At 67.3% G+C, this 55,392-nt stretch carries 52 protein-coding genes, 5 tRNA genes and 1 riboswitch (1 of these 58 cut by a window edge); of the genes, 16 read left to right on the top strand and 41 right to left on the bottom strand.

Translation table 11 applies throughout. The features are described from left to right. The 18 genes from ARTB_RS01035 to ARTB_RS00950 all read right to left on the bottom strand — a co-directional run. Positions 1–320 carry the start of an NAD(P)-binding domain-containing protein gene (locus ARTB_RS01035; RefSeq protein WP_243177240.1) on the bottom strand. The gene continues 796 nt to the left of window position 1, outside the view, so the window shows 320 of its 1,116 coding nt (coding positions 1–320); its start codon is at positions 318–320; its stop codon lies beyond the left edge, outside the window. Between the two features lie 14 nt (positions 321–334). Further along, positions 335–694: a zinc ribbon domain-containing protein YjdM gene (locus ARTB_RS01030; protein ID WP_028277874.1), complete on the bottom strand. Its 360-nt coding sequence runs from the start codon at positions 692–694 to the stop codon at positions 335–337. A 96-nt stretch (positions 695–790) separates the two neighbouring features. After that, positions 791–1,588 carry an amino acid ABC transporter ATP-binding protein gene (locus ARTB_RS01025; protein WP_243177239.1) on the bottom strand — a complete coding sequence of 266 codons (798 nt, stop codon included), beginning with the start codon at positions 1,586–1,588 and terminating at the stop codon, positions 791–793. Then, positions 1,575–2,240 carry an amino acid ABC transporter permease gene (locus tag ARTB_RS01020; RefSeq protein WP_173403096.1) on the bottom strand — a complete coding sequence of 222 codons (666 nt, stop codon included), beginning with the start codon at positions 2,238–2,240 and terminating at the stop codon, positions 1,575–1,577. Before ARTB_RS01020 ends, ARTB_RS01025 begins: the two co-directional genes overlap by 14 nt. 36 nt (positions 2,241–2,276) lie before the next feature. After that, on the bottom strand, positions 2,277–3,098 hold the full coding sequence (locus ARTB_RS01015) for an amino acid ABC transporter substrate-binding protein (protein ID WP_028277871.1): 822 nt from the start codon (positions 3,096–3,098) through the stop codon (positions 2,277–2,279). A 219-nt stretch (positions 3,099–3,317) separates the two neighbouring features. Beyond that, a tRNA-Ala gene (locus ARTB_RS01010) sits at positions 3,318–3,393 on the bottom strand. A 156-nt stretch (positions 3,394–3,549) separates the two neighbouring features. After that, positions 3,550–3,622: transfer RNA gene (locus ARTB_RS01005), tRNA-Ala, on the bottom strand. A 162-nt stretch (positions 3,623–3,784) separates the two neighbouring features. After that, a complete protein-coding gene (gene rsfS, locus ARTB_RS01000; RefSeq protein WP_018773346.1) occupies positions 3,785–4,186 on the bottom strand; it encodes a ribosome silencing factor in 402 nt (133 codons plus the stop codon). Between the two features lie 64 nt (positions 4,187–4,250). Next, entirely contained in the window at positions 4,251–5,537 is a 1,287-nt protein-coding gene (locus tag ARTB_RS00995; protein ID WP_243177238.1) for a hypothetical protein, read from the bottom strand. Positions 5,538–5,544: 7 nt separating this feature from the next. After that, positions 5,545–6,228, bottom strand: a complete 684-nt coding sequence (nadD, locus tag ARTB_RS00990) for a nicotinate-nucleotide adenylyltransferase (protein WP_243177237.1) — start codon at positions 6,226–6,228, stop codon at positions 5,545–5,547. A 55-nt stretch (positions 6,229–6,283) separates the two neighbouring features. Continuing rightward, a complete protein-coding gene (locus ARTB_RS00985) occupies positions 6,284–6,523 on the bottom strand; it encodes a hypothetical protein (RefSeq protein WP_028277870.1) in 240 nt (79 codons plus the stop codon). An 80-nt stretch (positions 6,524–6,603) separates the two neighbouring features. Beyond that, positions 6,604–7,989, bottom strand: a complete 1,386-nt coding sequence (locus ARTB_RS00980) for a glutamate-5-semialdehyde dehydrogenase (RefSeq protein ID WP_028277869.1) — start codon at positions 7,987–7,989, stop codon at positions 6,604–6,606. 26 nt (positions 7,990–8,015) lie between these two features. Beyond that, positions 8,016–9,233: a glutamate 5-kinase gene (gene proB / locus ARTB_RS00975; RefSeq protein ID WP_243177236.1), complete on the bottom strand. Its 1,218-nt coding sequence runs from the start codon at positions 9,231–9,233 to the stop codon at positions 8,016–8,018. After that, positions 9,223–10,812 (bottom strand): GTPase ObgE, encoded by a 1,590-nt coding sequence (obgE, locus tag ARTB_RS00970; RefSeq protein WP_243177235.1) that lies wholly within the window; start codon positions 10,810–10,812, stop codon positions 9,223–9,225. Before obgE ends, proB begins: the two co-directional genes overlap by 11 nt. Before the next feature lie 117 nt (positions 10,813–10,929). Beyond that, positions 10,930–11,193: a 50S ribosomal protein L27 gene (rpmA, locus tag ARTB_RS00965; RefSeq protein WP_009372867.1), complete on the bottom strand. Its 264-nt coding sequence runs from the start codon at positions 11,191–11,193 to the stop codon at positions 10,930–10,932. A gap of 61 nt (positions 11,194–11,254) precedes the next feature. Further along, the gene (gene rplU, locus ARTB_RS00960) at positions 11,255–11,563 is read right to left on the bottom strand and encodes a 50S ribosomal protein L21 (protein WP_018773353.1); all 309 of its coding nucleotides are present in this window, start codon (positions 11,561–11,563) and stop codon (positions 11,255–11,257) included. Positions 11,564–11,965: 402 nt separating this feature from the next. Then, the gene (locus ARTB_RS00955) at positions 11,966–13,648 is read right to left on the bottom strand and encodes a bifunctional hydroxymethylpyrimidine kinase/phosphomethylpyrimidine kinase (protein ID WP_243177234.1); all 1,683 of its coding nucleotides are present in this window, start codon (positions 13,646–13,648) and stop codon (positions 11,966–11,968) included. Beyond that, positions 13,631–13,728: riboswitch (TPP riboswitch) on the bottom strand. Its footprint overlaps the gene before it by 18 nt. Before the next feature lie 148 nt (positions 13,729–13,876). After that, positions 13,877–17,107, bottom strand: a complete 3,231-nt coding sequence (locus ARTB_RS00950; RefSeq protein ID WP_243177233.1) for an Rne/Rng family ribonuclease — start codon at positions 17,105–17,107, stop codon at positions 13,877–13,879. A 483-nt stretch (positions 17,108–17,590) separates the two neighbouring features. On the opposite strand from ARTB_RS00950, the gene ARTB_RS00945 reads away from it, so the two are divergent. From ARTB_RS00945 to ARTB_RS00930, 4 genes are all read left to right on the top strand, one after another. Beyond that, positions 17,591–18,262 carry a vitamin K epoxide reductase family protein gene (locus tag ARTB_RS00945; RefSeq protein WP_028277864.1) on the top strand — a complete coding sequence of 224 codons (672 nt, stop codon included), beginning with the start codon at positions 17,591–17,593 and terminating at the stop codon, positions 18,260–18,262. Between the two features lie 165 nt (positions 18,263–18,427). Further along, complete coding sequence (locus ARTB_RS00940; protein ID WP_243177232.1) at positions 18,428–18,973, top strand: flavodoxin domain-containing protein; 546 nt, start codon at positions 18,428–18,430, stop codon at positions 18,971–18,973. Positions 18,974–19,037: 64 nt separating this feature from the next. Further along, entirely contained in the window at positions 19,038–19,760 is a 723-nt protein-coding gene (locus ARTB_RS00935; RefSeq protein WP_243177231.1) for a dienelactone hydrolase family protein, read from the top strand. Between the two features lie 173 nt (positions 19,761–19,933). Continuing rightward, the gene (locus tag ARTB_RS00930; protein WP_243177230.1) at positions 19,934–20,422 is read left to right on the top strand and encodes a hypothetical protein; all 489 of its coding nucleotides are present in this window, start codon (positions 19,934–19,936) and stop codon (positions 20,420–20,422) included. Between the two features lie 139 nt (positions 20,423–20,561). Here the strand turns inward: ARTB_RS00930 and ndk are convergent, their stop codons facing one another. The 4 genes from ndk to ileS all read right to left on the bottom strand — a co-directional run bounded on the left by ndk (position 20,562) and on the right by ileS (position 26,258). Next, the gene (ndk, locus tag ARTB_RS00925; RefSeq protein ID WP_018773361.1) at positions 20,562–20,975 is read right to left on the bottom strand and encodes a nucleoside-diphosphate kinase; all 414 of its coding nucleotides are present in this window, start codon (positions 20,973–20,975) and stop codon (positions 20,562–20,564) included. A gap of 84 nt (positions 20,976–21,059) precedes the next feature. Then, entirely contained in the window at positions 21,060–21,515 is a 456-nt protein-coding gene (locus tag ARTB_RS00920; RefSeq protein WP_028277860.1) for a DUF4233 domain-containing protein, read from the bottom strand. A gap of 3 nt (positions 21,516–21,518) precedes the next feature. Continuing rightward, a complete protein-coding gene (locus ARTB_RS00915) occupies positions 21,519–22,877 on the bottom strand; it encodes a bifunctional folylpolyglutamate synthase/dihydrofolate synthase (RefSeq protein ID WP_028277859.1) in 1,359 nt (452 codons plus the stop codon). A gap of 3 nt (positions 22,878–22,880) precedes the next feature. After that, on the bottom strand, positions 22,881–26,258 hold the full coding sequence (gene ileS / locus ARTB_RS00910; protein WP_243177229.1) for an isoleucine--tRNA ligase: 3,378 nt from the start codon (positions 26,256–26,258) through the stop codon (positions 22,881–22,883). A gap of 478 nt (positions 26,259–26,736) precedes the next feature. On the opposite strand from ileS, the gene ARTB_RS00905 reads away from it, so the two are divergent. Then, positions 26,737–27,759, top strand: a complete 1,023-nt coding sequence (locus ARTB_RS00905) for an endonuclease/exonuclease/phosphatase family protein (protein WP_243177228.1) — start codon at positions 26,737–26,739, stop codon at positions 27,757–27,759. Here ARTB_RS00905 and ARTB_RS00900 read toward each other — a convergent pair. The 3 genes from ARTB_RS00900 to ARTB_RS00890 form a co-directional block, all read right to left on the bottom strand. Next, positions 27,756–28,820 (bottom strand): glycerophosphodiester phosphodiesterase, encoded by a 1,065-nt coding sequence (locus ARTB_RS00900; protein ID WP_243177227.1) that lies wholly within the window; start codon positions 28,818–28,820, stop codon positions 27,756–27,758. The two genes, ARTB_RS00905 and ARTB_RS00900, sit on opposite strands and share 4 nt — an antisense overlap. Positions 28,821–28,991: 171 nt before the next feature. Beyond that, complete coding sequence (locus ARTB_RS00895) at positions 28,992–29,783, bottom strand: SDR family oxidoreductase (RefSeq protein ID WP_243177226.1); 792 nt, start codon at positions 29,781–29,783, stop codon at positions 28,992–28,994. A gap of 27 nt (positions 29,784–29,810) precedes the next feature. Continuing rightward, positions 29,811–30,200 carry a DUF488 domain-containing protein gene (locus tag ARTB_RS00890; RefSeq protein ID WP_243177225.1) on the bottom strand — a complete coding sequence of 130 codons (390 nt, stop codon included), beginning with the start codon at positions 30,198–30,200 and terminating at the stop codon, positions 29,811–29,813. 106 nt (positions 30,201–30,306) lie between these two features. Here ARTB_RS00890 and valS point away from each other — a divergent pair, with 106 nt between their 5' ends. Continuing rightward, positions 30,307–32,925 carry a valine--tRNA ligase gene (gene valS, locus ARTB_RS00885; protein WP_243177224.1) on the top strand — a complete coding sequence of 873 codons (2,619 nt, stop codon included), beginning with the start codon at positions 30,307–30,309 and terminating at the stop codon, positions 32,923–32,925. Between the two features lie 90 nt (positions 32,926–33,015). Here the strand turns inward: valS and ARTB_RS00880 are convergent, their stop codons facing one another. Then, entirely contained in the window at positions 33,016–33,309 is a 294-nt protein-coding gene (locus ARTB_RS00880) for a putative quinol monooxygenase (RefSeq protein ID WP_243177223.1), read from the bottom strand. 286 nt (positions 33,310–33,595) lie between these two features. Here ARTB_RS00880 and ARTB_RS00875 point away from each other — a divergent pair, with 286 nt between their 5' ends. Both ARTB_RS00875 and ARTB_RS00870 read left to right on the top strand, forming a co-directional pair. Then, positions 33,596–34,069, top strand: coding sequence for a DUF6325 family protein (locus ARTB_RS00875; RefSeq protein ID WP_243177222.1), 474 nt, complete (start codon positions 33,596–33,598; stop codon positions 34,067–34,069). 1 nt (position 34,070) lies between these two features. Then, positions 34,071–34,217, top strand: a complete 147-nt coding sequence (locus ARTB_RS00870) for a hypothetical protein (protein WP_155855732.1) — start codon at positions 34,071–34,073, stop codon at positions 34,215–34,217. Between the two features lie 496 nt (positions 34,218–34,713). Here ARTB_RS00870 and ARTB_RS00865 read toward each other — a convergent pair whose 3' ends face one another. The 6 genes from ARTB_RS00865 to ARTB_RS00840 form a co-directional block, all read right to left on the bottom strand. Next, positions 34,714–35,319 (bottom strand): mycothiol-dependent nitroreductase Rv2466c family protein, encoded by a 606-nt coding sequence (locus ARTB_RS00865; RefSeq protein WP_243177972.1) that lies wholly within the window; start codon positions 35,317–35,319, stop codon positions 34,714–34,716. Between the two features lie 113 nt (positions 35,320–35,432). Then, complete coding sequence (gene clpX, locus ARTB_RS00860) at positions 35,433–36,716, bottom strand: ATP-dependent Clp protease ATP-binding subunit ClpX (RefSeq protein ID WP_243177221.1); 1,284 nt, start codon at positions 36,714–36,716, stop codon at positions 35,433–35,435. Positions 36,717–36,847: 131 nt separating this feature from the next. Continuing rightward, positions 36,848–37,507 carry an ATP-dependent Clp protease proteolytic subunit gene (locus tag ARTB_RS00855; protein ID WP_026266422.1) on the bottom strand — a complete coding sequence of 220 codons (660 nt, stop codon included), beginning with the start codon at positions 37,505–37,507 and terminating at the stop codon, positions 36,848–36,850. A gap of 38 nt (positions 37,508–37,545) precedes the next feature. Beyond that, positions 37,546–38,184 carry an ATP-dependent Clp protease proteolytic subunit gene (locus ARTB_RS00850; RefSeq protein WP_243177971.1) on the bottom strand — a complete coding sequence of 213 codons (639 nt, stop codon included), beginning with the start codon at positions 38,182–38,184 and terminating at the stop codon, positions 37,546–37,548. A gap of 307 nt (positions 38,185–38,491) precedes the next feature. Beyond that, positions 38,492–39,886 (bottom strand): trigger factor, encoded by a 1,395-nt coding sequence (gene tig / locus ARTB_RS00845; RefSeq protein ID WP_243177220.1) that lies wholly within the window; start codon positions 39,884–39,886, stop codon positions 38,492–38,494. 68 nt (positions 39,887–39,954) lie between these two features. Then, positions 39,955–40,029, bottom strand: a tRNA-Pro gene (locus tag ARTB_RS00840). A gap of 132 nt (positions 40,030–40,161) precedes the next feature. On the opposite strand from ARTB_RS00840, the gene ARTB_RS00835 reads away from it, so the two are divergent. After that, positions 40,162–40,232: transfer RNA gene (locus ARTB_RS00835), tRNA-Gly, on the top strand. A gap of 116 nt (positions 40,233–40,348) precedes the next feature. Here ARTB_RS00835 and ARTB_RS00830 read toward each other — a convergent pair. From ARTB_RS00830 to ARTB_RS00820, 3 genes are all read right to left on the bottom strand, one after another. After that, positions 40,349–41,266 carry an Fpg/Nei family DNA glycosylase gene (locus ARTB_RS00830; RefSeq protein ID WP_028277846.1) on the bottom strand — a complete coding sequence of 306 codons (918 nt, stop codon included), beginning with the start codon at positions 41,264–41,266 and terminating at the stop codon, positions 40,349–40,351. Further along, positions 41,266–41,757 (bottom strand): ribose-5-phosphate isomerase, encoded by a 492-nt coding sequence (locus ARTB_RS00825; protein ID WP_028277845.1) that lies wholly within the window; start codon positions 41,755–41,757, stop codon positions 41,266–41,268. The genes ARTB_RS00830 and ARTB_RS00825 overlap by 1 nt, the downstream gene beginning before the upstream one ends. A gap of 228 nt (positions 41,758–41,985) precedes the next feature. Further along, complete coding sequence (locus ARTB_RS00820; RefSeq protein ID WP_243177219.1) at positions 41,986–42,987, bottom strand: hypothetical protein; 1,002 nt, start codon at positions 42,985–42,987, stop codon at positions 41,986–41,988. Between the two features lie 378 nt (positions 42,988–43,365). Between ARTB_RS00820 and pepN the strand changes: the two genes are divergently transcribed. After that, the gene (gene pepN / locus ARTB_RS00815; protein WP_243177218.1) at positions 43,366–45,921 is read left to right on the top strand and encodes an aminopeptidase N; all 2,556 of its coding nucleotides are present in this window, start codon (positions 43,366–43,368) and stop codon (positions 45,919–45,921) included. A gap of 87 nt (positions 45,922–46,008) precedes the next feature. Next, entirely contained in the window at positions 46,009–46,494 is a 486-nt protein-coding gene (locus ARTB_RS00810) for an OsmC family protein (RefSeq protein ID WP_243177217.1), read from the top strand. Between the two features lie 7 nt (positions 46,495–46,501). Here ARTB_RS00810 and ARTB_RS00805 read toward each other — a convergent pair whose 3' ends face one another. Further along, positions 46,502–47,527 (bottom strand): NAD-dependent epimerase/dehydratase family protein, encoded by a 1,026-nt coding sequence (locus tag ARTB_RS00805; RefSeq protein WP_243177216.1) that lies wholly within the window; start codon positions 47,525–47,527, stop codon positions 46,502–46,504. 137 nt (positions 47,528–47,664) lie between these two features. On the opposite strand from ARTB_RS00805, the gene ARTB_RS00800 reads away from it, so the two are divergent. Together ARTB_RS00800 and ARTB_RS00795 are read left to right on the top strand one after the other, a co-directional pair. Next, the gene (locus ARTB_RS00800; RefSeq protein ID WP_243177215.1) at positions 47,665–48,324 is read left to right on the top strand and encodes a mechanosensitive ion channel family protein; all 660 of its coding nucleotides are present in this window, start codon (positions 47,665–47,667) and stop codon (positions 48,322–48,324) included. 4 nt (positions 48,325–48,328) lie between these two features. Next, on the top strand, positions 48,329–48,787 hold the full coding sequence (locus ARTB_RS00795; RefSeq protein ID WP_243177214.1) for a globin: 459 nt from the start codon (positions 48,329–48,331) through the stop codon (positions 48,785–48,787). Between the two features lie 22 nt (positions 48,788–48,809). Here the strand turns inward: ARTB_RS00795 and ARTB_RS00790 are convergent, their stop codons facing one another. Next, positions 48,810–49,469: a hypothetical protein gene (locus tag ARTB_RS00790; protein WP_243177213.1), complete on the bottom strand. Its 660-nt coding sequence runs from the start codon at positions 49,467–49,469 to the stop codon at positions 48,810–48,812. A 62-nt stretch (positions 49,470–49,531) separates the two neighbouring features. On the opposite strand from ARTB_RS00790, the gene ARTB_RS00785 reads away from it, so the two are divergent. After that, positions 49,532–50,494, top strand: coding sequence for an acyl-CoA thioesterase (locus tag ARTB_RS00785; RefSeq protein WP_243177212.1), 963 nt, complete (start codon positions 49,532–49,534; stop codon positions 50,492–50,494). A gap of 190 nt (positions 50,495–50,684) precedes the next feature. Here the strand turns inward: ARTB_RS00785 and ettA are convergent, their stop codons facing one another. Continuing rightward, positions 50,685–52,367: an energy-dependent translational throttle protein EttA gene (ettA, locus tag ARTB_RS00780; protein ID WP_026266424.1), complete on the bottom strand. Its 1,683-nt coding sequence runs from the start codon at positions 52,365–52,367 to the stop codon at positions 50,685–50,687. An 83-nt stretch (positions 52,368–52,450) separates the two neighbouring features. Beyond that, a complete protein-coding gene (locus tag ARTB_RS00775) occupies positions 52,451–52,591 on the bottom strand; it encodes a DUF6993 domain-containing protein (protein WP_243177211.1) in 141 nt (46 codons plus the stop codon). A gap of 105 nt (positions 52,592–52,696) precedes the next feature. Here ARTB_RS00775 and ARTB_RS00770 point away from each other — a divergent pair, with 105 nt between their 5' ends. Then, positions 52,697–52,849, top strand: coding sequence for a hypothetical protein (locus ARTB_RS00770; RefSeq protein ID WP_243177210.1), 153 nt, complete (start codon positions 52,697–52,699; stop codon positions 52,847–52,849). A gap of 268 nt (positions 52,850–53,117) precedes the next feature. On the opposite strand, the gene ARTB_RS00765 is transcribed toward ARTB_RS00770, so the two are convergent. Next, positions 53,118–53,684, bottom strand: coding sequence for a single-stranded DNA-binding protein (locus ARTB_RS00765; protein WP_243177209.1), 567 nt, complete (start codon positions 53,682–53,684; stop codon positions 53,118–53,120). A gap of 245 nt (positions 53,685–53,929) precedes the next feature. Between ARTB_RS00765 and ARTB_RS00760 the strand changes: the two genes are divergently transcribed. Further along, positions 53,930–54,002 (top strand) — tRNA-Arg (locus tag ARTB_RS00760). Positions 54,003–54,078: 76 nt separating this feature from the next. Here ARTB_RS00760 and ARTB_RS00755 read toward each other — a convergent pair. Next, entirely contained in the window at positions 54,079–55,095 is a 1,017-nt protein-coding gene (locus ARTB_RS00755) for a magnesium and cobalt transport protein CorA (RefSeq protein WP_243177208.1), read from the bottom strand. Positions 55,096–55,392 lie beyond the last annotated feature (297 nt).

The following is a 55,392-nucleotide window of genomic DNA, read 5'->3' as shown; positions in this document are numbered from 1 at the left end:
TCGTGCTCGTACCCGCCAAAATAGCGGGTGAGGAAACTGGAGCTGGCCTCGGCGGGGTCCACATCGGGCTGCGGGATTCCCGGGAGATCGCTGATGCCGTTCACCGTGGCCATGAGCAGGCTCTTCCAGCGGTGCCGCCAGGCTCCGCCGGGCCCGTCCTCGGCGTCGAGCACGATGTACGTCCCGGCCGGTGGCGGGCCGGCCGCGTCAGCGCCGGCCGGGACGAAGCCGCGGCGCAGAAGATGGTAGGCCGCCGACAGGCCCGCCTGGCCGGCGCCGACCACGACGACGTCGGCGGCCCGCACCGTCTCTGCGGTCACGGTCGCGTCCCCGGTCAGATCTTCTTGACGACGCTGGACTTGAGCTGCATGGGACCCACGCCGTCAACCTTACAGTCGATGTCGTGGTCGCCAACACCGTTGACCAGGCGGATACCGCGGACCTTGGTGCCGACCTTGATGACGGTGGAGCTGCCCTTGATTTTCAGGTCCTTGACCACGGTGACGGTGTCGCCGTCGGCGAGGACGTTGCCCACCGCGTCCTTGATGACGGCGGCCGCAGGGGCGTCGGCCTCTGTGTCAGTCTCCGCGGATGCGGACCATTCGTGCGCGCACTCCGGGCAAACCAGGAGCGCCCCCATTTCGTAGGTGTATTCGCTGGAGCATTCGGGGCACGGAGGCAGGGAATCGTTCACCCAACCAAGTTTAGTCGCCGCCTGTGCCCGCCCGTGTGCCCGCCCGAATTCTCGCCACTTTTTCTCGCCCCTTTTTCCCGCCGCTGGCGGGGCGCCCTAGAACGGGTTCAGCAGGCGGTCCACGAACTGCCGCGTGCGTTCCTCCCGCGGGTCCCGCAGAACGGTATCGGGGTGGCCGCGTTCGACCACCACGCCGCCGTCCATGAAGATGACCTCGTCGGCCACCTGACGGGCGAACGCAAGCTCGTGGGTGACCACCACCATGGTCCAGCCTTCGTCCGCGAGTTCCTTGATGACGGCCAGGACCTCGCCCACGAGCTCGGGGTCCAGCGCAGAGGTGGGCTCGTCGAAGAGCAGCAGTTGCGGGCGCAGGGCGAGGGCACGCACAATGCCGACGCGCTGCTGCTGGCCGCCGGAGAGCTCGAACGGGTAGCTGTTCTCCTTGCCGGTCAGGCCGACGCGGGCCAACAGGTCCCGGGCCTCCTGGATCGCATCCGCCTTGGGCCGCTTCTGCACCTGGACCGGGCCCTCGATCACGTTCTCCAGGACGGTCTTGTGCGGGAAGAGGTTGTAGTGCTGGAACACCATGGCGCTGCGGTCCCGCAAGGCCAGAACCTGCTTCTTCGCCACCGGTGTGGCAAAGTCCACGGTCAGTTCCCCCGCGAATTCGGCGACGCCGGCGTCGGGCACTTCGAGGCCGTTCAGGCAGCGCAGGACTGTCGTCTTTCCTGATCCGGACGGCCCGATCAACGTGACCACTTCGCCGCGGCGGACTTCAAGGTCGATGGATTTGAGCACAACATGGTGGCCGAACGACTTGCGCAAGCCCGTGACGGTCAGGAGCGGCTCGTCCGGGACAGTAACGTCAGAGGGTTGAGGTTCAGTGGGCGACATAGCGGTCCAATCTCTTCTCCAGGGCGGACTGTCCGCTGGCGAGAACGAGGCAGATAACCCAGTAGATCACGGCCGCCTCCAGATACAGCAGCATGAACTCCTGGCTGAAGGCCGCCACCTGTTGCGCCACGCGGAACAGTTCGGTGACGAGGATCAGCGACGCCAGCGACGTGTCCTTGACCAGGCTGATGAAGGTGTTCGACAGCGGCGGAACCGAGACCCGGGCGGCCTGCGGCAGGATGATCCGCACGAGCGTCTGCCGGCGCGACATTCCGATGGTGTGGCCGGCCTCCCACTGGCCCTTCGGAACTGACAGGATGGCCGCCCGGATGACCTCCGCGGCATAGCCGCCGACGTTCAGGGAGAACGCGATGATGGCGCTGGGCCAGGGGCTGATGGTGATTCCGACGGAAGGGAGCCCGTAGAAAATGACGAACAGCTGGACCAAAAGCGGGGTTCCCCGGATGACGGAGATGTAGGTCCGCGCCACCGCCGAAACCAGGCGGTTGCGGCTCAGCCGCATGAGGGCCACCACCAGTGCCAGCAGCAGGCCCAGGCTGAACGAGGCCAGCGCCAAGGGAATGGTGCCGAAGATCGCACCCGTCAGGAGTGGGCCCAGCGATGACCACACGAGTTCCCAGTTGATGCTCATGCCCGGACGCGGCGTTTCTCTGCGGCTTGCACAGGGCTACTTCGAGACGTCGGCGTCGAAGTACTTCTGGGAGATCTTCGTCAGCGTGCCGTCGGCCGCCAGCTCGCCGAGGGCCTTGTTGATGGCGTCGGTCAGGCTGGTGGATCCCTTGCGCAGGGCGAACGCGCTCAGCGACTTGTCGGTGGTCTCGGCGGCAATCTTGATGCCGGCGTCGTGGTCGGTCTTCTGGGAGTCCAGGTAGGTCAGCTTGTCGTTGATGGTGGCATCGACGCGGCCCTGCTTGAGCAGCGTGATCGCCTGCGCCCAGCCCTCCACGGCCTCGACATTCGCGCCGCTCTGCTGCGCCAGCTTGTACCAGTTGCTCGTCAGGGACTGCGCCGTGGTCTTGCCCTTGAGATCGTCAAAGGAGTGGATGCTGTCGTTGTCCGACTTGGTGACGATCACGCCGGTGCTCACCGTGTACGGGGTGGAGAAGTCGTACTTCGCCTTGCGCTCGTCGGTGATGGAAACCTGGTTGGCGACGACGTCGAACCGTTTGGCGTCGAGGCCGGCAAAGATGGCGTCGAACTGCGTCTCCTGGTAGGAGGGCTTGACGCCCAGCTTCGCGGCGACGGCGTTCATGATCTCCACGTCGTAGCCCGTCAGTTCACCGCTGCCGTTGGCGTGGAACGTGAACGGCTTGTAGGTGCCTTCCGTGCCGACCTTGAGCATGCCTGCGCTCTTGACGTCGCTGAGGGAGGTGTCCGCACCGGCTGCCGGCGCTGAGCTGGCCGGGGTGGTGGACGCCGACCCGCAGCCTGCCAGGGCGAGTCCTGCAGCAGCGATGAGGCCAATAACGGAAAGTCGTGTGCGCTTCATGATGTTCCTTAGTCGTGGAGCCGGAAATGGCCTTCCAGCTAAGCCGCATGGCGGCTGTCTGCTAGCGACGATAGCAAGGTCCAGCTCAGGGTGGAGAGCCTAAATGACAGTTTATGACGTCCGGTCATGAGACGGTCTTGACGGATGCGGCTTTCAAAGTCCCGCATAGCTGCGGAGGGTACGAAAAAGGGAACCACCGCCTAGCGGTGATTCCCTTTCTGGTGGAGCTGAGGGGACTCGAACCCCTGACCCCCTGCATGCCATGCAGGTGCGCTACCAGCTGCGCCACAGCCCCTCATTTGCCTGGAAGTTTCGTCCTCCCTGAAGCAACCTGAATAGCCTAAACCACAAATCGCGTTCGCGCTAATCGGCGCCCTGACTCATGGAACAGGGTGCGGAACAGTGCACAAAAAAATCCGCCGGAATCTTTCGATTCCGGCGGATTATCCGGTGGAGCTGAGGGGACTCGAACCCCTGACCCCCTGCATGCCATGCAGGTGCGCTACCAGCTGCGCCACAGCCCCGAATTTTCGCTGCTCCGAGCATGTCTTTCGACGTGCGATGTTCCGGTTTTTTGTCCGGATTTCTCCGAAGCAACTCAAATATCTTAGACCAGCCCTCCGGAAAATTCCAAATCGGGCATATTCGGCTCGGTTTAGCGTCCGGAGGTGGCCTGAGCGCGGGGGCTACTCCGTGTCGGTGCCGGCGGTGGCCTTGGCGGAGGCGTCGTCGCCGAGCTGCAGATCGACGACGGGGCAGTCCTTCCACAGGCGCTCGAGGGCGTAGAACACGCGGTCTTCCTCGTGCTGGACGTGGATGACGACGTTGGAGTAGTCCAGCAGCACCCAGCGACCGCCGGAGCGGCCCTCGCGGCGGACGGGCTTCTGGTCAAACTTGGAGAGCTCGTCCTCGATGCCGTCCACGATCGCGTTGACCTGGCGTTCGCTCGGGGCCGAGGCAATCAGGAAGACGTCGGCCAGGGCCAGCCGTTCGCTGACGTCCAGGGCCACGATGTCCTCGGCAAGCTTCTCCGAGGCAGCGCGGGCTGCGTGGCGGGCGGTAGTGATGGATGAATCGGTTGCAGTCACGGGACTCCTTGTAGTGATGAAAAATTATGGTGTTGAAAATGTGGCGCCAGTGGCGGCCTGAGACCTAGTGGGCCAGCCCGGTGACGATCAGCGTGATGCCGGCGATGAGGGCAACGATCCCCACCGCCAGGACGCCGAGCTGGAGCATGCGCAGGCGGCGCGCCCGGCCGAGCCCGGCGGTAGCGGCATCCAGGGGTTCGAGCCCGTAGGCGGCATTCGCGGCTACGGGTTCCCCGCCGACGAGTCTTTCCTCGGCCTCCCCCGCCGAATTTGCCGCGTTTGCCGCGTTCGCAGCGTTTGCCGCGTTTGCAGCGTTTGCCGGCCGTGCCGTTCCGGCTTTTGCGGCTGCTTCCGCACGGGCCAGGACGCCGGCCCTGCCAGCGGCAGAACCCGTCGCGGGACCTGCGGCCTTCTGGCGGGAGATGCCCGGCCGCCGCAGGCCGGGTTTCCGCGGCGTGTCCACGCGCGGACCCGGGTTGGTGACAACCGGAACGTACGACGTGGCAGGGCGCTTCATGACGGGCCGCTCCACGCCGGGAACCTTCTCGAATTCCAGGGGTGTGACCATGGCCAGGTTGTTGGCCGTGGTCGGATCGTTGCGGGGCGCCGCCGGCTGGCTGTTTTGTTCGGCGAGCTTCTGCTTGGCGGCGGCGCGGCGGTTCAGGATCGCGGCACGCTCGGCGAGGGCGATCTGCTCGGCCAGGACGGCCGGATCAATGGCATCCGGATCCGTGGCCGCAATGTGTTCCATCTTGGCCACTTGGTTCTTGGCCTGCTCCGCGAGGAGTTCGCGGGCGGCCAGCGCCTGCTCCACGGTCATGCCCTCGGGCGTCGCCCCGCCCGGTCCGGCGCCGTCGGCCGCGGGAACCTTGGGCGCAGCGGGGGCCTTGGGCGCCGGGGCAGCGTCCGTCGGAGCAGCGCCCTTCGCGGCCGCATCCGTGGAGGCGGCGTCCTTCGGGGCCGGCGAAACCACCGGGGTGGCCCGGGTCCGCGGCGACACCGGGACAATGGTGTTGGCCTGGGTGGCCGGGGCCGTTTCGGTCGCCAGCTCCAAAAGCCTCAACTGGCGTCGCGTGGGCGGCCCTCCGCCGGCCAGCTGGCCTTCCTTCTCTGCGAGTTCCTTGATGGTGCGCAGCGCGGCGCGGTCCCGTGCCCGGACCTGGGAAGACCGCTCCGTGCCAGCGGGCACAGAATCAGCACGCACAGAGTCCACCGGGGCGTCGGCAACGCGACGGCTCCGGCCGGTGATTTCGGCCTCCGTCGGCTCGCCCGGGCCCGGAGTGTCCAGACGTTCATCTCTGGCCTGCCGCAATTCGCGGCGGCTGCGGATGGGAGGCTGTTCCTGACTCATGGCAAACTCATTCAGTGCTGGCTGGTTGGGTTATCTCAAAGGCTGGATCGTGCTGTGCGGAGGCAGTCCCGGCCGTGCCGTTTCCGTCGTTGGCGGTCGCGGCGTGTCCGGCTTCGAGGCGATCGGCGTCGGGGCTGGCGTGGTACAGGCCGTACTTGGCGATGTACTGGACCACCCCGTCCGGTACGAGGTACCAGACCGGGTTGCCTTCGGCCACCCTCGTGCGGCAATCCGTGGAGGAAATGGCCATGGCCGGGACCTCCAGGAGGCTGACGTCTTTGCGGCCCATGCCGTCCAGGACGTGGCCCGGCCGGGTTACGCCCACAAAGTGCGCGAGGGACCAGAGTTCATCGATGTCTTTCCAGGACAAAATCTGGGCCAGGGCGTCCGCGCCGGTGATGAAGAACAGATCGGCGTCCGGACGCAGGGTCCGCAGGTCACGCAGGGTGTCGATCGTGTAGGTCGGTCCCGGACGGTCCACGTCCACCCGGCTCACGGTGAAGCGCGGGTTCGAGGCCGTGGCGATGACTGTCATGAGATACCGGTGCTCGGCTTCGCTGACCTTCTTGGCCATCTTCTGCCAGGGCTGGCCGGTGGGCACAAAAACGACTTCGTCGAGGTCGAACTTGGCCGCGACCTCACTGGCCGCGACAAGGTGTCCGTGGTGGATGGGGTCGAACGTGCCACCCATCACACCCAGACGCAGGCGGCGCTGGGCGCCGCGCTGCTTCGTGGGGGCGGAAATATTAGTGACCTTGGCCGTGATCGTGCTTGTTCGGGTGCTGGCGGTGCGGGTCCGCGTGCTCCTCGACAACCACGTGGCGCCGGCCCAGGTTGGAGTAGGACAGGGTGATCATCAGCAGGACCACCAGGATCGCGAACATGGTGCCGCCAATGACAAACGGCGGTGCAATGAGCGGTGCGAGTTCCTCGTGGCCCGATTCGCCGGCGGCGGCGACGAAAGTGGCGATCTGCTGCGACAGCATGTTCTCCCCTAGTGAGTTCAAAATTTGACGACGGCGGAGGTGTCCGCCGTTCCGGTCTTCCGTTCCATGTTACAGCGTTGCTAGCCCCGGATCTGGCCCTCGCCCTGCACGATCCACTTGGTCGTGGTCAGCTCGGTCAGTCCCATGGGGCCGCGGGCATGGAGTTTTTGGGTGGAAATGCCCACTTCGGCGCCGAGGCCGAGCTCGCCGCCGTCGGTGAAGCGGGTGGAGGCGTTCACGATCACGGCGGCCGAATCGACCTCGGCGATGAAGCGCTCGGCGTTGGCGAGGTCGTTGGTCAGGATCGCTTCGGTGTGGCCGGTGGACCACTTCCGGATGTGCCTGACGGCCTCGTCCAGGCTGTCCACCATGGCCACGGCCAGGTCCAGGTTCATGTATTCGGTGGCCCAGTCATCTTCCGTGGCCGGCACGGACTGGACCGAGGCCGGCAGGGCGGCGCGGATGCGCTGGTCCACGTGCAGGGTGACCCCGGCAGCCCGCAATGCGGCGGCGACCGCGGGAAGGACGGTGGACTTGGAGTGCACCAGGAGGGTTTCGACGGTGTTGCAGACGCTGGGCCGCTGGGTCTTGGCGTTCAGGAGGATGTCCACGGCCATTTCCTCGTTGGCGGAAGCGTCCAGGAAGATATGGACGTTGCCTTCACCGGTCTCGATGACCGGCACGGAGGAGTTCGTCACGACGGTCTGGATCAGCTCGCGCCCGCCGCGGGGAATGAGCACGTCCACCCGGCCGCGCGCCCGCATAAGCGCGTTGGCGCCGTCGCGGCCGTATTGGTCCACGGTCTGGACGGCGTCGGCGGGCAGGCCCACCGATTCCAGCGCATCCCGGAGGATGGTGATCAGGGCGGCGTTGGTGGCAGCGGCGGCGGATCCGCCGCGCAGGATGACGGCGTTGCCGCTCTTGAGGGCCAGTCCGGCGATGTCGACCGTGACGTTCGGCCGGGCCTCATAGATCGCGGCCACCACGCCCATGGGTACGTTGATCTGGCGCAGGCGAAGCCCGTTGGGGAGGGTCTGGCCGCGCACCACGTTGCCGACGGGGTCGGGCAGGGTGGCGAGGTTTTCCAGTGCGGCGGCGAGGGCCGTGATGCGTGAGTCGGTCAGCGTCAGCCGGTCCAGCAGGGCGGCGCTGGTGCCGGCGGCCCGGCCGGCCGCGACGTCCTTGGCGTTGGCGGCCAGGATCTGGTGCTTGTGATCCACCAGCGCCTTGCCGACGGCGCGCAGGCCCCGGTCCTTCCAGGCCCGGTTGGCGCGTGCCATCCTGTGGGCGGCGTGGCGTGAGCGGTCTGCGACCGCGTGGACGGCTGCTTCGGTCTCCGTTGCCGTGCCCGGGACCGCTGCCGGATCCGGTACCGCGGCGAACCCTTGGGCGGGCGCGGCGTTATCGGCAGGAACGGTGCCGGCAGGCACATCAGTCACGGCAGCGGAAGTCAGGGCCTCAGTCATGCTTCCAGTTTAGGCGTCGGGGGAACCTAGACCAGCACCAGGTCGTCAACATGAACAACTTCGCGGTCATATCCGCGGCCCAGTGCCCTGCCGAGCTCATGGGTGGAGCGGCCCAGCATTTGGGGCAGCTCGGCGGCCGAATAGTTGACCAGCCCGCGGGCAATCACGGTGTTGTCCACGGACACCATCTCCACGGCGTCGCCGGCCTCGAAGTCGCCCTTCACCGCGGCGATTCCGGCCGGCAGAAGCGAGGTGCGGCGGTCGCGGACGGCCTTGACGGCACCGTCGTCGAGCACCAGGGTGCCGCGCACGGATGCCAGATGGGCCAGCCACAGGAGCCGGATCGGCTTGCGCGCCCCGTTGACGGAGAACCATGTGCCCACGTCCTCGCCGGCCAGCGCCGCGGCCGCATTGGCCGTGGATGTTACGAGGGCGTGGATGCCCGAACCAGCGGCGATGCTGGCGGCTTCGACCTTGGTGACCATGCCGCCCGTGCCCACACCGGCCTTTCCGGTGCTGCCGATCGAGACGCCGTCGAGGTCGTGGGGGCCGGACACATGCGGAATCCGCTTGGCGCCATGCGACGGCGGACCGTCGTACAGGGAGTCGACGTCGGACAGCAGCACGAGTGCGTCGGCGCGGACCAGGTGTGCCACCAGGGCCGCGAGGCGGTCGTTGTCGCCAAAGCGGATCTCGTGGGTGGCTACGGTGTCGTTTTCGTTGACCACCGGGACAACGCCGAGGTTCAGCAGCCGGTCCAGCGCGCGGAACGCGTTGGTGTGCTGGCTGCGGCGCATGAAGTCATCGGCGGTCAGCAGCACCTGGCTGACGGTAACCCCGTGCGCGCCGAAGGCGTGGGTGTAGCGGGCCATCAGCAGGCCCTGGCCCACACTGGCGGCGGCCTGCTGGGTGGCGAGGTCGCGGGGGCGCTTCTCGAGGCCGAGCGGGGCGAGACCGGCGGCGATCGCACCGGAGGACACCAGGATGATCTCCGCGCCCGCGTTGCGCTTGTGCGCCAGGGCGTCGGCGAGCCCGGTCAGGGCCTCTTCGGAGATCCCGCCCTTGATGGACGTCAGCGAGGACGAGCCCACCTTGACGACGATCCGGCGCGCCCCGGACAGCGCGGTGCGGTCCGGGGCGTTGATGGTCTGGGCACCGATGTTTTGGGCACCGATGTTTTGGGCACCGATGTTTTGAGCGCTGGGCGGCTGGGACCCGTGCTCGACAACGGTCTTACTCGTCATCGGCTTCGCCCAGTCCACTCTCCTTGAGCGGCTGCCGCGCGCGGCGGCCGCTGACGGATTCGGTCCAGATGCCGGCCTTGCGTTCGGCTTCGAGCTCGGCGCGGGCGGCGGCCTTGGCGTCGCGGCGTTCCTGCTGTTCGTCGCGCTTCTGGCCACGCGTCGGGCGGTCGCCGATGTCGGCGAAGCGCACGTCGGTGCCGCGGGGCGAGGCGAGCAGCTCGGCACCGGCCATCATGGTCGGCTCCCAGTCGAAGACGACGCCGTCGTCCTCGCCGATGACCACCATGTCGCCCGGCTTGGCGCCCTGCTTGAACAGTTCATTTTCAACGCCGAGCTTGGCCAGGCGGTCGGCGAGGTAGCCGATCGCCTCCTCGTTGGTGAAGTCTGTCTGCTTGACCCAGCGCACGGGCTTGTCGCCGAGGACGCGGAAGAGCGGCTCGAGGTTCTTTTCTTCGCGGCGGATCGTGAAGCCGGTCTCGTTGACGGCGCGGGGGCGCAGCACGGGGGCGTGTACCTTCGGCGGGGTCGCGGCGATGGCGTCGCGGGCGGCCTTGACGATTTCGGCCATGGCGAAGCCGAGCTGGCGGAGGCCTTCGTGGCTCGTCGCCGAGATTTCGAAGACCTTGTAGCCCCTGGATTCGAGCTCCGGGCGGACGAACTCGGCCATGTCCTTGCCGTCCGGCAGGTCAACCTTGTTCAGGGCCACGAGGCGGGGGCGGTGGTTCAGCGGAACGACCTCGCCGTCGGACCCGCTGTAGCTCATGTCCACAGCGTACTTCTCCAGCTCGGCCTCGATGATGGCGAGGTCGGAGAGCGGATCGCGGTCCGATTCGAGCGTGCCGCAGTCCAGCACGTGCACCAGGGCGGCGCACCGCTCGACGTGGCGCAGGAAGTGGTGGCCCAGGCCCTTGCCCTCGCTGGCGCCCTCGATCAGGCCGGGGACGTCGGCAATGGTGAAGCGGACTTCACCGGCCTGGACGACGCCGAGGTTGGGGATGAGGGTGGTGAAGGGATAGTCCGCGATCTTGGGCCGGGCGGCGGACATGGCGGCGATCAGGCTGGACTTGCCGGCGGAGGGGAAGCCGACGAGGGCGATGTCGGCGATGGACTTCAGTTCCAGGACGACGTCGCTGGATTCGCCTTCGATGCCGAGCAGCGCGAAGCCGGGCGCGCGGCGCTTCTGTGAGGACAGGGAGGCGTTGCCGAGGCCGCCAATGCCGCCGGCGGCGGCGATGTATTCGTCGCCTTCGGCCACGAGGTCGGCGATGACGTCGCCGGACTTGGACTTCACCACGGTGCCCACCGGCACCGGAAGGATCAGGGTTTCGCCGTTTTTGCCGCCGCGCCAGTCGCCCATACCGGGGCCGCCGTTGGTGGCGTGCCGGTGGGGCGCGTGGTGGTAGTCGAGCAGGGTGGTGGTCTGGGGGTCCACGCGAAGGATGACGTCGCCGCCGTTGCCGCCGTTGCCGCCGTCGGGACCGCCGAGGGGCTTGAACTTCTCGCGGTGGACGGAGACACAGCCGTGACCGCCGGTACCGCCGGATACGTGCAGTACTACCCGGTCTACAAAGCTCGCCACGTGGATCTCCTCAGTGCTGTTCCCCGGACCCCCAAAGGGGCCCAAGATGATTGTAATGCGGTTAAAACACCGGTGGAGCGGACCTAATGGCCCGCCCCACCGATTTAGAACTTATTGTTACTCTGCAGCTGCAGCAGCCACGATGTTCACAACGCGGCGACCACGGCGGGTGCCGAACTCGACAGCACCGGGGGTCAGGGCGAACAGGGTGTCGTCCCCGCCGCGGCCTACGCCGGCGCCCGGGTGGAAGTGGGTGCCGCGCTGGCGGACGATGATCTCGCCTGCGGAAACTACCTGGCCACCGAAGCGCTTGACGCCGAGGTACTGGGCGTTGGAGTCACGACCGTTGCGAGTGGAACTCGCGCCTTTTTTATGTGCCATTTGAAATGCCTGCCTTCAAAAATTCTGGGGAATCTGCTGGAACCTGAACAGTAACGAAGAGTTACTTGATACCGGTGATCTTGACCTTGGTCAGTTCCTGACGGTGGCCCTGACGCTTCTTGTAACCGGTCTTGTTCTTGAACTTCTGGATGACGATCTTCGGACCACGGAGGTCTTCGAGGATCTCAGCCGTAACCGTTACCTTGGCCAGGTCCGCAGCAGCAGACGTGACTTTGTCACCGTCCACCAGGAGCAGTGCGGGCAACTCAAAGGTGCTGCCGGCTCCACCGGGGACGCGGTTCAGGGTAACGAAGTCTCCAACGGAAACCTTCTCTTGGCGGCCGCCTGCGCGGACAATCGCGTACACCACTGGGGAACTCACTTCTCTCGACGTTTATTACTAGATTTGCGTGCGGAACCAGGGGCCAAATTGTTTGGACCGGCTCACGCTGTGCCTCAACGCCGGTGGATTCCCCGGGGGAACCCATGAGCTACCCCCGGAACAAATCCATTTGGAATTCCAAGTGGACTGTTCTCAGGGTCATAACCCAAGTGTTGGCGTAAGCACCGAAGATCTAGAATACGCTAATTTTGCCTTCGGCCGCAAATGAGGCTGGTTCCGGCGGGTAGTCCGTGATAGGCGCCACAGTGTCTTGATGCAAAGTCCCCGCCAATGTTCTTGGCCGGGATCTTGACCATCCTGAGCTGTGTTGCCGCAACGACTTCCGGAACCGTGCCCCACCATCGTACCGGTAGTCCGGACCAGCTCGCGTCAGGCGTACAGCCGCGGCGCGTCGAAGAAGTCCACTTCGTAGCGCGATGACTGCCGGAAGGCCAGGGCCATGGCCTCCCGCTCGCTCTCCGATGCCCGCCCGGCCGCCGTGTCCGTGTACGCGATGGCCTGCCTGGTCGCGGCGGCGAAGTCCTCGTCGGCGTAGGTCCGCAGCCAGCCGGCGTAGGGGTGCTCCCCGGGGGCGCCGCCGGCCAGGAACTCCCGGTGCAGCGTGGAACCGACCTCGGCGTAGAGCCAGAAGCAGGGCAGCGCCGCCGCCACGAGGACGCCATAGCTGCCGGAGACCGAGGCGGCCAGCAGGTGGTCCACATACGCTTTCGTGACCGGGCTCAGGGTGGAGGCCGTGGGGCGGGCGCTAAGCCAGGACCGGTGCAGCTCGGATTCGACTTCCAGGCAGGTCTGCGCCGAACGGGCCCAGAACAACTGCTCGGCCTCGGTGGGGGCAATCGCCGCGGCCCGGGCCAGGACCCGGGAGTAGCCGTTGAGGTAGATGGCGTCCTGGGCGAGGTAGTACGCGAACTCGTGCTCGGGCAAGGTGCCGTCGGCCAGTCCGCGGACGAAGTCCAGGGCGTAGATCGCCTCAAGATCGCCCGCGGCTCCTGCGCGCAGGGCTGCGGCGAACTCGCCCGCCGCCGGACCGTGCCCGGCCGGGCGGTGCTGGCCGCGCTGGCCGTCTTTGAGGGCCTGCCCGCCCTGGAGGTGCTGGAGGTGGTGGAAGTGGTGGACCGGGCCGTTGCCGGTGCCGACGTCCAGGGCCGAGGCTTCTCGGAGCGCGCCCAGCAGCCACGGTTTGACTTCGCGCAGCGCCGCTTCCCAGTCCCCCACCCGGGCCTGCACGGTGGCCATAGCCGAGGACAGGGAGCAGCCGGTGCCGTGGCTGTTGCGCGTCGCGATCCGCTCCCCCGGCACCACCACCGTTTCCTGGCCGAGCAGGCCGCCGGTGTTGACCAGTGCGTCCGGGCAGCCGTCCGTGTCGCCGTTGCCGGCGGCGTGGCCGTCGGCGCCGGCGCCGTGGGCATGCCCGCCCCCCGGCCCGCCGCCCTGGAGGTGTCCGCCCTTAACCAGGACAGTGGTGCCGGTCAGGGCGGCCAGCCGCTTGCCCTGCGCCAGGGCCTCGGACCAGTCGGCCACGACGGGCTCCTTGAGCAGGATGGCGAGTTCGGCGAGGTTGGGCGTGATGAGGTCCGCCAGCGGCAGGAGGCCCTGCAGGGCGGCCTCGGCGGATTCCTGCAGGAGCCGGTCCCCGCTGGTGGCGACCATCACCGGGTCCAGGACCACGACGGCGGGGCGCACCTTTTCCAGCCAGACGCGGACGGCTTCGATCACGGCGGCGTCACCGAGCATGCCGATCTTGACGGCGTCGATGCCGATGTCGTCGCTGATGGCGTCCAGCTGCGCCGTGAGGAACGCCGCCGGGGGAACGTGGACGGCACGCACGCCCTGGGTGTTCTGCGCTGTCAGGGCGGTGATGGCGGCCATGCCGTAGCCGCCGTTCGCCGCGATGCTCTTCAGATCGGCCTGGATTCCGGCCCCGCCGGAGGGATCGGAGCCGGCGATGGCCAGCACACGGGGAATGCGCGGCGGCGCCGGCAGAGACTCGCTGTGCAGAAAATTGGGCGGGAGGAACTCGGACGGATTCGGTCTCGCGGACAAGGCAGACATCCCTTCGCCGGTGCTAACCGGACAGGTTCAACGGGTCTGGATCTCAGCCGGCCCGATGCCCGGCACCCCGTGTCAGTGTTCCAGCCTAGCCGCTGCCACCCTGCGGACCCGTTAACGCACGAGCGGGCCCGGGCCCGGGCGGACGTATGTTACGTCTGCCCTGACCCGGACCCGCAACCCGACCAGTCGAAATAATGACCGGACGGGGACGTGGTCAGTCGCGGAGGACTACAGCTCCGACGCCGGCACGCCGACGCCGAGGATGATCGGCTCGTTGCCGGCCGGGAGGGACGCAGGCCTGGCCGCAGCGGGAGCCTTGGCCTCGTGGACCGATCCGGCCGCGGCCGGCCGGGTTGCCTCGCGGTGCTCCACGGAGGTTTCGTTGGCTGCACCCTGGGCGCGGCTGGCACTCCGGTTGCGGCGTGCGCGGCGGCCGCGCAGCGTCGTGGTGTCAGCCGTGCGTGACGCCGGCGCCTCCGCAGCGCGGACGGCCGCCGGCGCCTCGGGCGCCGTGGCTTCCGGTGCGGCAACAGCCACTGCCTGACCGGCGGCCTGGCCGGCGGCCTGGCCGGCGGTCTGGTCCGGCTTGCCGGCCTCTGCTTCGCCCAGGTTTGCGAAAGCCTCGGTCAGCAGGTCCAGGGTCAGGGCCGGTGACGGCGCGTCCTCCGCGTGCTCGACGAAGGGCAGGGCCACCTGCTCGCCGCCAAACGTCAGCACCGTTGCGGGGCGGCCGGCTGCCTCGTCGGCGGCTGCGAGCTGCGTGACGGCGTCGACGGCGGCCTGGCGGGCCCCGGCGTCGCTGGCTGCGGCTGCTTCCCCGTCGTGCAGGTGCGCGGCGTGCGCTGCGGCAGCGATGTTGGCCAGCGCGGCCCGGGTGGCCTCGGCCTTGGCGTGGCGTTCGGCCTCGGTGGGTTCGGCGTGGACGGGCGCGGGTGCGGCCGGCGCGGTCTCTCCGCCCTGGCCTCCCCTGCCGCGGCGACGGCTCTTGCGTTCCGGTCGGGCAGCAGGCTGCGCCTCGGTGCGCGGCACATAGTGCTCCGCGGCGACCGTGTTGGCGCGGCGGTGCTCCACCGGCTCGTCGTGGGTGACGATGCCGCGGCCCGCACATGTTTCGCACTGTTCGCCGAAGACTTCCAGCAGCCCGGTGCCCATCCGCTTGCGGGTCATCTGCACGAGGCCCAGCGAGGTCACCTCGGCCACCTGGTGCTTGGTCCGGTCCCGGCCCAGGCACTCCACCATGCGGCGCAGCACGAGGTCGCGGTTGGATTCGAGCACCATGTCGATGAAGTCGATCACGATGATGCCGCCAATGTCGCGCAGGCGCAGCTGCCGGACGACTTCCTCGGCCGCTTCCAGGTTGTTCTTGGTGACGGTTTCCTCGAGGTTGCCGCCGGAGCCGGTGAATTTGCCGGTGTTGACGTCGACCACGGTCATGGCTTCGGTGCGGTCGATCACGAGCGAACCGCCCGAAGGCAGGAAGACCTTCCGGTCCAGGGCCTTGTGGATCTGCTCGTCGATGCGCCAGGCCGCAAAGATGTCCGTGTCCTTGGTCCACTTCTCAAGCCGGCCCACGAGGTCCGGTGCGACGTAGGTGACGTAGGCCTCGATGGTGTCCCAGGCTTCCTCGCCGGAGACGATCAGCTTGGAGAAGTCCTCGTTGAAGACGTCCCGGACCACCTTGATGGTCAGGTCAGGTTCGCCGTAGAGCAGCTCGGGGGCGAGGATCTTGGTGGACGTCGACTGGCTCTCGATGCCTTCCCACTGCGCGCGGAGGCGGTTGATGTCGTGCGTCAGCTCTTCCTCGGAAGCTCCCTCGGCCGCGGTGCGGACAATGACGCCCGCGTCCTCGGGCAGGCGGTCCTTGAGGATCCGCTTGAGGCGGTTGCGTTCGACGTCGGGCAGCTTGCGGGAGATGCCGGTCATGGAACCGCCGGGCACGTACACGAGGTACCGGCCGGGCAGTGAGATCTGGCTGGTGAGACGGGCGCCCTTGTGGCCGACCGGGTCCTTGGTGACCTGGACCAGCACGGAGTCGCCGGACTTCAGCGCGTTCTCGATGCGGCGCTGCTTGCCCTCGAGGTTGACGGACTCCCAGTTCACTTCACCGGCATAGAGCACGGCGTTGCGGCCGCGGCCGATGTCCACGAAAGCGGCTTCCATGGAGGGCAGCACGTTCTGGACCTTGCCCAGGTAGACGTTGCCGATCAGGGAGTCCTGCTGGGTCTTGGACACGAAGTGTTCGGCCAGGACGCCGTCTTCAAGGACACCGATCTGGATTCTGTCGTCGCGCTGGCGGACGATCATCTGGCGGTCCACGGACTCGCGGCGGGCCAGGAACTCGGCCTCGGTGATGACGGTACGGCGGCGGCCGGTGTCGCGGGATTCGCGGCGGCGCTGCTTCTTGGCTTCCAGGCGGGTGGAGCCCTTGACGGATGTGACGCGGTTGTTCACCGGCGCCTCGGCCATGGCACGCGGCGCACGGACGCGGGTCACCGTGTTGGGCGGATCGTCGCCTTCCCCGCCGGTCAGCTCCAGGTCCTGGTCTCCACGGCGACGGCGGCGGCGGCGGCGGGAGGTCACACCGTCTTCAAGGATTACCTCGGAGCCTTCGTCGCCCTCTTCTTCGGTGCCTTCCGACTCGGTGTCGGACTCGGCAGAGGTGCGGGTGCGGCCGCGCCGGCCGCGGCTGCGGCGCCGACGGCGGTTGCCGGCGTCCTCGTCCTCGTCGCCTTCCTCGTCCTCGGGCTCAGCTGCTGCGGCGGCAACGGGGGCCGGACGCACCACAGTGCTCAGGTCCGGGGCCTGGAAGATGACGGAAGTGAGGGCACCCGGTTCCATGAACAGCGACGCGGCCGGGCTTTCCTCGGGGCGGGCTTCCGGCTCTTCTGGCTGGGCTGCGGCGGCTTCCGCGGTGGGTGCTTCCGCCGCGGCGGCTTCTTCGGCCGGGAATACTGCCGCGGGTGCTTCTTCGGCCTTCGGGGCGGCCTTGGCACGGCTGGCACGGCGGCGGACCGGCTTCTCTGCAACCGTCTCTGCATCGGCAGCTGCATCAGCGCCAGCTGCCGCCGGGGCCTCAGCCGCGGCAGGTGCGCCGGCTTCGGCGTCGCCCGCGAAGGCAGGCAACGGTTCCGCGGCTGCTACAGCTTTCCGGGTCCGGGTGCGCCGCGCGGGCGCCTTGGCCGCAGTCTCGGCTGCAGCAGTGTCAGATCCGGCTGCTTCGACGTTGGCCGGCTTACGGCGGCCCCGGACGGGCTCATCTGAACCGGCCGCGTCGGCCAGGGCCGCGGCTTCGGCAACAGCCTCGGCCGCCTCCGCGGCGTTGACCTTGGCGACGGGCGCCTTCCGGCGGGTCCGTACGGCCCTCTTCGGCGCTACCGGAGCCTCTGCTTCCGCAGTTCCCTGCGCTTCCCCGGTGACTACTAGTTCTTCGTTTCCGGCTACTACCTGGTCATTATCCATATGTGGCGACACTCCTGCCCCTGATGCGCCGCCACATTCGGCGCCCCTTGGGGGCAAATATGCGTCAACACCCGCAGGCATTGACAGAAGTCAATTGGATACCCTCAGGTTCGCACCGGCAGTGGGGTGCGGCAGCCCTGGAGGGCCGGCGAGATTGTTTTGGAACCCGTTGACCTACACGCCACAACCAGGTGCCGTCCAATGGCATTGCGGGACAGCTGGAATCAGAGGATCCGCAGCTCCCTGCTCATCATTGGCGGTCTTGAAACAAAATCGCCGGACCGGAATCCGGATGTGGATCGGGTTCCAGCCACGATCATTGTCTCACAGGAGCCGTGAAAGCAGGGGCAGGCGGGGCCGGAAGTGCAGCAGGTGCGGCCGGGCGCGGCGGGCGGGGCCGTTCTCCGGCGCTGTTCAGCCTCCGGCGTTACAATCGGGGCAAGAAGCACCCGGTCAAGACGACTAAAAAAGGACTCAATTTCCATGCCCAGCATCTCCAGCACTGCCGGCGACGCGACCGTGCACCAACCGGGTTCCGGCCCGGCCCCTGCGGCGCGGCCCCTTCCCACGATGACCCGCGACCGCCCGTTCGCCTGGCTCCTGCTGATCACCGGCGTCATCGGCTGGCTCGCGTCCGGGGCCCTGGTGCTGGAGAAGCTGGAGGTCCTGAAGGACCCGAACCACGTCACGGTCTGCGACGTGAACCCGTGGATCTCCTGCGGCCAGGTCATGCAGACACCGCAGAGTTCCGTGTTCGGCTTCCCTAATATGTTCATCGGAATCGTCGCCTTCGCCGTGATCATCACCACGGCCATGGGTATCCTGGCCGGCGCCCGGTTTTCCCGGTGGTATTGGCTGGGGCTCCAGGCGGGCGTGACGCTGGGCTTCGCCTTCGTGGTCTGGCTCTGGTCCCAGGCCCTGTACGCCATCCACATCCTCTGCCCGTTCTGCATGATCGTCTGGGCCGTGATGATCCCGCTGTTCGTCTGGGTGAGCGTCCGGAATATCTCCCACGGCGTGATTGCCCTGCCCGCCGGTCCCACCAAGGTGATCGGCGACTCCGGCTGGATCATTACGGCGCTGCTGTACGTCGCCGTCGTCGCGACGATCTTCTTCGCCTTCATCCAGGTTTTCATCGGAACCTCCGGCTACTAAACGCCCCAACCGCACCGAAGAGACGGTTAAGGCCAATGCTCGCGCTGGGCATTGGCCTTAACTGTCACTTCGGTGAGACGGCACGGGCCTATGTCGGGACTTATGGCACGACCCCGCGCGCGCAGGTTACATAAGGCTGGAGGAAGGAAGACCGGAGGCCTCTTGATGACTGTTCTTATTGCGTATGCAAGCGCCTTGGGGTCCACCCGGGAGATGGCACAACATATGGCATCCCGCATGGCTGGTGCACTGGGCGAGGTGGAGTGCCGGTCCGTGGAGGACGTCGGGGCCCTCTCCCGCTATGAGGCTGTCGTCGTCGGCAGCGCCGTCCACAACCAGGCCTGGCTGCCCCCGGCTTTGCTGTTCTTCAAACACCATGCCCGCGAGCTGGCCAATCGGCCCGTGTGGGCCTTCAGTGTAGGGATGGCGGATGCGCTGCCTAAGCCCATTCGCCGGCGCGGCGCGGCACTGCAACAGGAACGTCTGGCAGAAGTCCTGATCAAAGAAGTTCCGCTTCGAGGCCACAAACTCTTCTCCGGCGTCTACCAGGCCGGCCAGATGCCGGCACCGCTCCGGGTGTTGTTCAGGCTCACCGGCGGCCGATTTGGGGATTTGCGGGACTGGGCGGCAGTCGACGAATGGACGGATCAGATTACGGCCCAACTTGCTAAACCTGCTTCGTCCACGTCTTCAGGCAGCATCACAGGCTAATGCCATCGAGACTGCGCATCCCGGCCGCGGCGCCCGGCGCGGTGGTGCGTGCACGGGAGGACCCATGACCGTTGTGAGCATTCACGCCGAACGAGGGGACATGCCTGCCTACGCGGCGACGCCGGCCGGTGCCGGTCCGTGGCCCGGCGTCGTCGTCATCCATGACGCACTCGGCCTGAGCCGTGACACCAGAGACCAGGCCGACTGGCTGGCCGGGGAGGGGTTCCTCGCCGTGGCACCCGACCTGTTTTACTGGGGCAGCAGGGCGGCCTGCTTGTGGTCCCTCATCCGCGGCTGGCGGCCCCTCGGCGACCTGGACCTCACCCGCGCGTGGCTGGCCGGACGGGACGGCTGCACCGGCCGGATCGGCGTGATCGGCTTCTGTATGGGCGGCGGGTTCGCCCTCATGCTGGCCCCGGACCATGACTTCGCCGCGGCAAGCGTCAACTACGGCGGACTCGATGACGGGACTGCCCGCGCAATGCCCCGGGCCTGCCCCATCGTTGGCAGCTACGGCGCCAGGGACCGCTGGCCCGGAGTGCGCAAGGTCCCGGCGCGTCTGGAGCCGCTGCTCGCCGACGCCGGGATAGACCATGACATCAAGGTCTATCCCGACGCCGGTCACGGCTTCCTCAACAGGCATGGCCCGTCGGAGCTCACATTCGGGGACAAGGTGCTCGCGAAGCTGGTTGCGGCCGGTTACCACGAGCCCTCCGCCGAGGACGCGCGCCTGCGCATCCTCGGCTTCTTCCGGGAACACCTGACCAATGAAGGGGAAGCGCGATGATGCACCCTGCACCGAGGGGAGCCTTGCTGGCAGCGGGCGCTGTGGCCGGTTTCACTGCCGGCTACCTGACACTCGTGCGGCCACGCCTGCTTCGCTGGGGCGCGACCGTTGACGAAGTGCGGGGACCTTACCCGGGAGCGGGGTTGATTCCGGGCAGCACGCGAGGGGCGACCATGGCGGTGACCATCGATGCGCCCCCTTCGCACGTGTGGCCCTGGCTGGTGCAGATGGGAACGGATCGCGCCGGCTGGTACAGCGGGGACCGTCTCGACAACTTCGGGCGCCGCAGCACAGAGAGCATCCATCCCGAGTGGCAGGAGATCGCCGCTGGTGACCGCCTGGCGGCGAAGCCCGACGGCAGCGAGTGGTGGGCGGTCGCGGCGCTTGAACCCGAGCGGTTCCTGGGCCTGCGTATGTCGATCGATCTCCGGGGGCGTCCCTTCGACCCGGCACGAACCCGGCCGCACTATTACACCGACTCGCTCTGGGGATTCGAGCTGCGGGAGTCCGCGGGTGAGCGCACCCGGCTGGTAGTCAGCGGGTACTGGGCGCTACAGCCACAATGGTTGCTACCCATCCTGAGCATCACCATGCTGGAGCCCGCGCATTGGGTCATGCAGACCCGTCAGTTCTCGAATTTAGTGCGCCTCGCCAGCCGCTGAGAGTTCCCCGCGGCCCGGAGCGGGCCGCGAAGCCCCAACCGCCGCGAGGTGCCAGAGCGCGAGGGGACAGTTAAGGCCAATGTCCGGTACGAACATTGGCCTTAACTGTCCCCTCGGTGGGGGTGTCCCGAAATTCGGGCTAGAACCAGATCTTGATCTCGCGCTCGGCGGATTCCGCCGAATCCGAGCCGTGTACCAGGTTCTGCTGGACCTTCAGGCCCCAGTCGCGGCCGAAGTCGCCGCGGATGGTGCCGGGCGCTGCCGTCGTCGGGTCCGTGGTACCGGCCAGGGTGCGGAAGCCCTCGATGACGCGGTGGCCCTCGAAGATCGCGGCGACCACGGGGCCGCTGAGCATGAACTCAACCAGCGGCTCGTAGAACGGCTTGCCGACGTGCTCCTCGTAGTGCTGCTCCAGCAGTTCGCGGCTCGCGTCGACTTTCTTGAGCTCGGCCAGGGTGTAGCCCTTGGCTTCGATCCGGCTCAGGATGGCGCCGGACAGGTTGCGGGCGACTCCGTCGGGCTTGATCAGGACGAGGGTGCGCTCAATGCTCACAGCTGCTCCAATGTGTTGGGGTGGGATTTGGGTCAAGTCTACGGGGTTCGGGCCAGGTGCCCGGGCACAGGTTCAGGCTCTGTTTCAGGCGCTGTTTCCCGGCGCGGGGCCCTGGGGGTGGGCGGCATCCCAGTCGGCCTGCTCGCGCTCCCGCTGGGCAGCTTCCCGGTCAATCCGGATGCCGGTCCGGATCCCGTACCACCACGCCACGGCGAAGAGCGCGCCGACGAGGTACATGGCCGGTTCCACAATGCCGCCCAGGATCAGCACGAGCTGCAGGACCCAGCCCAGGGCCACTCCCCACGGCTTCGAGAGGACAGCGCAGGTGAAGACGAAGACCAGGCACAGGCCGATCCCGACCGAGAAGACCAGGGCCGCAGGGTATTCGTTCCGGTGCAGTCCAAAAACGGCCAGTGTCCCGAAGAGCACCACGAACGCTTCCAGCAGCAGGACCGTGGAGGCAAACATGACCTTCGTGGAACGTCGTTTCTTGGGCATGCCCGGGCGCCATTCGCGTTGGGCTTTGGTGAGTTTCGCCATCGCTTACGCGTCCGCCTTTCCGAGCAGGATCCGGGCGTCCGCGACGAGCGTGATGGAACCCGTCACGAGGACCCCGCCGGCGGGCTCGTCGTCGGCTTCGGCCCGTTCCACGGCCCATTCGAGGGCGTCATCGAGCTTCCCGGCGACGTGGATGTTCTCCTCGCCGAAGCCCAGGTCAACCGCGATTTCGGCCAGGTCCTCGGCCGGGACGGCCCGGGGCGAGTTGGACTGGGTGAAGCAGTATTCGGTGGCGAGGCCGCCCAGGGATTCCTTGAGCTGGCGCAGGATCTCCTCGGCGTCCTTTTCCCGCAGCACGCCGACCACCACCACGAGCTTAGTGAAGTTGAAGGCCTCGTGGATGGCCTCGGCGGAGACCCGGATGCCCTCCGGGTTATGGGCGGCGTCCACGATGATGGTCGGCGCGGTGCGGACCACCTCAAGCCGCCCCGGGGAGGTGACGGAGGCGAAGGCCTCCTGCAGGATCTCGGCGTCGATCGCCTTTTCCCCGCCAAAGAACGCTTCCAGCGCGGCAATGGCGACGGCGGCGTTCTCGGCCTGGTGCGCGCCGTGCAGCGGCACCAGCAGGTCCTCGTAGCGTCCGGCGATGCCCTGGATGGTGACCATCTGGCCGCCGACCGCGACGGTGCGGGATTCGACGCCGAACTCCACGCCCTCGAAGCGGAACGGCACGTTAACTTCCTTGGCCTTCTCCAGCAGGACCTGTGCCGCGTCGACCGGCTGCGCCGCGCTGATGAGGAAGCTGCCGGGCTTGATGATGCCGGCCTTCTCGTAGGCGATGTCCCCGGTGGTGTCGCCCAGCAGATCGGTGTGGTCCAGGGAGATCGGGGTGACGACGGCCACCTGGCCGTCGCCGACGTTCGTGGCGTCGGTGATGCCGCCCAGGCCCACTTCGATCACGGCGACGTTGACCGGCTGATCGGCGAAGACCGCGAAGCCCAGGATCGTCAGGCACTCGAAGTAGGTCAGCCGGGGCTCGCCCGCCGCCTCGAGTTCGCCGTCCACGATCTGCAGGTAGGGACGGATCTCGTCCCAGATCCGGACGAACGTCTCATCCGGCACCGGGGCGCCGTCGATGCTGATCCGCTCGGTGACCTTGGACAGGTGCGGGCTCGTGTAGCGGCCGGTGCTCAGGCCGTGGGCGCGCAGCCCGGCCTCGATCATCCGGGCCGTGGAGGTCTTGCCGTTGGTGCCGGTGACGTGGATGATCGGGAACGCCTTGTTCGGCTCCCCCAGGATTTCCATGGCCCGGTGCAGCGGGGCGAGCCGCGGCTCCATTTTGTTTTCCGGCGCCCGGCCCAGCAGCTCGGCGTAGACGCTTTCAACGGAGAATTCGTCGGTCATGGTTTAGGCTCCAACTTTCTTGGCAACGCTGACCTGTGGGTCCTTGATGTCGGCCGCCAGGGTTTCCAGCTCGACGGTCAGGGTTTCAGTCTTGACCAGCTCCGCGTTGGCCAGCAGCGCCTCGACGACGTCCTGCTTCGCCGTGACGGACGTGCTGATCCGGTCGCTGACATTGAGTCCGGCGTCCTTGCGGGCCTGCTGGATGGCGCGGACCATGTCACGGGCCATGCCCTCGGCTTCCAGCTCCGGGGTGACCTCGGTGTTGAGCACCACGAACCCGCCGCCGGGCAGGACCGCCGCTGCGCGGGATCCTTCGCCTTCCGCGGCCTCGGCCACGACGGTTTCCAGGGTGTACTCCTGCGGTTCGAGGTCGAGGCCGCCGGCGGTGACCACCCCGGCGTCGCTGACCGACCAGTCGCCGGACTTGGAGCCCTTGATGGCCTGCTGGACGTTCTTGCCCAGGCGCGGGCCGGCGGCCCGGGCATTGACCACGAGCTTCTGCTCGATGCCGAACTCCTCCGGGGAGGCGTTCTCGGCGTCCAGCAGGCGGACCGAGCGCAGGTTCAGTTCATCGGCGACGACGGCGGCGAAGCCGCCCAGCGCGTCCGCGCCCGGTGCCACGACCGTGAGTTCCTGCAGCGGCAGGCGCACGCGCAGGTTCGCGGCCTTGCGCAGCGAGGAGCCGGTGGAGCAGATCTGCTGCACCCGGTCCATCGCCTCGACCAGGCCCGGGTTGGCAGGGAACAGTCCGGCATCCGGCCAGTCGGCCAGGTGCACGGAACGCCCGCCGGTGAGGCCACGCCATATCTCCTCGGAGATCAGCGGCAGCAGGGAGGCGGCCACGCGGGTGACCGTCTCCAGCGCGGTGTAGAGCGCGTCGAAGGCGTCCACACTCTCGTCGAAGAAGCGCTGGCGGCTGCGGCGGACGTACCAGTTCGTGAGCATGTCCAGGTAGCTGCGCAGCTCGTCGCAGGCGCCGGAGATGTCGTAGCTGTCCAGCTGGGCGGTCATGTTCCGGACCAGGTCCCCGGTGTTGGCCATGAGGTACTGGTCCAGGGTGTCGGCGTAGCCGTCGTAGCGGAGCTTCGCGTCGTAGCCCGACGCTTGTCCTGCTGCAGCGTTAGCGGCGTTCGTGTACAGCGTGAAGAAGCTGTACACGTTCCACAGCGGCAGGATGACCTGGCGGACGCCGTCGCGGATCCCCTGCTCGGTGACCACGAGGTTGCCGCCGCGCAGGATCGGGCTGGACATCAGGAACCAGCGCATGGCGTCGGAGCCGTCGCGGTCCAGGACCTCGGAGACGTCCGGGTAGTTGCGCAGGCTCTTGGACATCTTCTGCCCGTCCGAACCCAACACGATGCCGTGGCTGATGACGTTCCGGAAGGCCGGACGGTCGAACAGCGCGGTGGAAAGGATGTGCAGCATGTAGAACCAGCCGCGGGTCTGGCCGATGTACTCGACGATGAAGTCCGCCGGGTTGTGGGTGTCGAACCATTCCTCATTCTGGAACGGGTAGTGGACCTGGCCGTAGGGCATGGAACCGGAATCGAACCAGACGTCCAGGACGTCCTCGACGCGGCGCATGACGGACTGGCCCTCTTCCGGGGTGCGCGGGTCATCCGGATTCGGGCGGGTGAGCTCGTCGATGAACGGCCGGTGCAGGTCCACCTGGCCGGCCTTGTTCAACGGCAGGCGGCCGAAGTCGGCCTCGATCTCGGCGAGGGAGCCGTAGACGTCGGTGCGCGGGTAGTCCGGGTCGGTGGACTGCCAGACGGGGATGGGGCTGCCCCAGTAGCGGTTGCGGCTGATGGACCAGTCGCGGGCGTTGGCGAGCCATTTGCCGAACTGGCCGTCCTTGACGTTGCCCGGGATCCAGTTGATGTCCTGGTTGAGCTCGGACATGCGGTCCTTGAACTTGGTGACCTCGACGTACCAGGAGGACACGGCGCGGTAGATCAACGGGTTGCGGCAGCGCCAGCAGTGCGGGTAGCTGTGCTCGTAGCTGGCCTGGCGGACCAGGCGGCCTTGGGCGCGGAGCACCTGGGTGATGGGCTTGTTGGCCTCGAACACCTGCAGCCCGGCGATTTCGGCGAGGTCGCCGTGGCCGAAGAGCGGCAGGAACTTTGCGCCTTCGTCGACCGAGAGGACCACGGGGATGCCGGCCTCTTCACAGATCTTCTGGTCGTCTTCGCCGTAGGCGGGGGCCTGGTGGACGATGCCGGTGCCGTCGGTGGTGGTGACGTAGTCGGCCACGAGGAAGCGCCAGGCGTTCTCGGTGCCGTACTTTTCGGCGTCGTGGAAATAGTCCCAAAGCGGCTCATAGCTCAAGCCGTTGAGCTCGGCGCCGGTGTGGCGGGAGGTGATGGCGGCCTCCGCGGCGGCGGCGCCCTCGGCCCCGTCGCCGTAGCCGAGGTCCTTGGCGTAGGCGGCCAGGAGGTCCGCGGCGAGCAGGAAGCTGCCCGTGACGGGGGCGTCGGCCGCGGCGGCCTTGATCCCGTGCGGGCCGGCCGGCAGGACCACGTAGCTGATGTCGGGCCCGACGGCGAGCGCCAGGTTGGTGGGCAGCGTCCAGGGCGTGGTGGTCCAGGCAAGTGCCTTTACCCCGGCGAGCTGCCTGGACAGCTCCGAGTCCCCTGCCGTGATGGGGAACGTGACCGTGACGGTCTGGTCCTGGCGGTTCTTGTAGACGTCGTCGTCCATGCGCAGCTCATGGTTGGACAGCGGCGTCTCGTCCTTCCAGCAGTACGGCAGGACGCGGTAGCCGTTATAGGTCAGGCCCTTTTCGTGCAGCTGCTTGAAGGCCCAGAGCACGGACTCCATGTACTCGACGTTGAGCGTCTTGTAGTCGTTTTCGAAGTCCACCCAGCGCGCCTGGCGGGTGACGTAGCTCTTCCATTCGTCGGCGTACTTCATGACGGAGGCGCGGCAGGCGTCGTTGAACTTGTCGATGCCCATGGCCTCGATCTGGGTCTTGTCCGTCATGCCCAGCTGCTTCATGGCTTCCAGCTCGGCGGGCAGGCCGTGGGTGTCCCAGCCGAAGCGGCGCTCCACGCGGCGGCCGCGCTGGGTCTGGTAGCGGCCCACGAGGTCTTTGGCGTAGCCGGTCAGGAGGTGGCCGTAGTGCGGCAGGCCGTTGGCGAAGGGCGGGCCGTCGTAGAAAACGAACTCGTTGGACCCGTCCTGTCCAGCATCCCGCTGGTCGATGCTCGCCTGGAAGGTGCCGTCCTGGTCCCAGTACTTGAGGATGCGCTCTTCGATCTCCGGGAACTTCACGGAGGCGGATACACCGGAGGTGTTGGACGCAGAAGTGTTGGAAGTTGCGTTTGACGCAGAGGTGGTGGAGCCGGCGCCTGAGGCGGAGGCCTTGGGGTAATAAGTCATCTCGACATCCTGGTTTGAGCTGGTGAACACATGCATTCAGGATGCGAGGACGGCCCTGTTGTCTTCCGACACCACGGACCGCGGTACCACCTCACTTACCGCCGCCGGTCCGCTCCCCTTCGCGAAGGGTGCTGCACCGGCGTCGGCCGCTCATTACTGCTGTGACGGGCTTACCCGTCCGGTTCTACTGGCCCGCGCACGCACCGTGGCGACTAAGTCTCCACCTCACACGAGGGTGTTCTTCCGGAAGCTCACCGGTGATGGCCGGGTCAAAGCTGCTACGTCGATGGTACCGGAGAAAATAGTGCGTTTCACTGCCCCGCTGCAGCGACGGGCAGTGCCACTGCGTTTCCCGGTGGCAAACTCCGCTGTCAGGGGGCGACGCCGGCGGTCCGACTGCATAGACTCATGCCATGACCGTCCACCGGCCGCCCCGGGCCTACCCGTGAAGCGCCGCAGCGCCAGCCGCCGGTGGCACGTGTCCTCTGCCCTTTGCGCCGCGCCCGTTGCCGTGGTGTCCGTGTTCCGGGCGGTCCCGGCGCCGTGGCCTGCCCCGGTGGTCCAACTCGTGGCCTTCACACCCTGGTTCGTGCTTCCCGCCGGCGCGGCCTTCCTGCTGGGGCTGCGGGCGCGCCGTCCCTGGCTTGCACTCCCGGCCGGCGCCCTCCTGGCCTTGCAGTTGCTCTGGCTGTTCCCGCCGGACCAGGTGGCGGACCGGCTTCTGGCCCGGCAGACGGATCCCTTGCAGGGACAAGAAGAGTCCATCGGACAGGGCACGGGACAGCGGCCGTCGGCCGAACTGAAGGTCATGACCCTCAACGCCTGGAAGGGCCAGGCGGATGCCGCGGAGGTGGTTCGGCTGGTACGCGAAAACGGCGTCGCGCTTCTTGCCGTCCAGGAGCTCTCCCCGGCCCTGGAGAGACGGCTGGATGCGGAAGGGCTGGGCGCGCTGCTTCCGCACCGGATCAGCCGCTCGAGGGACGGCGCGGGCGGCGGCGCCGTGTACTCCTCACGCCCGATCATTCCGGTGGACTCCGTGGACGGTTCCGCCTTCCACATGCCCACGGTGCAACTGGAGCTCGACGCCGGCGGCCGACAGGCCCCCCTCACCGTGACCAACGTGCACACCAAGGCTCCGGTGTGGGGCCGGGCAAGCCAGTGGCGGAGTGAATTGGCTGCACTGGGCCGCCTTGCCGCCCGCCCCGGCAACATGCTGCTGCTGGGCGACTTCAACGCCACCCTCGACCACGCCGAGTTCCGGCAGATGCTTCAGGGCCAGGACAGGAACAGGCCGGGCGGCCCTCTCGTCGACGCCGGCGCCGCGGCCCTGGCCCGCCTGGTTCCGACCTGGCCCATGGCCGGTCCCCCGTTGCCGGGCGTGGTCATCGACCACATCGTGACCGGCCCGCAGGTGCACAGCAGCGGCTATGCCGTGCTGCCGGTGGCCGGGTCGGACCACGCGGCGCTCCTGGCCACGCTGTCCGTCCCCGCGGCGGACTAGCTGCGCGGCAGTTTCATGCCGGACTCGGCCATCACGTCCCGGAGCCGGTCCGGGTAATCCGTGATCAGCCCGTCCACTCCGGCACCGATGAGCGCCCGCATGGTGGGCTTGTCATCAACGGTCCACGGGATGACCTGCATGCCTGCCGCGTGGGCACGGCGGACCATGTCGGCGGTGACGTAGGGAACATAGCCCGGATCCGTCACGGCGCCGTCCTGCGGAGTGCCGTGCACGGGAGAGATGGCGTCGAAGCCCAGGGAGGAGGCTGCGGCGACGAGGTCACCGCCGAAGTCATCGGCGTCGATGCCGCCCAGCCACGGCGACTTGCCGGGCTGGCCTGCCTGGAGGAAGTCCTTGTTGGTCAGGGCCACGGTGCGGATCTGGGGATCGCGCTGCTGGACCAGGCGCAACGAGCCCCAGTCGAAGCTCTCGATTGAGACGCGGCTCTGCATGTGGGCGGCCTTGATTTCGCGGAGCGCGACGTCGACGAACTGCTCGCGCGGGGCCGTTTCCTGGGGCGCGCCTGCCTCGACCTTGGTTTCGATGTTGAACTTCACCTGGCTGGCGCGGTGGGAGTCCGCCAGGGCGAAGACCTCGGCCAGCGTGGGCATCTTGGCGCCCGGCGAGGCCACCTGGCCCGGGAACTGGGGAAGCGTGAGGCTGCCGCAGTCCAGGCTGCGGACCTGCGCGAACGTCAGGTCCTTGACGTACTTGCCGACGTAGGGGAACTGGGGGTCGTTCGGCGTGACAGGAGCCGTGTCCAGGCACTTCTGGCCGCTGATCTTGCGGTCGTGGGTGATGACCTCATGGCCGTCTTTGGTGATCTGGAGGTCAAGTTCGAGGGTGGAGACGCCGGTCTCGATCCCCTTCGCGAAGGACGCCAGCGTTGACTCGACAGTCAGGCCGATGCCGCCGCGGTGGGCCTGGAGATCGAAGTGGTTGTCCTGGCCGTTGGTGTTCGTGTCGGCCGCGTGGGCCTGGGCAGCGTTTGCCTGGGCGGCGGCGGTGAGGAGCAGGGCTGCGCTGAGTACGGCAGCGCCGAGCTTCGTCGGGGTTCGCATGGGAAAGTTCTCCACTCTGGTGGTGTGCAGTTGCACGGGCCACCTTGCCCCGCCACGGCCAACTCCGGACCAGCGCAGCCTGACCACCGCACCACGCCAGGGTGAACGTCCGGTGTCGCCACCGGACGTCCCGGCCCCTGGCCCCGCCCTTGGCCCCGCTCCTGGCCCGCCCTACTGGTTCTTGCGGATCAGCTTGTAGTTGGCCGCCTGCGCCACCGGGCGGATCACGATCTGGTCCAGGTTGATGTGGTGCGGCGCGACGACGGCGTAGCGGACCACGTCGGCCACGTCCTCGGCGGTCAGTGGCTTCTCGACTCCCTGGTACACCTTGGCCGCCGCGTCCTGGTCGCCGAGGCGGTTCAGGGCGAATTCCTCGGTCTGCACCAGCCCGGGGGCCACCTCGATCACGCGGAGGTTGTGCTCGGCCTCTTCGAGCCGCAGGGCGCCGGTCAGGGCGTGCTGGGCGAACTTGGCCGCGTTGTAGCCGCCGCCGCCCTCATAGGCCGAGAGCCCTGCGGTGGAGGTCAGGTTCAGCACGGTGCCCTCGCCGCAGGCACGCAGCATGGGCAGGAACGCGCGGATCAGCTTCATGCTGCCCAGCACGTTGACCTGGAACATCCATTCCCAGTCCTCGGTCTTGGCCCCGGCGACCTTGTCGGCGCCGCGGGCACCACCGGCGATGTTGATCAGCGTGTCGATGCCGCCGGCGCGGGTCACCTCATCGAGCAGCCGGGCCACATCGGCTTCATCGGTCACATCGGCGGGAAGGGCGACGGCGCCGGTTTCGGCGGCGAGCGCTTCGAGCCGGTCGGCACGGCGGGCGACGGCGAACACGGTCCAGCCTTCCTTGCGGAGCGCACGCACGGTGGCCTCGCCGATTCCGGTGCTGGCGCCGGTGACTACTGCTGCTTTGGCTCCTGCTGCAGTGAATTCTTGTGTGTTGTTGTCGATTCCCTCAGTCATGGCACCACAGTAACGGCAATGCCGGGCTCATTTCCTGCTGTTGCTGCCCCGCTCGAGGAACTCCTGCAGCACCCGGGCATGGTTGGTCTCCGGGTCCCGGGCGCCGAAGAGCAGCGTCACTTTCCCGTGCTCCGCCGCGAGGTCCCGGAGTGTCTGCACGGCCGGGTTGCCCTCGAGCTCGGCTTCGTAGGCCGCCCGGAAGTCCGCGAACCGTTCCTGCATATGGCCGAATTCCTTGCGCAGCGGCGGGGAGGGCGCCACGTCCTTGAGCCAGAGCTCCAGTTGGGCCCGTTCCTTGCTGACTCCGCGCGGCCAGAGCCGGTCCACCAGGACCCGGCAGCCGTCGTCGTCGGAAGGGTCCTCATAGATGCGTTTGACCGCAAAGGTTCCGGCAGAATTGCGCTGAGAATTGCCCATCTGCGCATGCTACTTCACGTTACTTGGGCGGCTCCCACACCCGGCGAACCCGCCGCCGGCCGCATCCCGTACATCAGGGAATGGGAGTTAGTGGAAGAATTGGCCCATGGCTGAAGACAATCAGGGTACAGACACGCCCACCACCGCCCCCATCAACGTTCCGGACAAGCCCGCCCTGGAGGGGCTGGAAGAAGCGCTCACGCGGCGCTGGCTTGACGAAGGGACCTACAAGTTCAACCCGGACACCACCCGGGAGCAGGTCTACTCGATCGACACTCCCCCGCCCACGGCGTCGGGATCCCTCCACGTCGGACACATGTTCTCCTACACGCAGACCGACGTCCTGGCGCGCTACCAGCGTATGACCGGCAAGAACGTCTTCTACCCCATGGGATGGGACGACAACGGCCTGCCCACCGAGCGCCGCGTGCAGAACTACTACGGCGTGCGCTGCGATCCCGCGATTACCTACGATGCCGGCTACCGTCCCCCGGCCGAGCCCGCCAAGAACCAGCGCGACTTTGACGTCATCTCCCGCAAGAATTTCATCGAGCTGTGCGAGGAGCTCGCGGTCGAGGACGAGAAGGTCTTCGAGCACCTCTTCCAGACCCTGGGCCTGTCCGTGGACTGGGACCTGACCTACCGGACGATCGATGACAAGTCCCGCGCCATCTCGCAGCGGGCCTTCCTGGCCAACCTGGCAGCAGGCGACGCGTACATGGCCGAGGCCCCCACCCTGTGGGATGTCACGTTCCGCACCGCCGTGGCCCAGGCCGAGCTCGAAGACCGCGAGGTCGCTGGCGCCTACTACCGCTACCCCTTCTTCACCGAAGACGGCGAAAAGATCTTCATCGAGACCACCCGCCCCGAGCTGCTGGCCGCCTGCGCCGCGCTCGTGGCGAACCCCGACGACGAGCGCTACAAGGCGCTGTTCGGCAAGAAGGTCACCTCTCCCCTGTTCGGTGTCGAGGTAGAGGTCAAGGCCCACCCGCTGGCCAAGGCGGACAAGGGCTCCGGCGTCGCCATGGTCTGCACCTTCGGCGACCTCACCGACGTCACCTGGTGGCGCGAGCTGCAGCTGCCCACCCGCGCGATCGTGGGCCGCGACGGCCGCATCATCGGCGAGACCCCGGAGTGGATCACCACCGAAGAAGGCCGCGCCAACTTCGCGGCCATCTCCGGCAAGACGGTATTCAGCGCCAAGGAGTCCGTGGTGGAGCTCCTGGCCGGCGCGGAGCTGCTCGACGGCGAGCCCAAGAAGATCATGCACCCGGTGAACTTCTTCGAAAAGGGGGACAAGCCGCTCGAGGTCGTTACCTCGCGCCAGTGGTACATCCGCAACGGCGGCCGCGACGAGGACCGGCGCGAACGGCTGATCGGCCGCGGCAACGAGATTGAGTTCCACCCGGCGTTCATGCGCTCGCGCTACGAGAACTGGATTTCGGGGCTCAACGGCGACTGGCTCGTGTCCCGCCAGCGCTTCTTCGGCGTGCCGGTACCGGTCTGGTACCCCCTGGATGCCGACGGCAACCCCGAATACGACGCGCCGATCGTCCCGTCGGACGCGCAGCTGCCCGTGGACCCAGCGGCGGATGCGGCCCCCGGCTACGAGGAAGCCCAGCGCGACGTGCCCGGCGGTTTCACCGGGGACGCGGACGTCCTCGACACCTGGGCCACGTCCTCCCTGACCCCCCAGATTGTGGGCGGCTGGAGCACCGACGAGGCGCTCTTCGCCAAGGTCTACCCCTTCGACGTGCGACCGCAGGGCCATGACATCATCCGGACCTGGCTGTTCTCCTCCGCCGTCCGCGCCGACGCGCTGCAGAAGACCGCACCGTGGAAGCATGCAGCCATCTCCGGCTGGATCCTGGACCCGGACCGGAAGAAGATGTCCAAGTCCAAGGGCAACGTCATTGTGCCCACGGATGTGCTGGAGGAGTACGGCTCCGACGCGGTGCGCTACTGGGCTGCCTCGGCCAAGCTCGGCGCGGACACCGCCTACGAGATCGCGCAGATGAAGATCGGCCGCCGCCTGGCCATCAAGCTGCTCAACGCCTCCAAGTTCGTCCTGAACCTGGGCGCCACCGAGGACTCGGTCGTCTCCGGCGACCTGTCCGTGCTGAGCAACCCGCTGGACCGGGCCGTCCTGGCCCAGCTCGCCGACGTCGTCGAACAGTCGACCAAGGCATTCGAGGGCTACGACTACGCCCGGGCGCTGCAGATCACCGAGAGCTTCTTCTGGAACTTCACCGACGACTACGTGGAGCTCATCAAGGACCGTGCCTACGGTGCCGCCGGCGAGGAGCAGCAGGCATCCGTGCTGGCCGCCCTCGCGACGAGCCTGGACACCCTCCTGCGGCTCTTCGCGCCGTTCCTGCCGTTCGCCACGGAGGAAGTCTGGAGCTGGTGGCGCACCGGTTCCGTGCACCGCGCCCAGTGGCCCTCCGCCATCGCCGTCGACGGCGACACGACCCTCCTGGCCACGGTGGGCACCGCGCTCAGCGGCATCCGCAAGGCCAAGTCCGAGGCCAAAGTCAAGCAGCGCACCGAGGTGCTGTCCGCGACGATCACCGCCTCGGAGTCCCTCACGACCCAGCTCAAGGCCGGCCTCGCCGACCTCAAGGCCGCGGCCAACGCCCGTGAACTGGCGCTCGTCGCCGGCGAGGGTGAACTGGCCGTCAGCGACGTCGTGCTGGCACCGGCCGAGCCGCCCGTCCAGGCGTAGTCTCCGGCGGAAACAACACGAAGGGGCCCTCGGTCCGGTTCAGAGAAGCAATTCTGATCCGGCGGGGCCCCTACGGCGTCGCGGGGAGGCTCAGACCGCGAAGGACGTCTCGAAGTGCGTCAGCACCGGCGGGGCGGCCAGGAGTTCTGCCAGCCCGCTCGCGCCGTCGCCTGCGCGCCAGGCGCGATAGGCGGCGTCGTGTTCCATCGATACCCACTGTTCGACCACGAGAAAATGCGCCGGATCCTGGCTGTCGACCAGCACGTCGACCCCGAGGCAGCCATCAAAGGCGCGCGTATCGGAGAGAATATCGCGGAGCACCGCGGGAGCCGTGGGCAGGGCTTCGGCTTTGACGTTCAAGTCGAGATGGGCTGTAACGGGCATGGCGCTCCAATGTTCGCAGGTGGGGACAGGACAAGACCGGGTACAACCGGGCGGGTTGCCCGGAGATCACGGCACGGGGACCGCTGCCCCGTCATTGGAAGCAACAGCCGGGCCGCCGGGCTTGTTCCTTCGGCCCGGAACCCGGGGCAGCACAAAGCAAGTCCTATCGCTGAGGCGTGAGGTCACCCGGCACGGGTGAGGCGCCGCACCTCACCGGGGCACAGAATGAAGATGCAGCGGTCCGTCGGATCGCCTCGAACCCCAAGAAGAAGCGGAGGTCATACGCATGACTGAGACACTCGATGAACTGGGGCCGGTCGACTGGATCGTCGTTGAATTCCCCGGACCCGATTTCGGCAAGGGCCAGATCGCCCCGTTCCTGGAGGACCTGGTCCAGCGTGACCTCGTCAGGGTGCTCGACATGGTGTTCCTGAGGAAGATGGAGGACGGCACACTCGAGACGGCGGAGATCTCCGACCTCGACCCGAGCGAGCTCGGCGAGGTGCGCACGGCCGAGGCCGACCTGGCCATGGTGCTCTCTGAACAGGATGTCATGGACCTGGCCGAGACGATCGCGCCCGGCCACTCCGCCGCGGTGCTCGTCTGGGAGAACCTGTGGGCGGCCCCGTTCGGCACGGCAGTCCGCAAGGCCGGCGGCCAACTCGTGGCCAGCGGCCGGATCCCGACCCAGGCCGTCATCGCCGCCTTCCAGGCGGACGCCGAAGACCAGTCCCCTGAAGAAGCGATAGAAGGAGCCTGACATGCCACTGGCAGCACGACGCAGACGCAGGACCGCCGCCGCCGTCGGCGGGGCCGTTGTCGTCGCCCACGGGATCAACCGTCGCGGCGACCGGCGGGAAGACCGCCGTGACGACCGCGGCGACCGCCGGGAGGACCGCCGCGACTGACACCACGGAGCCAGTCCCCTGGCACCCTCAGGTGCGCATGACCCGCCCCGGGTCGTGCGCACCTGCACAATGCCCACTCCCCCAACGGAGGAAACATCCCGGGACGGCGATCTGACGAATTTGGGCACACTGCTTTGGGCCCACTGTTTTTGGGCAAGGTGTTTTTGGGCAAAGGGGAAGCCCCATCAGCGTTTAGCGGTTGGTGGGGCTTCGACTTTTCGATTGTCACGTGACGTCTTAGACAATCTGGCGGGATCCTTAGACTTTCAGGTCTTCCTACCTCGTCACTGGTAGCCATCATCTGACTTTGCCGAAGGCTGCGTCGGATGAGTGTCACTGAATCTTTGGTTCCTGCGTCCCTCTTCTTTCGAAGTGGGTAAGTTCTATTGTTGTCCCCCGGCCTGCCGTGCACAAGAGCCCCGGCAGAACTACAACAGAGTAGTTCTGCCGGGGCTCCCGGGAGGCCGGGCAGCGGCCCGGCCCGGCCTGTTCAGGCCTAGTTAAAGACCGGGCTTTCGGTACGGCTGCGCTTGATTTCGAAGAAGTACGGGAAGGATGCCAGGGTCACCGTGGCGTCCCAGATCTGTCCTGCCTCCTCGCCGCGCGGGATGCGCGTCAGAACCGGGCCGAAGAAGGCCGTGCCGTTGAAGGCGACGACGGGTGTGCCCACGTCCTGACCGACCAGCGAGATGCCTGCCTCGTGGCTGGCGCGCAGCTTTGCATCAAATTCGTCGCTCTGGCCCGCGCCCGCAAGCTCGGCCGGCAGTCCGGCCTCGGCCAGCGACTTGGCGATGACCTCGTCAATGTCCTTGATGCCTTCGTTGTGGATCTTGGTGCCCATGGAGTCATAGAGCGCCTTGATGTATTCGGCACCGTGCTGTTCAGCGGCGGCGGTGATGACGCGGACCGGAGCCCACGCCTTCTTCAGGAACTCGCGGTACTGCTCGGGCAGTTCCTCGCGGCCCTCATTGAGCACGGCGAGGCTCATGACATGCCACTCGGTCTTGATGTCGCGGACTTCTTCGACTTCGCCGATCCAGCGGGAGGTGACCCACGCGAAGGGGCACATCGGGTCGAACCAGAAGTCGGCTTTGTTGGTCATGGTTTCAGACACAGGTGTTCTCCTTAGGGAAGTCTGCGGGGAAAGCGCCGTGGCGGATCACGCACACGGCGCGCTAAAGATTACAGCGACCTTGGCCGCGATAATATTCCGGATCAGGCGGACTTGCGCCGTTTGACCTCGTCGTGGGCGATCATCGTGGGCGCTGCCTTCTTGGTCACGACCTCTTCGGTGATCACGACGCTGGCGACGTCGTCGCGGCTGGGGAGGTCGAACATGACCGGGAGCAGGACTTCCTCCATGATGGCGCGCAGCCCACGGGCCCCGGTGCCGCGCTCCAGCGCCTGGTCGGCAATGGTGTTGAGGGCCTCGTCCTCGAAGATGAGCTCGACGCCGTCGAGCTGGAACATCTTCTGGTACTGCTTGACGAGGGCATTTTTCGGCGTCGAGAGGATCTGGATGAGCGCGGCGCGGTCCAGGTTGGAGACGGTGGTGATGACGGGCAACCGGCCGATGAACTCCGGGATCAGCCCGAACTTGAGCAGGTCCTCCGGCATGACCTCGCCGTAGGAATCCGTGGTGTTCTTGACCTCGTTGAGCGGGGCACCGAATCCGATGCCCTTGCGCCCGGACCGCGAACCGATGATGTCCTCGAGCCCCGCGAAGGCGCCGGCCACGATGAAGAGCACGTTGGTGGTGTCGATCTGGATGAATTCCTGGTGCGGGTGCTTGCGTCCGCCCTGCGGCGGTACCGAGGCCACAGTGCCCTCGAGGATTTTCAGGAGCGCCTGCTGCACGCCCTCCCCCGAAACGTCCCGGGTAATGGACGGATTCTCGCTCTTGCGTGAGATCTTGTCGATCTCATCGATGTAGATGATGCCCTGCTCAGCCTTTTTGACGTCATAGTCGGCGGCCTGGATAAGTTTGAGGAGGATGTTCTCAACGTCCTCACCGACGTAGCCGGCCTCGGTCAGGGCCGTGGCGTCGGCGACGGCAAACGGGACGTTGAGGCGGCGGGCGAGGGTTTGGGCCAGATAGGTCTTGCCGCAGCCGGTGGGTCCGATCAGCAGGATGTTGGACTTGGCGATCTCGACGTCGTCGTGGTGCACGCCGTCGGCGAGGCTGCCGCTCTTCGGCGCGTGGCCAGCCTGGATCCGCTTGTAGTGGTTGTACACCGCGACGGCGAGCGAACGCTTGGCGGGTTCCTGGCCAATCACGTATTCCTGCAGGAAATCAAAGATTTCGCGGGGCTTGGGCAACTCGAAACTGCCCAGGTCAGCTACTTCCGCGAGTTCCTCTTCGATGATCTCGTTGCAGAGTTCGATGCACTCGTCGCAGATGTAGACGCCGGGCCCGGCAATGAGCTTGCGGACCTGCTTCTGGCTCTTTCCGCAGAAAGAACACTTCAGCAGATCTGTGCTCTCGCCAATCCGAGCCATGTGTGAACCCCTTTAGTAGCTTGCTGCTGGCTGTGACATGTTCCACTCTAGGTCACTTTGGGCCCGTTGGGTGGAAAGCGGACGCCGGTGCGGCCAAGTAAAAATGCCGCACCGGCGCCGCGGATTGCTGATTAGCGCGCGATTGCCTGGGGCTTGATCTTGCGGGAATCGAGGACCTGGTCAATGAGGCCGTACTGCATGGCCTCGGCGGCCGTGAGGATCTTGTCCCGCTCAATGTCGTTGTTGACCTGCTCAGGCGTCCGGCCGGAGTGCTTGGCCAGCGTGTCCTCGAGCCAGGAGCGCATGCGCATGACCTCGGCGGCCTGGATCTCGAGGTCCGAGGCCTGCCCGCCCTGTCCGCCGGACAGCGAAGGCTGGTGGATCAGTACGCGGGCGTTCGGCAGCGCGAGCCGCTTGCCCGGCGTGCCGGCCGCGAGCAGCACGGCGGCGGCGCTGGCCGCCTGGCCGAGGCAGACGGTCTGGATCTCGGGCCGGATGTACGTCATGGTGTCGTAGATCGCGGTCATGGCGGTGAAGGAACCGCCAGGCGAGTTGATGTAGAGCGTGATGTCGCGGTCCGGGTCGGTGGACTCGAGCACCAGCAGCTGGGCCATGACGTCATCGGCCGAGGCGTCGTCGACCTGGACGCCGAGGAAGATGATGCGGTCCTCGAACAGCTTGGTGTACGGGTCCTGGCGCTTGAAGCCGTAGGGGGTGCGCTCTTCGAACTGGGGCAGCACGTAGCGGCTGCTCGGCAGGTTGCCGGCAGTCGAACCGAAGTTGTAGTTCATGTTCATTGCTCCTGAATTCATTGCTGTCTACCTGCCGGTCAGTTCTCGGTGGCTGTCGCAGCGCCGCCGCTGTTTCCGGAGCCGTTGGCGTTGGTTCCGCCGCCGCCTGCCACGGATCCGGCGTGTGCGGCGATCTTGTCGAAGAAGCCGTAGTCGAGGGCTTCCGGGGCCGTGAACCACTTGTCGCGGTCGTTGTCCTTGAGGATGGTGTCCACACTCTGGCCGGTCTGGTCGGCGGTCAGCTCGGCCATGACCTTCTTCATGTGCAGGATCAGCTCGGCCTGGATCTTAATGTCCGACGCCGTGCCGCCGATGCCGCCGGAGGGCTGGTGCATGAGGATGCGGGCGTTGGGGGTGGCGTAGCGCTTGCCCTTGGTGCCGGAGGAGAGCAGGAACTGGCCCATGGACGCGGCGAGGCCGGTGGCAACCGTGACAACATCGTTCGGGATGAACTGCATGGTGTCGTAGATGGCCATGCCGGCGGTGACGGAGCCGCCGGGTGAGTTGATGTAAAGGTAGATGTCCCTTTCAGGATTCTCCGCCGAGAGCAGCAGCAGCTGGGAGCAGATCGCGTTGGCGTTATCGTCGCGGACCTCGGAGCCGAGCCAGATGATGCGCTCTTTCAGCAGGCGGTTGTAAATGTAGTTATCCTGGGCTGCCGGATCGACCGTGGCCATCCGGGGTGCCCCTGCTTGCTGTGACATATGTACTTACCTCTCGCTGGCGACGGTGACGCCACTGGACGACATCACTGAACTTTCCTACAGCGACACTAACCGTTTTCACGCCCGCTTTGTTCGCTGGTGCCGGGCTGTTCGCTGACGGCGCACGATTGCCGGGACCCCGCGAGCCGGGTCCTGGATGCGGGCCCTTTCCGGCTCCCGAACAGACCGTGCCGGCCGGGCATGGCTGCAGGCGGGGCTTAAAACAGTCGGCCCCCGGATCGGTGATCCGGGGGCCGACTGTTCTACGTCTCAGTGACTGCTAGAACTTCACTGCTGCGGGGTCATCACTCGGCGTGGCCTCGGTGGTGGCTTCTGCCGAAGCTGCTTCGTCCTCAACGGTCTCGGCGGCCGGGGCGGCTTCGTCACCGGGGCGGACGAAGTCGCTCAGGTCAACCTTGTTGCCCTCGGAGTCGGTGACCTCGGCCTGGCCCAGCACGACGGCCAGTGCCTTGCGGCGGCGGACCTCGGAAACCATCATGGGCACCTGGCCGCTCTGATCGATGATCTGGGCGAACTGGTTCGGGTCCATGCCGTACTGGCTGGCGGTGGTGACGATGTAGTCGATCAGCTCGTTCTGGCTGACGTTGACTTCTTCCTTCTCCGCGATGGCGTCGAGGATGATCTCGTTCTGGAAGGCGCGCTCGGTGTTGGCCTTGACCTCGGCGCGGTGCTCCTCGGTGTCGTGCTCGCCTTCACCGTGGGCGTTTTCGGCGTTGAAGTGCTGCTCGAGCTGCTCTTCGACGATCGACGCCGGGACGGGAACCTCGACGAGCTCAACGAGCTTGTCCAGGACCTTGTCGCGGGCCTCGACGCCCTGGTCAACAACCTTGGACTCGGCGGCCTGCTTGGCCAGGTCCTCACGGAGTTCCGCGAGGGTGTCGAACTCGCTGGCGAGTTGGGCGAAGTCGTCGTCGGCGACGGGGAGCTCGCGCTCCTTGACGGCCTTGACGGTGACCTTGACCTGAGCGGACTCGCCGGCGTGCTCGCCGCCGACCAGCGTGGTGTCAAAGATGGCGTCCTCGTCGGCGCTGAGGCCGGTGACGGCCTCGTCGAGGCCTTCGAGCATGGTGCCGGCGCCAACCTGGTAGGACAGGCCGGAAGCGGAGTCAACATCGGCGCCGTCGATCGAGGCTGCGATGTCGATCGTCAGGAAGTCGCCATCGGCGGCCGGGCGGTCCACGGACTTCAGCGTGCCGAAGCGGCCGCGGAGCTCGTCCAGGGCCTTGTCGACGTCGGCGTCGGAGGACTCGGCGGCGGCGACCTCAACCTTGATGCCTGCGTAGTCGGGCAGTTCGATCTCGGGGCGGATGTCAACCTCGGCGTGGAACTTGAGCTCGCCGTCGGTGGCGGACGGGTCCGGAACCTCGGTGATCTCGACCTCGGGACGGCTCAGGGGGCGGATGCCGGTTTCCTGCACGGCGGCCTGGTACCAGCCGTTGAGGCCTTCGTTGATGGCCGTCTCCAGGACGTAGCCGCGGCCAACGCGCTGGTCAATGAGCTTGGAGGGGACCTTGCCCTTGCGGAAACCGGGGACCTGGATCTGCGAAGCAACAGTCTTGTATGCCTCTGCGATGCTGGGCTTCAATTCCTCAAAGGGGACCTCAACATTGAGCTTGACCCGCGTGGGGGTGAGGTTCTCGACAGCGCTCTTCACAGTCTAAGTACTCCTGGTGTGGGGGGTATGGGGTTCTGCATTGCCACGTGCTGGCAGTGCTTGCAGAGTCGGGGTGACAGGATTTGAACCTGCGACTTCCTGCTCCCAAAGCAGGCGCTCTAGCCAAGCTGAGCTACACCCCGTAAGTGCACAGAACAGTCTACGGTCATACTGTGCCGATTTGCACATTTGACACCGGGGCCTTGAATTGGGTTTAGTTGTATCCGGCTTGAACAGCCGCCCGGAAGTTTTACTGGAGTTCCAGTGAGATCCCCGGGGACGTAGCTTAATGGTAAAGCCTCAGTCTTCCAAACTGATTACGCGGGTTCGATTCCCGTCGTCCCCTCAGAAATATGACGAAAAAAGCCCCTCTCCGGAGGGGCTTTTTTCGTTCCCTCCAGGCCCCGGTGGCCGGAGCTTCGGAGCTTGGAAGGGTTGGCTTGGAAGGGCAGGCGTACCGGCTCAGGCCTGCTGGCAGGCCGGGCACCAATAGAGCTTCCTGGCGCCGAGCTCGGTCAGCGCCACCGGCGTTCCGCAGTCCCTGCAGCCGAGTCCGTGGCGCCGGTAGACGAAGTGGGCCTCCTCCGGGGCCGGCAGGACGCCGCGGGATACGCCGGCTCCGGCCCCGTTCCAGTACTGCGGCGGCGTCGTGATGATCCGGCCGTCCCGGACGCCGTCGGTCATCATTGCCGCGGTGTCGTCCCAGAGCCGGCGGGCAGCGTCCGGTGACAGTTCGGCGCCGGGCAGCCAGGGGTTGAGCCGCTGCCGGAACAGGAGTTCGGCCCGGTAGACGTTCCCGACGCCGGCAATCACCTTTTGGTCCATCAGCAGGGCCGCCAGCGGTGTACGCTTGGCCGCCACGGTGGCGCTGAAGGCGTCCCGGTCGCCGGGAAGGTTCCGCAACGGGTCCGGGCCGAGCCGCGCCAGTACGGCCGCCGCTTCCGCGTCCGTGATCGCCTCGCACGTGGTCGCGCCGCGGAGATCGGCCCAGCCGTGCGCGCCGGCGAGCCGGACGCGGACGGCACCGACCGGCGCGGGCGGGCCCTCATATGAGGCCGGCCCGGCCGCCTCAGCGTCGTCGTAGACTTCCCGCTCCCCCACCTTCCGGGGCGCGCCGATGCTGGAGGCGCCGCGGAAGGTGGCGTCGCCGCCGAAATCCCAGGCGCCATAGAGGCCCAGGTGGACGTGCAGGAGAAGCCCGTGCCCGAACTCCAGGAAGAGGTGCTTCCCGTGCGCCACGGAACTGACGAGGGTGTGGCCGTCCAGCAGCGCAGCGCCCTGGGCAAACCGGCCCTGCGGACTGGAGACCGCGAGCCGCTCCCCCGCGAAGACGTCCCCGAACTGGCGGGCCAGACGGTGGACGGAATGCCCCTCCGGCACTAGTCGATGACCTCGCCGGTGCGCTCGTACGTGGCGATCTTGCCGATCCGGCGGACGTGGCGCTCATCGTTGCTGAAAGGTTCGGCCAGGAACGCCTCGATGATTTCCGTGGCCTCGTCGACGCTGTGCTGGCGGCCGCCGACGGCGACGACGTTGGCGTCGTTGTGCTCACGTGCCAGCTGGGCCGTGGACAGGTTCCAGGCCAGCGCGGCCCGGACGCCCTTGACCTTGTTGGCGGCGATCTGCTCGCCATTGCCCGAGCCGCCGAGGACGATGCCGAGGGCGCGGGTTCCGGCTTCCTGGTCCGCGACGACGGCGAGGGCGGCGTTGATGCAGAACGACGGGTAGTCATCCAGGGCGTCGTAGACCTTCGGTCCGTGGTCCACCACCTCGTAGCCCTTGGCGCTGAGGTGGCTGACCAGGTGGGCGCTGAGCTCCATTCCGGCGTGGTCGGTGGCAATGTGCACGCGGGGCAGGTCAGAAATGGTCACGGCTGTTCCGTTCGGTTGCGGCGCCGGGCGGCGGCCGGGGCGGGTGGGGTCTGGTCCAAGCGTACTAGGCCGGGCCTCCCGGGACCGTGCTGCAGCCCGCCGGAACCCTCACTGGACGGTCGTGTTACACAGGCCCGGCACGCCGTCGTACTCCACCGTCTTGCCCCACCGTATAGCTCCACCGGGGACCGACACTGAGGACCGACACTGAGGACCGACACCGCGGTGCTAGACGGCGGGGGTCCCGCCGTTCCGCCGGGCCCTGTCCGCCACCCGGGACAGCGTTTGGGCGATATTGTCCGCCGCGGTGGCACTGCCGCCGCTGACCGCCAGCCGGCGCCCGTCCGAGCGGTCGATGACCACCGCGGGGCCGCTGCTGACCAGCATCGCGGTGGTGTTGCCATGGGTCCGGTAGCCCCACCCGCCATAGTCCGCCGCCGTGACGTCCCTGGGCGTCGCGGCGTCGATGGCCGCGGCCGGAACCTCCATGACCCGGACGAAGCCTGCCGCGAAGACGTGGAGGCCGCCGCGGTCAACCCGGATCCGGGCCACCAGGAACGCCGCGGCCACCAGGGCCGCCGCCACCAGGAGGACAGACAGCCACGGCACGGCAATGGTCAGGAGGGCGGCCGGCAGAAGCGTTGCGATGCCGAGCATGACGAAGATGGAGCTGCGGGCGTGGACCCAGAGGCTGACCCGGTCCCTGGCCAAATCCGGATCCTGTTCGCGCTCAAGGGCCTGCCGGACGGCGACGTCGTCATCGACGGACCAGCGCTCGTCGGCCTTGAAGACAAAACCCATCACGATGCCCAGGCCGAGGGCCGCGCCGCTGCCGAGCGCCAGGACCGAGACATCCACATGGGATCCCCGCGCATCGGGCAGGCCCAGCTGGCCCACGAGCACCGCGGCAAGGACTGTGGTGACGAAGAGGCTCATGGACAGGCCGGCGCCCATCATGATGCGGCGCATCATCGCGGGGCGCGACAGCGGCACGGCCTGCAGCAGCACGGCCCAGCCGATCACCACGATCAGCGAGGCTCCGGCTCCCGCGACTGTCACGAACGGCGCGAAGTCGGCGGCACCGGCGGCGGTCCAGCGGACGGCCAGCGGCTCGGGCAGATCCGGGCGCACCAGAAGCGCACACACCACGAATCCTGCCGCCAGCATCAGGGGGAAACCGATGGCAAAGCGCAAAGCCCTGGCATCGACGGAGTCACGGATCTTTCCCATGCTCCAACGCTACCCCGGACGCACCTTGATGGATCTGGGGACGTGCGCGCAGGTCAGGAGGTGGACGGGAAGCAAATGTGGGATCAGACACGTAGTCCGGCGCCCGGACCTCGCCACGACCAAGAAGAGATCGCCGGGGCAGCGTCAACGTGGCCGCCCCAACCGCACCCATCTGACACGAATGGCCGCCAAGGGCATCGGCTTAGCGGCCATTCGTGGCAAATCGTGGAGTGGGCGCCGAGGCCTTGGGGCCGGTTGTGACCGGGCTAACTTGCCAAGGGCCGCTAACGTGAAAGAATAATTTCACAGTATCGCCGGCGACCGCGGCCGCGGCCGGCCGGCAGTATCCATCTTCTTCTGGAGGCCCCTTTGCCCGGTATGAACCTGACCCGCGCCGAAGCCCGCGAGCGCGCCGCCCTGATCGACGTCGATTCCTACGAGGTCAGCCTGGACCTGACCCGCGGCGAGAAGGTCTTCGGCTCCACCACGGCCGTGAAGTTCCGGGCCAAGCCCGGCTCGTCGACCTTCATCGACGCCGTCACCCACGCCGTGCACAGCGTCAGCCTCAACGGCCGCGAACTGGATCCGGCCGAGGTCTCCGACGGCGTCCGGATCCAGCTCCCGGACCTCGCGGCCGAGAACGACCTGCTGGTAGTCGCCGAAGCCCCGTACATGAACACCGGTGAAGGCCTGCACCGCTTCGTGGATCCGGTGGACAACGAGGTCTACCTGTACACCCAGTTCGAGGTCCCGGATTCGCGGCGCATGTTCGCCGTCTTCGAACAGCCCGACCTGAAGGCCAGCTTCACGTTCACCGTCACCGCCCCCTCGCACTGGGATGTCGTGTCCAACTCCCCCACCCCGGTGCCGGTGGAGACCATCCCCGGCGCGGATGGGGCCGCCCGCTCTGTCTGGGAGTTCACGCCGACACCGCGGCTGTCCTCCTATGTCACCGCGCTGATCGCCGGGCCGTACCAGTCAGTGCGCAGCGAGGTCACGTCGGCGGCGGGCAACGTCACCCCGCTGGGCATCTTCGCCCGCAAGTCGCTCATGCAGTACCTCGATGCGGACAACATCTTCGAGCTCACCCGGCAGGGCTTCGAGTTCTTCGAGGCCCAGTTCGGCTGCCCGTACCCGTTCGAGAAGTACGACCAGCTCTTCGTGCCGGAGTTCAACGCCGGCGCCATGGAGAACGCCGGGGCCGTCACCATCCTGGAAGGCTACGTCTTCCGCGGCAAGGTCACCGATGCCCAGGTGGAACGCCGCGCCATCACCGTGCTGCACGAGCTCGCGCACATGTGGTTCGGCGACCTCGTCACCATGCGCTGGTGGAACGACCTCTGGCTCAACGAGTCCTTCGCCGAATATATGTCCCACCTGGCCGCCGTCGAGAACACTGAGTTCGGCCACGCCTGGACCACGTTCGCGTCCGTGGAGAAGTCCTGGGCCTACCGGCAGGACCAGCTGCCTACCACGCACCCGATCTTCGCCGAGATCAACGACCTCCAGGACGTCGAGGTGAACTTCGACGGGATCACCTACGCCAAGGGCGCGTCGGTGCTGCGCCAGCTCGTCGCCTGGGTGGGCCCGGAGCAATTCATGTCCGGGGTGCGGGAGTACTTCAGCAAGCACGCCTGGCAGAACACCGAGCTCAGCGACCTCATGGCCGAACTCGAGAAGGCCAGCGGCCGCGACCTGGAACGGTGGGGGCAGCTCTGGCTGGAGACCGCCGGCGTGAACACCCTGACACCGGAAATCTCGGCGTCCGCGGACGGCACCATCGAGTCCTTCGCCATCGTGCAGTCGGCGATCGAGAGCGAACCGACCCTGCGCCCGCACCGCCTCGCCGTCGGCTTCTACAACCTCAACGGGACCGGCAAGCTGGAGCGGGTGCACCGCGAGGAGCTCGACGTCGACGGCGAGCGCACCGAAGTTCCGGCCTTGGCCGGCCTGGCCCAGCCGGACCTGATCCTGCTCAACGACGACGACCTCGCCTACGCCAAGGTGCGCCTGGATCCGAAGTCCCTCGCCACCGCAACGGCGCACCTGAAGGACTTCAGCCAGAGCCTCCCCCGCACGCTCGTGTGGGGCTCGGCCTGGGATGCGGCGCGCGACGGCGAGTCCCCGGCCCGGGGGTATGTGGAGCTGATCCTCGCCAACATTGCCGAGGAATCCGATTCTTCCGTGATCCTGGTCCAGCTCCGGCAGCTGGCCACCACGCTGACCTTCTACGTGGCCGAGGAGCACCAGGAGGCGACCGCCGTGGCCGCGGCCGACAAGCTCTGGGAGCTCGCCTCGGCGGTGCCGGCCGGCTCGGACGCCCAGCTGCAGTTCGTGAAGTCCTACGCCCTGCTGGCCCGCAGTGCCGGGCAGCTGGACACGGTCTCCGGGCTGCTGGACGGCTCACTCACCCTCGACGGGCTGAGCGTGGACCAGGACCTGCGGTGGGAGCTGCTGGCTTCCCTCGTGGCCGGCGGCCGCGCCGGGCAGGAGCGGATCGACGAGGAACTGGAGCACGACAACACCTCCAACGGCCAGAACGCGGCGGCCCTGGCCAAGGCCGCCATCCCCACCCCGGAGGCCAAGGCCGCGGCCTGGGAATCGATTGTGGTCAAGGGCGATCTGTCCAACGCCCTGCAGGGCTCCGCGGTGACCGGCTTTACCCGGGTCCTGGACACGTCCCTGCTCGAGCCGTACGCCGAGAAGTACTTCGAGGCCGTCCCGGGCATCATGGCAAGCCGCACCCACGCGCTGGCCTCGCAGATCGTCGTCGGGCTCTACCCGGCCCAGCTGACCACGCAGGCCACGGTGGACCGCACGGATGAGTTCCTGGCCTCGCTGCCGGAGGGCAGTGCGGCGCTGCGCCGGATGATGCTGGAGAACCGCGACGGCGTTGCCCGCGCCCTGCGCGCCCGCCAGGCCGACGTCGGCTAACGGCCTAGGCACCGGACCCCCGGCAAGCCTGGAACCCCGGCGCCGCCCTTGTGCGGCGCCGGGGTTCTGTCGTTCTAGGCTGGAGTCATGAGCCTTGACGAACATCACTATGCGCTGACCGTCCGCTGGACCGGGAACCGCGGGGCCGGGACGTCCTCGTACCGCGGTTACTCTCGGGACCACGACGTCGAGATCCCCGGGCTGCCGGTGCTGCGCGGCTCGGCCGATCCGACCTTCCACGGGGACCGGGAGCGCTACAACCCCGAACAGCTGCTGCTGGCCGCGCTCTCGCAGTGCCACATGCTCTCCTTCCTGCACGTGGCCGTGAAGCACGGCGTTGTGGTGACGGCCTACGAGGACCGGGCCGAGGGCCTGATGCGGACCAACCGGGACGGCAGCGGGCAGTTCGAATCCGTCACGCTGAGGCCCCGGGTGACGGTGGCGGAAGCGGCGGCACCGGATGTCCTTGAGGAACTCCACGTGGAGGCCAACAAGGTCTGTTTCATCGCCCGCAGCGTGAATTTCCCGGTGTTGCACGAGCCGACGGCTGTGGTGGAGGGCCAGGCTGACTGAATAGTTTTCAGGCGGCGCCGTCAGCCGGGCAGGCCGAGGCCTCTGTCCGGTACCCGGACACCAGCCGGCGCTCCGTCTCCGGGCTCATGCCGGCCTTGCGTTCACGGCCGAGTCCGCGGCGGCGTTCATCCGCCAGGGTGTCCCGCAGCGTGTCCATCCAGGGCCGGAGCCGCAGCCCTGCTGTCCGGGCAGCATCGTTGCTGCGGGTCGAGAAGCCCTCGTGGCCTGGCGGCAGCCACAGCGGCAGCGAGTCCGGGCCGGCCCAGTAGTTCGCACCGTGCGACGCCAGCCAGTCCTCGGGGGCGACAACCACCTCGGAGTCGGCGTCGGCGAGCTGGCGGGCTTCCTCCAGATAGGCGGCAAAGGGCACCGGCTCACCGACGGCGTTCAGCGCCCCAGTGGTTCCGTTCCCGGCGGCGGTGAGGATCCAGGCAGCGAGATCGCGGACGTCGATGATCTGGGTGGCGTCGGCGGGGATGTCCGGGACCAGGACGGGATCGTTGTCCCGGGCGAATCGGGCCGGCCAGTACCCGTAGCGGTCGGAGCCGTCCCCGGGTCCGCCGATCAGGCCGGCGCGGCAGAGGTGCGCCTTGCCGCCTGCCAGTTCCCGGGTCAGGTGCTCGATCGCGGACTTGGCCTCGCCGTAGTTTTCCATGGTCAGCTCCGTGCCCGGAGCCAGCGGCGGGAGCACCTGGGCGTCTTCGGCCTCGGCGGCCACTGAGTTGTCAGCGTAGACCGAGCAGCTGGAGATGAAGGTCCAGTGCCGGGCCGAGCCGGCCAGCGTCTCGAGGGCCTCACGTGCCTGGTCAGGGTCCCGCGAGACGTCGACGACGGCGTCCCACGCGCCGCTGCCGGCGGCCCCTTCGTACGCGGTCTTCCCCTGCGATCGGTCCGCGCGCAGCCAGGTGGCGCCGTCGGGCGGCGCGGCGGCGGAACCGCGGGCCAGGCATGTGACGTCGTGCCCGGCGGCGAGGGCCTGCCGGGCTACTTCAGTTGACAGGAAGGCCGTGCCGCCAAGGACCAGGATGCGCATGGGGCCACGCTACGGCGCTAATGTTGAAGTAGACCAGAGCGTTATGCGCCCGGCGAACGCAAGCCGCCTTTCCGGACGCCCAGCCCTGCTGCCGGCCGGCAGCAGGGCTGCAGTAAACAAGGAGTTTTCCCTCACCGATGATCAGCCTGACCACCATCGAACCAATCACCGCACCGGACATCTCGGCTGTCAACCTGCCAGGTGGCCTCATCAGCCTGGGCATCGGCGTCGCCGTGTGGCTGGCGGCATCCTTCGTGATCACCGGAATCACCAAACGGGTCGCGGCGGGCAGCACACTCTTCAAGAAGTCGCACTTCCGCTGGGTCGCTCCGGCGTTCCGCGCCCTGGACCACGAACGCCGCGTCCAGCGGGCAGAGACAATCGGCGCACTGCTCCGCAGCGTGGTCGGCGTCCTGATCGCCGTCCTCACCATCGTGTACGTGCTCAAGTACCTGAACGTGGACGTGGCTCCCATCCTGACGAGCGTCGGGATCCTCGGTGTGGCCATCGGCTTCGGTGCCCAGCAGTTGATCCGCGACTTCCTCGCCGGCATCTTCATTACCTTCGAGGACCAGTACGGCATTGGCGACATCATCGAGACTTCCGAGGTGGTGGGCACAGTCGAGGCCATGAACCTGCGGATCACCCGGGTCCGGGCCGACGACGGCACCATCTGGTACCTACGCAACGGCGAAATCCTGCGCGTGGGCAACCGCTCCCAGGGCACGTACATTCCGCCCGAGACGTCCCCGGCAGACGAGGCCGACAGCGCACCCCAGCAGAAGGCCGGAGAATAGTGAAATGACGATTCCCAGCGCCAGCGAACCCAGCCAGCCCAGGCAGCTGCTGCAGAACGATCCGTTCAGCCAGCCCGGCTACACGGACAACTTCTATGACGCCGTGGGCGGCCACGAGACCTTCGTGAAGCTCATCGATGTCTTCTACGACGGCGTCGCAACAGATCCGCTGTTGCGCGCCATGTACCCGGAAGAGGACCTTGGCCCGGCGAGGCGCCGCTTCCTGATGTTCCTGGAACAGTACTGGGGCGGGCCGACGACGTACGGCGAGGAGCGCGGGCATCCGCGGCTGCGGATGCGCCACATGCCGTTCCGGGTGACACCGGAGGCCAAGGAACGCTGGCTGTTCCACATGCGTGCCGCGGTGGATGCCCTGGAGCTGCCGCCGCTGTACGAGGGAACGCTCTGGGACTACATGGAGCGGGCAGCCCTGTCCATGGTGAACAGCCCGTCGGAAGGCTGAGCGAGGAGGGCGCCAGAGCTTCCTAGAGCCCGGTGCCGGTCCGGACCAGCACGTGGCCGCGGGTGCCGCTGAGCCGGAACCAGCGCCCGGCCCGGTAGAGCCGCTGCTCGCTCTCTGCCAGGAAGCCCAGGGTGAGCGCGGCGAACGCGGCCCCGGCCGGCAGGCCGCCGGCGTCGGGCAGTTCCCGGCCCCAGACCGTTGCCCTGGCGTTGTTGACGATCAACGCACCGGGCTTGTCCGGAATGATCGCGGCGATCTCCCTGATCCCGGCCTCCGCTGCGGTACGCAGGGCGGCGTCCTGGACGGTGCCGAGCAGTTCCCAGCCGGTCCGCGGCGCGCCGATCCCGGCCCACGACTCGCTGACGGTCACCGGCGGGACGGGAAGTTCGACATCGTGCGCCCCCGCCCGTGCCAGGCGGTCCAGCACGGCGGACAGCGGCACTGTCACGTCAGTGTCCGCCGGCTGAGCCAGCGCCATGGTCCGCAGGCCCAGGATGGTGGGGGTGGATTCGCCCAGGAGCCGGGGCCGCAGGACACAGACGTAGGCGGCCAGGACGGGGCCCGCGGCCTGGAGCCGGATGGCGCCGTCGTCAATGGACTTGGCGCGCGTCGCGAAGGTGCGCAGGTCGTCGAGGTCGCGGGGATCGGTGAACTGCAGGGGCTGGGTTAGGACATCAGACACACTACTGACTCTACCGGCTGCGCTTCTTTGGAGCGGCGCTGGACGCCGTCTAGAGTCAGACCATGACTGAAGCCGAAGCCGGACTGTTGGGGCTCCCGACCCAGGACCCCACCTCCTCGCTCATCCAACTTCTCAACCTCGGCGAGCTCGAGGGCGCCCGGACGGACGAGGACATCTTCATGGGTCCCTCCCAGCAACAGCCCAAGCAGCGCGTCTTTGGCGGCCAGGTGCTGGCGCAGTCCCTGATAGCCGGCAGCCGCACCGTCGATCCGGACCGCAGCGTGCACTCCATGCACGGTTACTTCCTCCGGCCCGGAGACGCCAACAAGCCGATCACCTTCGGTGTGCAGCGCCTGCGCGACGGGCGGTCGTTCTCGGCCCGCCGGGTCCACGCCTATCAGGAGGGCATGCCCATCCTGTCGATGATCGCGTCCTTCCAGGCCGAGGACGAGGGGATCGAGCACCAGTCCGAAATGCCCGCCGGGATCCCGGACCCCGAATCGCTGCCGAGCACGGCCGACCTGCTGGGCAAGTTCGATCACCCCGTGGCCCGGCACTGGGCCTACGAGCGGCCGTTCGATATCCGCCACGTCGATCCGGCGCTGTATGTCTCGGCCAAGGGACCGCGGGAGGCCCGCAACGCCGTGTGGATGAAGACCTTCGGCCCGATGCCCGACGACGCCGGCCTGCACCGGGCGGCCCTGGCCTACGCGAGCGACTACACCTTGCTCGAATCCATCCTCCGCAGGCACGGCATGAGCTGGATTACGCCGGGGATGTCCGTGGCAAGCCTGGACCACGCCATGTGGTGGCACCGGCCGGTCAGGGTCGACGAGTGGCTCCTGTACGTCCAGGAATCGCCCAGCGCCCAGGGCGCACGGGGCCTCGCGACGGGCAAAATCTTCAGCCGGGACGGCCGGCACGTGGCGACGGTGGCCCAGGAAGGCATGATCCGCGTCCCGAACGACTTCAAAAACACCGACCTGAAGAACACCGCGAAGGGCGCCGTGCAGGCCGCCGTCTGATCGAGGGCGCTGCAGCACCTGATCCGCAAGGCCAAGGGCTGCCAGTACTCCCCCGTCCGGCGGCTGGGACACGGTGTCCTCGGCACACGGCGTCCTCGGCGCACAGGCCCACCGCACACAAAAAGCCGGCTCCCCCTGAAACAGTTCAGGCGGGAGCCGGCTTTTTCGCGGCGCTGTAAGTCTTGCGGGCTTAGTCGCGGGTGAGGCGGCGGTGGGTTACCCGGTGCGGCTTGGCCGCATCCGGGCCCAGGCGCTCGACCTTGTTCTCCTCGTAGGATTCGAAGTTGCCCTCGAACCAGTACCACTTGGACGGGTTCTCCTCGTCGCCTTCGTAGGCGAGGATGTGGGTGGCCACCCGGTCAAGGAACCAGCGGTCGTGCGAGACGACGACGGCGCAGCCCGGGAATTCGAGCAGGGCGTTTTCGAGGCTGCTGAGGGTTTCGACGTCGAGGTCGTTGGTCGGTTCGTCGAGGAGCAGCAGGTTGCCACCCTGCTTGAGGGTCAGCGCCAGGTTGAGGCGGTTGCGCTCACCACCGGAGAGCACCCCGGCCTTCTTCTGCTGGTCCGGGCCTTTGAAGCCGAAAGCGGCCACGTAGGCGCGGGACGGCATTTCGACGTGGCCGACCTGGATGTAGTCGAGGCCGTCGGACACGACTTCCCACAGGGTCTTGTTCGGGTCGATGCCGCCGCGGCTCTGGTCGGCGTAGGAGATCTTGACGGAATCGCCGATCTTCAGTTCGCCGCCGTCGAGCGGTTCCAGGCCCACGATGGTCTTGAAGAGGGTGGACTTGCCGACGCCGTTGGGACCGATGACGCCGACGATGCCGTTGCGGGGCAGGCTGAAGGACAGTCCATCGATCAGGGTGCGGTCATCGAAGCCCTTCTGGAGACCCTTGGCCTCCAGCACGAGTCCGCCCAGGCGCGGGCCCGGCGGGATCTGGATCTCTTCGAAGTCGAGCTTGCGGGTACGGTCTGCCTCGGCAGCCATTTCCTCGTAGCGGGCCAGACGGGCCTTGGACTTGGTCTGGCGTCCCTTGGCGTTGGACCGGACCCATTCGAGTTCCTCGGTCAGGCGCTTGGCCTGCTTGGCGTCCTTCTTGCCCTGGACTTCCAGGCGGGCGCGCTTCTTCTCCAGGTACGTGGAGTAGTTGCCCTCGTACGGGTACAGGTGGCCGCGGTCCACTTCGGCGATCCACTCGGCCACGTGGTCGAGGAAGTACCGGTCGTGGGTTACGGCAAGGACGGCACCGGAGTAGCTGGAGAGGTGCTGTTCCAGCCACAGCACGCTCTCGGCGTCAAGGTGGTTGGTGGGCTCGTCGAGGAGCAACAGGTCCGGCTTCTGCAGCAGGAGCTTGCACAGCGCGACGCGGCGGCGCTCACCACCGGAGAGCAGGGTGACGTCGGCGTCGGCGGGCGGGCAGCGCAGTGCGTCCATAGCCTGTTCCAGCTGGGAATCGATGTCCCAGGCGTCGGCAGCGTCGATCGCTTCCTGCAGCTGTCCCATTTCCTCGAGGAGGGCATCGTAGTCAGCGTCGGGGCTGGCCATTTCCTCGGAGATCGCGTTAAAGCGCTGGATCTTGCCGTAGATTTCGCCGACGCCTTCCTGGACGTTGCCCAGGACGGTCTTGTCTTCGTTCAGCGGCGGCTCCTGCAGCAGGATGCCTACCGTGTAGCCGGGGCTGAGCCGGGCCTCACCGTTGGAGGGAGTGTCCAGGCCGGCCATGATCTTGAGAATGGTGGACTTACCGGCACCATTCGGGCCGACAACGCCAATCTTGGCCCCCGGGAAGAAGGACATGCTTACGTCATCGAGGATGAGTTTTTCGCCGACAGCCTTACGGGCCTTGGTCATTGTGTAGATAAATTCCGCCATGCCTACAAATCTAGTGGTTCGGGCGGGATAACTCACATTCCGTGAGCCCGGATCGGCCACTTAACGGCGTTCGAGGGTTCGGCTCAGTCCCGGACGCCCACGAGGCAGCCCCCGGAGGCCAGACCCGGCAGCAGCACAGCGACGGTGACGGTGCCGGTGCGGATCTGGGCCACGATGCAGTCGTTGCCGTCGCGCACTCCGGCCTCGACGGCGTCGACAGCCATGCCGTGGGCGTCCGCCCGGCTGTGACTTCCACAGCGTCGGCCGGAATCCCTGCCTTAACCAACGACGCGCGGATGCCCGCCGTTTCGGGCTGACTGCCGCCGCGGATGGCGGCGTTCAGGACCGCCTCGACCGTGGACTTCATGGCGGATTCCCTGTCGGGTTTCAGGTCGGGGTTCGCCAGCGGCGACGTCGTGGATGCCGGTGCCGGCGACGCAGTGGCTGTCGGTGCCGGGGACGTTGCGGAAGGTGTCCCCTGAGAGTCCGCGGCTTCAGAGGCCATAGCTCCGCTGCTACCGGCCGGCGTCGCACAGGCGAAGGCTGAAAGCAGGAGCACCAAGGTTGCGGCGGCCGGAGCGGCCCAGCCGACGCGACGGGCGGCCCCTCCCGCGGTGCGGGTGGGCGCCGCCCGTCCCGCAACGATCCTGGCGTGTTGCATCGGGCAATTCTGCCACGCGGCAGTGCCCCGTTCCGGCGTTCCGGTGACCAGTCCCGGCGCCCACGGCGCTGCCCGCCGGTCCTGCGGATTCAGGCTGCGGCCCCTTTCAGTTCTCCGGTTTCCTGGTCCACCTCCTCCTGCTCACCGCTCTCGTCATGGCTGAAGCTCGCGTGGTGGTCGGCACCGTGGTCGCCGTCCCCGTCGTCGTCCCCTGGCAGGCTCTGCGGTCCGCCGCCGTCGCCGTCGCCGCTACCGGGCGCGTCTGGGGAACCGGGTCCGGCGGCCGCCTGGCTTCCGGCTGCGGCTGAGCGCGTGAAGTTCGCAGAGCCCCACATGAGGTCGTGGCCAACTGACTCCGCGTCAATTTCGGCGACGTGGTAGACCCTGCCGTCCTTCTCCCAGCTCCGCATCTTCAGCCTGCCTACCACGATGACCCGCTGGCCCTTCTTGATGCTGCAGCCAATGTTGCCGGCCAGTTGCCGGTATCCCTGGACGGTGAACCAGTTGGTGTTGCCATCCACCCAGGTGCTGGAGCCGCGGTCGTAGCGGCGCTCGGTGGCGCCGAACCGGAAGGACGCCGTGGCCACGCCACCGGGTGTGGTCGAGCTTCTGATCTCCGAGGCGACGAAGCCACGGACCGTAATGTTGTCGCTCATTCTCATGTCCTGTCTCGAATTGTCGTGCCCTGCCGGGCAGTTCCAGCATCCCGCCGTGGACCGTGGCCGGGGAGGACCCGGCTGTGCCATGTGGATAACCGGCTGCCGGCAACGGTGTGGGGACCGTGTTGGGGAGAAGTCAGGGCCGGCAGGACCGGCCACCTGCCGGGCGTTGACCTCCACCGGCCGTCAGGCACTGTAAACTTTTTGAGGCGTCACCGGCAGCAGCCGGTGGGAGCCAGCGCGCCCCAGTAGCTCAGGGGATAGAGCAGCGGCCTTCTAATCCGCCGGTCGGGGGTTCGATTCCCTCCTGGGGCACAAGAGAGCGGCTCTGACCTGCGACAACGCACGGTCAGGGCCGCTTCCTATGTCAACTCCTATTTCAACCAGACCATCAGATCCACTTGTTGTGTTTGAACGTCAGGAACAGGATCCCGCCCATGCCGAGCATGAGCGCGAGTGCCATCGGATAGCCGAAGATCCAGTCGAGCTCGGGCATGTCGCGGAAGTTCATGCCGTAAATCGAGGCGATCAACGTCGGCGCAAACAAGATGGCAGCCCACGACGAGATCCGCTTGACCTGCTCGTTCTGGGCGAAGCTCGACTCCGTCAGGAGCCGCATTTCGTCGTTCTGCCGCTGGGCAACGAGGGCCGCGTTGACGGCCAGCGCGTTCTGCAGCAACGCCCGGAAGGCAGACACCCGCTCCCCCAGCCTGATGGCGTGGTCCAGGACGTCGCGGAAATGATCCTGCAGTTCGGGATCCGGCACGCCGTCCGGTCCGCCGCCCATGAGGCTCTGCAAGATTCCGGCCAGCGGGGCCGTGGCACGCTGAAACGTGATGACCTGGCGGGAGAGTTCATAGATCCTGCGCGATACGCCGGGGTCGGCAGCGAACAGGTCGTCTTCGATTTCATCGATATCGTTTTCCAGCCCTGCCGCCACGGGCTCGTACTCGTCCACCACCTGGTCCAGGATCGCGTACAACACCGCATCCGGTCCGAGCGCCAGGAACTCCGGCTCGGACTCCATCCGCCGGCGCACCCGGGCCAGGTCGGGAGACTCCGCCCGGCGGACAGTCACCACAAAGTCCGGTCCGGAAAACACATGGATCTCGCCGAACTCGACCTTTTCCACGTCGTCCAGGTACCGCGCGGGCCGCAGCACCAGGAACAACGTCTCGCCATAGTGCTCCAGCTTGGCCCGCTGGTGGCCGGCGAGCGCGTCCTCTACGGCCAGGTGGCTCAGGTCAAATTCCTCGGCCACGGAGCGCAGTTCCTGGGCTTCGGGCCGGTAGAGCCCGATCCAGGCCATGCCCTGGCGCTGCCGCAGCAGAAAGTATGTCTCCTCGAGTCCTTCCGGGTCGGCGGTCCGGTGACCGTCCACATAGACGGCGTTGTCAATAATCGTCACGGCCGCGCCTCCTCTTCAAGGCATTCGCTTTGCTGTGACGTTATACCGTCCCCGGGCCGGTGCCAACAGCCTGCACTGCCCCGCGGGCGCCGCTGGTTTCCGGGAAGGACCCCGGAAAGAATGCCCGGGAGAACGACGCCGACGGCGGCCGCCAGGGACCGCCAAAGCACGGTTGCTGGCGTGGGACGGAGCGCCCGAACCGTGCACACCCTATGCCCTGAGCCCCGCCAGCCCTCAGCACGCTTAGTATTGAATGGACTGGCAGGCTGGCAGGGATAGCCTGTGCGCCCTGCCCGC

The sequence above is a fragment of the Arthrobacter humicola genome, from assembly GCF_022803015.1.
Classification (GTDB): Bacteria; Actinomycetota; Actinomycetes; order Actinomycetales; family Micrococcaceae; genus Arthrobacter; species Arthrobacter humicola_A.
The sequence above is the reverse complement of the archived record's forward strand: the minus strand, read 5'-3'. Positions and strand labels throughout refer to the sequence as shown.

Bases quoted from the DNA above. Each gene is read 5' to 3' on its own strand.
- ileS (WP_243177229.1), bottom strand. From the start codon at position 26,258: ATGACTTATTACCCCAAGGCCTCCGCCTCAGGCGCCGGCTCCACCACC.
- ARTB_RS00855 (WP_026266422.1), bottom strand. From the start codon at position 37,507: ATGAACTACAACTTCGGTTCGACTGCCGGCAACCTGCCGAGCAGCCGC.
- ARTB_RS00810 (WP_243177217.1), top strand. From the start codon at position 46,009: ATGAGCCTTGACGAACATCACTATGCGCTGACCGTCCGCTGGACCGGG.
- ARTB_RS00915 (WP_028277859.1), bottom strand. From the start codon at position 22,877: ATGACCGACGAATTCTCCGTTGAAAGCGTCTACGCCGAGCTGCTGGGC.
- ARTB_RS00930 (WP_243177230.1), top strand. From the start codon at position 19,934: ATGGCGGTGACCATCGATGCGCCCCCTTCGCACGTGTGGCCCTGGCTG.
- ARTB_RS00920 (WP_028277860.1), bottom strand. From the start codon at position 21,515: ATGGCGAAACTCACCAAAGCCCAACGCGAATGGCGCCCGGGCATGCCC.
- ARTB_RS00785 (WP_243177212.1), top strand. From the start codon at position 49,532: ATGACTGAAGCCGAAGCCGGACTGTTGGGGCTCCCGACCCAGGACCCC.
- ARTB_RS00850 (WP_243177971.1), bottom strand. From the start codon at position 38,184: ATGGCCACGGTCGATCCGGCAGCCCAGGATAACTACATTTACAACCGC.
- ARTB_RS00805 (WP_243177216.1), bottom strand. From the start codon at position 47,527: ATGCGCATCCTGGTCCTTGGCGGCACGGCCTTCCTGTCAACTGAAGTA.
- ARTB_RS01015 (WP_028277871.1), bottom strand. From the start codon at position 3,098: ATGAAGCGCACACGACTTTCCGTTATTGGCCTCATCGCTGCTGCAGGA.
- ARTB_RS00820 (WP_243177219.1), bottom strand. From the start codon at position 42,987: ATGGGAAAGATCCGTGACTCCGTCGATGCCAGGGCTTTGCGCTTTGCC.
- ARTB_RS00980 (WP_028277869.1), bottom strand. From the start codon at position 7,989: ATGACTGAGGCCCTGACTTCCGCTGCCGTGACTGATGTGCCTGCCGGC.
- ARTB_RS00865 (WP_243177972.1), bottom strand. From the start codon at position 35,319: ATGACCAACAAAGCCGACTTCTGGTTCGACCCGATGTGCCCCTTCGCG.
- ARTB_RS01025 (WP_243177239.1), bottom strand. From the start codon at position 1,588: ATGTCGCCCACTGAACCTCAACCCTCTGACGTTACTGTCCCGGACGAG.
- ARTB_RS00770 (WP_243177210.1), top strand. From the start codon at position 52,697: ATGGCGGCGTTCAGGACCGCCTCGACCGTGGACTTCATGGCGGATTCC.
- pepN (WP_243177218.1), top strand. From the start codon at position 43,366: ATGAACCTGACCCGCGCCGAAGCCCGCGAGCGCGCCGCCCTGATCGAC.
- ARTB_RS00985 (WP_028277870.1), bottom strand. From the start codon at position 6,523: ATGCTGTCGCAGCAGATCGCCACTTTCGTCGCCGCCGCCGGCGAATCG.
- ARTB_RS01020 (WP_173403096.1), bottom strand. From the start codon at position 2,240: ATGAGCATCAACTGGGAACTCGTGTGGTCATCGCTGGGCCCACTCCTG.
- ARTB_RS00995 (WP_243177238.1), bottom strand. From the start codon at position 5,537: ATGAGTCAGGAACAGCCTCCCATCCGCAGCCGCCGCGAATTGCGGCAG.
- ARTB_RS00880 (WP_243177223.1), bottom strand. From the start codon at position 33,309: ATGCCCGTTACAGCCCATCTCGACTTGAACGTCAAAGCCGAAGCCCTG.
- ARTB_RS00935 (WP_243177231.1), top strand. From the start codon at position 19,038: ATGACCGTTGTGAGCATTCACGCCGAACGAGGGGACATGCCTGCCTAC.
- valS (WP_243177224.1), top strand. From the start codon at position 30,307: ATGGCTGAAGACAATCAGGGTACAGACACGCCCACCACCGCCCCCATC.
- proB (WP_243177236.1), bottom strand. From the start codon at position 9,233: ATGACGAGTAAGACCGTTGTCGAGCACGGGTCCCAGCCGCCCAGCGCT.
- ARTB_RS00955 (WP_243177234.1), bottom strand. From the start codon at position 13,648: ATGTCTGCCTTGTCCGCGAGACCGAATCCGTCCGAGTTCCTCCCGCCC.
- ARTB_RS00950 (WP_243177233.1), bottom strand. From the start codon at position 17,107: ATGGATAATGACCAGGTAGTAGCCGGAAACGAAGAACTAGTAGTCACC.
- ARTB_RS00775 (WP_243177211.1), bottom strand. From the start codon at position 52,591: ATGGCTGTCGACGCCGTCGAGGCCGGAGTGCGCGACGGCAACGACTGC.
- ARTB_RS00800 (WP_243177215.1), top strand. From the start codon at position 47,665: ATGATCAGCCTGACCACCATCGAACCAATCACCGCACCGGACATCTCG.
- ARTB_RS00895 (WP_243177226.1), bottom strand. From the start codon at position 29,783: ATGACTGAGGGAATCGACAACAACACACAAGAATTCACTGCAGCAGGA.
- ARTB_RS00870 (WP_155855732.1), top strand. From the start codon at position 34,071: ATGCCACTGGCAGCACGACGCAGACGCAGGACCGCCGCCGCCGTCGGC.
- rpmA (WP_009372867.1), bottom strand. From the start codon at position 11,193: ATGGCACATAAAAAAGGCGCGAGTTCCACTCGCAACGGTCGTGACTCC.
- nadD (WP_243177237.1), bottom strand. From the start codon at position 6,228: ATGGGTGGCACGTTCGACCCCATCCACCACGGACACCTTGTCGCGGCC.
- clpX (WP_243177221.1), bottom strand. From the start codon at position 36,716: ATGGCTCGGATTGGCGAGAGCACAGATCTGCTGAAGTGTTCTTTCTGC.
- ARTB_RS00940 (WP_243177232.1), top strand. From the start codon at position 18,428: ATGACTGTTCTTATTGCGTATGCAAGCGCCTTGGGGTCCACCCGGGAG.
- ARTB_RS00795 (WP_243177214.1), top strand. From the start codon at position 48,329: ATGACGATTCCCAGCGCCAGCGAACCCAGCCAGCCCAGGCAGCTGCTG.
- ARTB_RS00945 (WP_028277864.1), top strand. From the start codon at position 17,591: ATGCCCAGCATCTCCAGCACTGCCGGCGACGCGACCGTGCACCAACCG.
- ARTB_RS00890 (WP_243177225.1), bottom strand. From the start codon at position 30,200: ATGGGCAATTCTCAGCGCAATTCTGCCGGAACCTTTGCGGTCAAACGC.
- ettA (WP_026266424.1), bottom strand. From the start codon at position 52,367: ATGGCGGAATTTATCTACACAATGACCAAGGCCCGTAAGGCTGTCGGC.
- ARTB_RS00765 (WP_243177209.1), bottom strand. From the start codon at position 53,684: ATGAGCGACAACATTACGGTCCGTGGCTTCGTCGCCTCGGAGATCAGA.
- ARTB_RS00875 (WP_243177222.1), top strand. From the start codon at position 33,596: ATGACTGAGACACTCGATGAACTGGGGCCGGTCGACTGGATCGTCGTT.
- ARTB_RS00900 (WP_243177227.1), bottom strand. From the start codon at position 28,820: ATGCGAACCCCGACGAAGCTCGGCGCTGCCGTACTCAGCGCAGCCCTG.